We start from the raw sequence: 44362 nt of genomic DNA on the forward strand, positions 1-44362 counted from the left end.
CCAGATACGACAAGACCGCCACCTCCTACGAGGCAGCGGTCAGTCTCGCGTCATTCCTGCTCTGGGCAAGATCCGTTTGAAGACGAACCCTAGTTCCAGGACCCCTCGATAACAGTATGAACGTCACGCCGGCGCCCTCTCTGGAAGCAGGAGAGTTGCGGAAGGATGCGGCTCGGCCCTGCCGGACACGGGTTGGCGGCAGAAGTGAACCGAAGGGCGGTGGACGTGCGTTGTGGAAGTTGGGCCCCTGAGCCGACAGCAGCGCACGGGGCGCCTCTGGAATACCCGTCAGCGGGTGATGAGAAATCAAGGAAGTTGGTAGGGGATTTTGATGAGCAAGTCTCGCGCAAGCGCATTGTTCTTCGCTACAGCCGTAGCGGTCGGAGGGGCAGCGGTTGTGGCTCCACCGGCGAACGCTGCCTACAACTGTGCCAACAACCAGATTTGCCTGTACAAGAACTCCGACTTCACAGGATCCGTCTATGTCCTCCCTCAGGTTACGCTGAGTAATGGGGCGAAGGTATTCTGCTCAAGGGACTTGGCGCAGAGCAGGTATTCGGATGGCTCTTCGGTGGATAACACCGTTTCGTCCATCGTGAATAACTCGAACTCGGTCCTTTTCCTCACGGAATTTAAGAATGGTGGCGGGAAGAGTACGTCAGTAGGGGGTGGATATCGTTTCTGGAATCTCGATTCTGTGCAGACATTCGACCCTTCCGGGCGCATGACCTACGAAAGCTTCAACGATCGCGCCTCCTTTGCTTGCTAGCTTGATCTTCGACTCCGAGGTCGCGTGGTCCGCCGAGTTTAAAACCGGTTCAACAGGAGTCGTGCAAGGACGCGGAATTTGACGGGAAATGTACTTCGGTCGGCGGCAGTGCGACCCCTGCTGGCGCAGGGGGGGGGTCGCACTGCCGCCACCGTCGCGCCGGCTTCGCGTTCTCATTCGAATCGAGTGCTGGCCCCTCGCCACTCAGGCCGACCCCAAGGGCTGTAGGCGAGATCCACATGCACGTCTTCGATGCTATTGGTGAGGTCGCTACGACTATCAGCATTTTCGGTTCACCGAGGCAAAGCTGATCGAGGTTGATCTCACCTGGGTTTTCTGGGCGGAGGAGACCTGGTGGCTTTGTGCTTTGACGGCTCACCGTCGGTACCACTTACATCATCATCAGCAACAACGGTCACGGCGCAGCCTGGGAAATGCGTGGAGGTCGTCTTCTGGCGTTGCTTCATCCCGTATACAGTTTTAATTTAGTTATGTCGACTAATGCCCCAAGATTGCAAGATCTGGGGGCTGGCTGTCGATGCCTTTGGGGCGTAGTCCTGCCCGTCCTTGCCCGGTCGTTGAGGTTGTGCTTCGAGCGCCGATTTTTGAACCGCGACCACGACTTCGACGTAGTGAAGGGCGAGGCTGCGTATGAGAACACAGATAGATAACACGAAAGGAAAGCCTACAATGCTGACAGAGTCCGACAAGTTGCACATCTTGTTGTGCGCAACCCGAGAAAATTTGGACATGCTTGGACAGAAAGTAAATGAGGCGAACATATCCCGGGATCTGAAGAAGTTCATGATCTATACCGAGGCGATCAAGCTCGCGCGTGAGCATCCTGCGGCCGAACTGTCGCGCATGCTGGAAAATCAGAGGCAAAAGATTCAGGCCGCGGCTGAAGAGCTACAGCGCCATGTCGGTGCGGCTCGAACTCTGGCCGGAATTCCAGGAAATGTGAAGTGGCCGACGCGACCCTCGTTCGCACCCAGTCAGGACGAGCTTAACTCTGCAAGTGCGATGCGCTTGATGGATCCGAAGGTTGCGGGAAATCAACGGGTTTCCGCCAACAATGGCAAGGGGGAGCCGTATCTGGGTACTGCGCGGCCCAGTGATTCCTACCTGGAGGTTTCCGCAAGCTACAGTGGCGGTCCAGAGATTTCAAATTACGGTCTCGCCGATATTGCAGGTATGCGCGTCTCAGCGCCTTCTTCCGCTCACCTTTCGGAATTGTCAAATAGCTCTACGCACTCTGTCGTTGCGAACCCACAGCTCGCAGCCGGGACCCAGCTAAAGCGCCGCTGATACGAGTGCCTCTATGATGCACATGCCGTACGGTTCCTTGTCGGACGCCAAGACGAGAACCTCGGCCACGCATATTCTGCGTCCAGCTCGGCGCTGGTCAGTGGGCCGAGCAGGTAGATCCGGTCGGCGAGCCCGGTCTCGGCAATCAAGGCCCGCAGTCGAGCAGCATATTCGGGGTCCGGCTCTGCACCGGGCACTTTCAGGTGCCACGGCAGATCACACGGAAGGGTGGCGAGAGCGCTCACGAGCGTGGTGTGTCGCTTGCGCTCGGTGTTACGGGCCACGCAGAGCAGATGTCGGCCGCCGCTGGGTGTGCCGGCCGAGGCGCTGGCTTCGCCGGGGCAACAACAGGGCGCTACCTCTGGACAGGCGCCGCCCCCCGCCTTGGGTGTCAGGGTGAGGAGGAACCGTCCGGCCGGATGGGCGGCTGAGGGCCGGGCGGCGTGGATGGCGTGGACGGCTGCCCAGGAGTGCCCGAAGCGCAGCAGTCCGGTGGCGGTGACGGCTGCGTCGGTGTCGAACGCCTCGATCCGGATGAACCGCAGCCCCTTGATGTAGCTGAGCAGGCCGGGCCGCTCCGCGTCGCCGGCCGTCAGCGACAGCACCGGCGCGGACAGATTGCCGAGCCCGCCGGACGCCTGCACGTAGAACGCGGCGTCCGCCTCGTTGAACGGGTCCTTCGGGTCGTACAGCGCCGTGGCGGTCGTGTGGTCCAGGACGACCGAGATCGCCGCCACTACGCGGCCGTCTGCGAGCCGTGCTGTGCCCCGGCCAGGCGCTCCAGCAGCGCGCGGGCCTTCGCCTCGGCCTCCGCGCTGGGTGCCTGCCCCAGCGCGGAGGCGAGCTCCGCGCGGGCCAGCTCGGCACGCTCGGCGTACTCGGCCCTGGTCGGGGTGTCCTGGGCCAGCTCCTCCACCAGGTTCCGGATCGTCGTGCCGTGCTCGGCCGCCAGCTGCGCCAGCCGGTCCCGCGCCGCCGTGCTCACCTTGATGCTCGTCTCGTCCGCCATGACCCGACTCCACCGCCTTCCTCTACCACCGGTAGAGGAACGAAGAATGCGGGGTACAGCTTCGGCCCTTCACGTGCCAGAGAAAGCACAGCGTTCGGCGGCCCGCTTCGCTGCGAGGGCAGGCGTCTATCCGGCCACGGCATGTGGCAACAGCCCCGCTCTCAGAACAGCCTCGTTGACGCTTGCCAGCGGATTGATCGGATCCGAGACGAACACCGAGTCTGTGCCGCGCAGCGTCTGCTGCTCACGGCGGAACACATCCTGCAGGGGGATCCCGAAATAGCCGGTGGCAGTTCCGTCCGGCAGTGAGGGATCAGCGACCTTCCCGTCAGCGGTAAGACACCACGCATGCTCGAAACTGCTGAACGGCGCCGCCGACGGCACCAGAACAAAGCCCTCCACATAGGTCCAACCAGCAAGATCCGCCCAGTTGCTGGCGGCCTTGAAGCATCGGCCCGGCTTCTGCCTCCGCCATGCGTCCAGGCAGAGGGCTGCTGGTAGAGGCCATGGGTGCTGACGATATCCGCGAAGCTCGAGTACGCCCAGGAAGCATCTCCCATCGTCAGCTGCCGGTACAGCTCCAGCCAAACGGCGCAGCTCCTGCTCAGCCTCAGCCGCACCAAGCTCTGTCCCTCCGGCCGATGCTCCGCTCACGGTGCCTCCGCTTCGTATGCCGCCTTGGGGCCGGTCAGCGGCGTAGATTGCGGCGTGTCCGGCTGATTTTCCCTATCAGATGGTCCGCCTGAGTACCGGGCTGCCGTATGTCCGCCTGGCCGTGATCGGCTGCCTCGTTCCCCGAGCTGAACAGCGGGACCGGTGAGTGGTATTCGGCTGCTGCCCGGAACGTCTCCTCGTCGATCCTGTTCTCGAGCAAGGCGAGACGGAGACCGAGGAGATGCTCGCCGTGACACCCGGCCCAGCCTGCGCAGATCCGGCGCGCGGAGCTGTCTGGGTCGCCCTGATGGCACTGGAACAGCCCTTGCGGCTGCACGGCTGTGTCGGTGTCGTAACGGCGGAGCTTTTCGTACTCCTCATGCGCCCACACCCCGGACGGCACATCCCGACGGTAGGGACAGCTGTCGCACGGACGTGGTGCCGGCGCACGCATTGGTGAAGCCACGGGGAGATTATGCCCCAACGTGATTCCACCACCCCAGTCACACCGTCCAGGCCCGGGCCCAGCACGCCTTAATGCGCTGGCGCAACGCCAACTCCCGCCACCTCGAGGTCCTGGCCGCCGAACGCAAAGAACTCACCCACATCCGAAGCGAGAAAGGCATCTGCTGGACGGCCTGTCAAGAGCGCAGCTTAGCCGCGTCTTCACCAAGGCGGTGAGCTGGTCGAGGCTGTGTTTCGTGAGGTTGGCCAGCGACCTCTTCAGACGCGACCACACGCCCTCGACGGGGTTGAACTCGGGGGCGTAAGCGGTCATCTCGTTTGGGGCCGTCCCCTGCCAGTGGGTGCCAGTGCCTCACATGCCTCGGTCTGGGCCGTATCAAGGCTCGGGACGTTCGCGGGCAGACATCGGGAGGTGCTGCAGTTTCACAGGGCCTGGATAGAAAGCTGAGCGGTTGGGGCCGGTCATGTCTTCGCCGATCAGGTATCGGTAGAGCCATTCGGTGAAGCTCATGCGGTGCTCTGCCCAGGTTTCGTCATAGTTGACCACGAGTCTGGTGGCATCGGCGGCTGCGTCGAGGAAGATCGACTCTCCTCGGTCGTTGCTCGCGAGGGGCCACAGGCCGTTGCGCGTGCCGAACCTCAGCTCCTCAAGTCCGAGGAGCTGTCGGGGGTCCTCGTCCGCATCGAGGTCGAGCTCATCCCAGGGCACTTCTGACCACGCCTGGTTGGTGGCTCGGATCTCCTGGCCCAGGTTCCACCGCTCGGTCACGGGGGGCAAGTAGAGATGGCATGCCCGTACGCCGTCAGGGTGCTGAGCAACGACCGATGCGCACGCCCGCCGCGCCACTCGATCCACCGGTCATCGTCCAGGACGCGGGCCGCTGGCCGGGAGCCGGCGAGACGTCGGACGGACCGACTGGGCCGTCGCCCTTGATGTGGCGGGAACGGTTCAACGCTCGAACAGCAGCGACGGGCGGCGCATCCCCAAGATGCACCACCCCTCGCCGTCTGCCGGCCCTCCCGCCACACAGGAGAAACCGGCGTGCGCAGCCTATGCGGGCCGCTTCACCACTCGAACATCTCCGGCAGCGGGTACCGCGAGCTGGTCGAGGGAGAGCGGGGCACCTTCGACGTCGCGCGGGGCCAGAAGGGGCCTCAGGCCGAGAACATTGTCCGCGGCTGACATCGCCCGCTGGCCTCTGAAGTGCGGCGTAGAGTGGCATCACCGCCGCGGGGTCGAGCAGCTCAATAGCTCGCTGGGCTCATAACCCAGAGGTCGCAGGTTCAACTCCTGTCTCCGCTATGAACGTCAGGGGCCCCGACACCAGCCCCACCGAAGCGGGTCCGCTCGTGACGCGGACACGGCACCCCGTAGACGGACTCGGAGCGCTGCTCGTGCTGCACGACGGGCTCCCGCTGGGCCAGGCATTCCGTCCGGCTCAGCCGTTATCGGTGCCGCGCCAAGCAGAATCCGTCGCGTCCCCAGAAACCCCGATCTACAGCCATCTCATTGCCGAGCGCGGCGACATACCCGCCCGGGTACGCGACGAAGCCGGCCGCCTGCACCGCTTGCTGGAGCCGCTCTTCTCCGGAACGGACACTCCCGGCCGTCAGCGGAACGCAGGACATCAGGGCTCCTTCTTCGGCACCGAGTCGCTGCCTCCGACGACCTCGCCGTCGCCGTCAGCCGGGTAGCCGACGGGCGGCGGAAGGGAGCCAGGCGATCGCGCGCGGGTCGGCGGCGGCCTGAGCACTTCTGAGCGCTCAGGTGTCCTGGGACGTCATGCCGGGTGCCGGATCGCCCAACGGCACGACGGTGGCCATGGCCCGTTCTCCTGAAACACCGTTGTGGGCCTCTGCGGGGGCATCGGCGCTCGTGTGCGTCATCTGCTTGATGTCCTGTGCCGCCCAGCACCCCTAGCGGCCACCGGGTGTGGATGCCCGGGGGCCGCTTAGGCACGGCGATTCCCCGCTACTGCATGTTGGTGATCAGGCGACGGTCCAGTCGCGCAGCTGGCGGGCGATCCGGGCGATGCCGAGCGCTCCGGAGGCGGCGTCCCGCACGAGCGCGACGGCCGCCTTGGGCGGGTACTCGAGTTCGCGCGCGTTGAGGATCATGTAGGCCTCGGTCGCATGCCAGGCGAAAGCCTCGTTGGAGTGCTCCAGGCACGGCAGTTTCGCCAGGGTCTGCAGCAGCGCGCCGGCCTTGAGATACAGAGATCCGTAGATGTCGCGCTCCATCGCCCGGGCATTCACCCGGGCGACAGCCGCGTACAGCGGTCCGAGGTCGTCGACCTGCGGATCACCGTCGAGCAGCTCGGCGGCGTGCAGCAGGAACGAGACGTCGAGCGGGTGGAGCGGCGGTTCCGGCTGGGTCACGCGGCGTGGCCTCGCTCCTGGTGCTGACCGAGTTCCCGCTGCGCTTCCTGCTCGGCCGCCCGCTGCTCGGCGCTGGGGTCCAGACTGCTGGGCTCGGCCGCGAAAGCCGCGCCGCTGCGGGCCATGGACGCCTGGAAACCGTCCAGGAACTGCCGCTCCACGGCGGTCGCACGGTCGTAGGCAGCAGAGAGGATGTACTCCTGCATGCTGACCCCCGCCTGCCTGGCCGCTGCGGCGATCGCGGCCCGCTGTGCAGGGTCGGGGAAGCGCAGGTTCATCGCTGTTTTGGCATCCGACATGGTAGCTACGGTACCAGCGGTACCACGCGGGTGTCTCGGGAGCGGCGCGGACTACCCCGGCCCAGGCCGTCGCCCCGCCCCGGAGGAGGCCTAGGGTGTACCGCAGGCCCGCAAGGGCCAGCCGCACATCCGGGCCGAGATCGACACTCGGCGAAGGGCAAGGACCATCCCCGTGGGTGCGGGAGCACCAGCCAGCACCATGGCCGACCGGACGCGGGAACCATCCCCGCAGGTGCGGGTAGCACACCACCCGACTCTCGGACTTCTGATCACACCACCCCTGTGGTCGCCCCACCGTCTCTACGTTGTCTGGCCTCTACCGCAACCGGCTCGCCGAGGCTGAACTGGCCTGCTGCCGTGGCCGCACCTCATCCCGCTCAATTCCCCCCGCCTCGCCGCGGTGCACCGTCCTCTTACGTAAGGAGGCGGCGCACCGCCGACGTGAGCGGCCGGCGTGCGGTCCGTCCCGGGCCGCGCCGCTGCAGCGCCGGCTGGCCGGCCGACGTTCGGGGGACGTCGCAGGAACGCCAGGAGAATGCAGTGAGGAACGCTGGTGGAACGCGGGCGGCGGATGGGGGGGTGCGCAGCGAGGGTGTGACGGTACTTGGCATGCCGGCGGGCTTCTGTGCTCGCCGGGCCGAGGGAACGACGGCCTGCTGCTCCAGCCCGGTGAGGAATCCGGTCAGCAGAGCACCCATCCCCTCCCGCCCCGACAGCCGCCGACCCAGCAGCCGTTGGACACGGTCGGCCGGCAGCGGCAGCAGCGCCTTGGGGAAGTCCACGCCCACCCCTGTGAGCACCTGACGGCCCAGGCCGACCGGCACATGCACTTTGTAAGGCCGCGACGTATCGCTCACCCACAAGTCGCTCGGACCGTACGTCTCGGCTCGCCCCACGTGCTCGAAGCCCACCCCCCCACCGAGCACCAGCGACAAGTGATACATCTCCGGATCAGACTGCCGCACCAGCTTCTCGGTACGCCTGAACCCCGTCTGCAGGTACCCCGTCGGCAGGTACGCCGTCGGCAGGTACGCCGTCGGCCACGCCAGCACCGGACCCAGCTCCACCAGCCTCTGCCGAGCCCAGAAGTCATCGGCGAACCGGCTGCTCATATGACTGGGAGCGATCGCACGGTGCTTCAACTCGCACCAATACTCAAACCGGTGCTCCCTGGGCACGTCGTCGCTCCGGAAGACCGTTCCGATCGTGCTGAGCCCAAGCAAGAGCAGTGCAGGAGACAACGCCCGCGGTGGGAGAGAGCATGTGTCGTGGACTGATGACGGTCTCGGCCTCGCGGAGTCGCTGCACATGACGAGACCCCGACACCAGCGTCCCGAAAAAGCGGCCCCCGCTCTCCCTCTCGAAGTTCCACAACGACACCCGACCACCATGACGATACTGTCCACCCCGGCTGACCGACCCGCCTCGACCGCACGAGCCATACAGCCCTGATCTCGACCCACACTGGGCCGCCCGCCAGGCAATACGGCGTCCCGCCCGCTGTGGCGGGAACGGGCAACACTCGAACAGCAGCGAGGGGCGGCGCATCCCCAAAATGTGCCGCCCCTCGCCGCCTGCCCGGCCCTCCCGCCACACAGGGAGAAGCCAGCGTACGCAGCCTATGCTGCTTCACGCCCCCGCCCAGGCCAGCCCGAGGGCCGCGAGCCGTTCGGCGGTGAGCTTGCCCCGCCTGGAACAGCTGTTGGAGAGGAATACCCCCCGTTTCACGAGGTGCTCGACACCGTCGACGACCACGGCCTCCTCGTGGGCCTTGGGGACCGTCACAGAACTTGTGCGGGCACGGTACTGCGACAGAGCCGCAACCCTCCGCTCGAACGCGTCAGAATCGCCTTTGCGGACCCTCACCGCCGTCTCGGGCTGCGCGGGCCGCGGGGCGAACCGAACCCGAGCCGCACCAGCCGCTCGCGCTGGCCGTCCATCAGCCCGTGCCACACGTCGTGTTCCTGCTGCCGCGCGGCCCACCGCCCGACATCGAGCCCGTACACCGTGGTCCGTGGCAGGGTCTGCGTGTCCAACTCGTGGCGCAGCAGCTCGCGCTCCGCCGCGTTGTGCCGCTGCCGCTCTGCCGGCCACGCCGGGTTTCAGGGAGGAGGGCGTCGATGCCGGCCGGCGGGGGAGAGGCGGGGTCAGGCGGCGGTTTGTGGTGCGACGGCCTGCTCAAGGGTGGGGTACAGATCGATGACGTCGTCGAGGCCGACGACGTGCAGCAGGTCCGCCATAGGCTTCGGGGTGCAGGCCAGGCGTAGCCACCCGCTGCCGGCGCGGGCGGCGTTGTTGGCGGCGACGAGCATGTTGATGCCGCTGGAGTCCATGAAGGTGCCGGCGCGGAAGTCCATGACGGTATGCGGGGCGAAACCGCCTTGTGCGGTGAGCGCCTGGCGGAAGAGATCAGTGGTGGTGTGGTCGATCTCCCCGGCCAGTACGACCACGTGGACGCCGTCAGTGGTCATGTGGTGGGAGACGGTCAGTTGGGCCTGGTTCATGCCGTCTCCTGCCCTGGGGGTGGGGGTCCTCGCTGCTGCGATGCCCCTCTTCGCCCACGCAAGCGCACGCTGCCGTTCCGTGTCAACCGCGTTCTGCGGGGCGGGCCGAAGCCTCCATTGTGGGGAAGGCGGCAGGTGGCCGTGCAATGCTGCGTGGGCTGGGTGAACTTTGTGTGATGGTCGCAGGAGATGAGGCGGGCCGTGGAGCAGGCCGTAGGCGACGAGGGGCAGGCGGCACAGCGCACCGATCCGCTTTCGGCATCGGCCGCGTACGACGGCGCCTCGTCCTGTATCGGGGACGCGCGGCGTCTGGCCACGGGTTTGCTCACCGAGGTGCAGGCCGTGCACGGGCTGCCGGTGTCGGAACGGGCGCTGGGCATGACGCAGCTCGTGGTCAGCGAGCTGGTGACGAACGCGGTGAAGTACGCACCCGGGCCGGTCATGCTCGATCTGCAGGTCAGCGGGGGTGCGGTGCGGGTGTCGGTGTGGGACAGCGATCCGGTCTTGCCGGAAGGGGCTGCCACCGACCCGGAGCGGGTGGGGCGCCACGGTCTGGAGATCACCCTGGCCGTCTGCCAGGCCTACGAAGTGCGGCGTGAGCTGGTCGGTAAGCGCGTCACCGCGCTGATTGCGCTGGCCGATAATCCGGGCGGGGGCATCGCCGGCCGCACGTCCCCATAGCCGTACAAGGCAGGTAATGCCCGGTTCTAGGCGCGGGCTGCAGGGGCGTTCCGCTCCAGGCGGGCGCCCAGGGTGGCGGCGAAGTCCTCGGCGCGGGCCAGCTGGATGCGCAGCTTCTCCACTTGTTCGGCGGCGGCCTGCTGGTAGGTCCGTACGCGGTCCAGGAGGGCTTCGCGTTCGTCGGGGTCGAGTCTTGTGCCGGCGTCGAGGCGGTCGGTGGCTTCCAGGAGGTCGCGCATCTGGTCCAGGGTGAAGCCGAGGGGCTTCATGCGGCGGATGACCATGAGCCGGGCGACGTCGGCTTCGGTGTAGAGACGGAAGCCGCCCTGCGAGCGGGCGGACGGGACGACTAGGCCGGTCTCCTCGTAGTGCCGGATGGTGCGCAGGGACAGCTCCGTGCGCGCGGCGACCTCGCCGATCTGCATGTGCTTGTCGTCCACGCGGTGGTCCGTTGGCCCCTCTGGTCGTCGGCGGTTTTGTCCCCGGGCGGGCGCCGCCGATCTCTACTCTAACGTTAGGGTAGAGTTGCTGGTGGTGAGGGTGGCGTGCCGCTGCGTTGCCGTTGCTGTGTCGGGGCTGATGGTGCCCCCGGCGAAGATCCGATTCTTGCAGGAGAGAAGCGTGCGCGAGCCCATGACGCCCGTGGCCGCCGCCTGCCCGCCGTGAGGCTTGGCCCCCGGACGTGAGGTAGGGCCCCCTCTTGCGCAGGCCCAGACCCGTCCGTCCTCGACTTCCGGCTCCGCACTTCACGGGGCCGCCCGCGGGGTGCCGGCCCGGCTCCTGCGCGTCCTTCCCGCACGCCTCGGTCTGCCGTAGGGGGTGTGCCCGAGCACGACAGGTTCTCTCCCTTGTCTTCTGCTGCCGCTGCAGTGTCCCCGGCCGCGCGCCTGCGCGGCCTCAAGCCCGACTGGATCTCCGACCCGAAGGTCTGGCGCACCGAGGTTCTCGCGGGCCTGGTCGTCGCCCTGGCGCTGATCCCCGAGGCGATCTCGTTCTCGATCATCGCGGGCGTCGACCCGGCGATCGGCCTGTTCGCCTCCTTCACCATGGCCGTGGTCATCTCGCTCGTCGGTGGACGCCGGGCGATGATCTCCGCCGCCACCGGTGCCGTCGCCCTGGTCATCGCCCCGCTGAACCGTGAGCACGGGTTCGGCTACCTCGTTGCCGCGGTCGTCCTGGCCGGCGTCTTCCAGGTCGCGCTGGGCGCGCTCGGCGTGGCGAAGCTGATGCGGTTCATCCCCCGCTCGGTGATGGTCGGCTTCGTCAACTCCCTCGCCATCCTGATCTTCGTGGCCCAGGTCCCTGAGATGCGCGACGTGCCCTGGGCGGTGTACCCGCTGATCATCGGCGGTCTTGCGCTGATGGTGTTCTTCCCGAAGATCACCACCGTGATCCCGGCGCCGCTGGTCTCCATCGTGTTCCTGACCGTGATCACCGTCGGCGCGGCCATCGCGGTGCCGACGGTAGGCGACAAGGGCGCCTTGCCCTCCTCCCTCCCGGTCCCTGGCCTGCCCGACGTGCCCTTCACCTTCGACACGCTGTCGACGATCGCCCCGTACGCGTTCGCCATGGCGCTGGTCGGTCTGATGGAGTCCTTGATGACCGCCAAGCTCGTCGACGACATCACCGACACCCACTCCGACAAGACCCGCGAGTCCATCGGCCAGGGCATCGCCAACATCGTCACCGGCGTCTTCGGCGGCATGGGCGGCTGCGCCATGATCGGCCAGACCATGATCAACGTGAAGGTCTCCGGCGCCCGCACCCGCCTGTCTACCTTCCTCGCCGGCGCCTTCCTGATGGTGCTGTGCATCGTCTTCGGCCCGCTCGTCTCCGACATCCCCATGGCCGCCCTGGTCGCCGTCATGATCATGGTGTCGTTCGCGACCTTCGACTGGCACTCCATCGCCCCCAAGACGCTTCGACGGATGCCCGCCGGCGAGATCGCCGTCATGGTCATCACCGTCGCCTGCGTGGTCGCCACCCACAACCTCGCCATCGGCGTCGTTGTCGGCTCCATCACCGCCATGGCCGTCTTCGCCAAGCGCGTGGCGCACCTTGCCGAGGTCACCGCCGTGGTCGATCCTGACGGCACGACGGTGGTCTACCGGGTCACCGGTGAGCTGTTCTTCGCCTCTTCCAACGACCTTGTCGGCCATTTCAACTACACAGGCGACCCCGACAAGGTTGTCGTCGATCTGTCCGCCGCGCACATCTGGGACGCCTCCTCCGTGGCCGCCCTCGACGCGGTCGAGACCAAGTACGCTCAGCTCGGCAAGACCGTCGACATCACCGGACTGAACCATCCCAGCGCCGATCTGCATAGCAAGCTCACCGGCGAACTCGCTGGCAGCCACTGAAACGGCACCGCAGGACAGTGAGAGGACCCCGGCCCTGGCCGGGGTCCTCTCACTGTCCTGCGGTGCCGTTCGGCGGTAGCGGTTCAGCCCCGGCGGCCGGCGGCCGGGTCGCGTTCGGCAACCTGCCGGGGGCGGGCCAGCACAATCGGGGTGGAGGTGGCGCCCTCGACGTAGTGGGTGAGCGCGGAGTGCCGCAACCGGTGCAGCGTCCAGCCGGTCCAGGTCCTTGGCATCGTCAGGGCAGGTCAGCGGGCTGGCCCGCAGCCTCGTATCTCCTCGAAGTCAGCAACATGATCAGGGGCAGGGCCGAAGGCGCGGACGGGGTTCGTGTCGAGCTGACCGAGTCGTCGCGCTGTTACTCACTTTCGGGTGACGGTCAATCCGGCCTTGAGCGGCATGACAGGGCCAGGAAGGGTTCCCCGGCCAGTGCCCGCAAAGGGAGCCCGCTCTGGCGAGGCGTCAACCTTGTGCATGCACGGCATAAATGGACGATGCACTTAAGAGTCACAGGAATGCGGGCAACAGGTAACACAGTCCGTGTTTCCTCCCAACTGCCGCATGGGGGGGGGACAGAGTGTGAGTGCGCGGCCAGCCCGGCCGCCACCCGCACACCGCACCGACTCCCACAGCGGCCGCGAAGGCCGTGTGCGGAAGGTGCCCGCACCATCAGGGGGACTCCTTGACCGCTTCTGTCACCGCCCGCCGTCTGGCCGCCGCCGCCCTCGCCGCTGGCGCCCTGGTCTCGGTCGCGGCGCTGCCGGCGACCGCAGCCGACTATGCCCGCCCCAGTCGCCCAGCGGTGGAGATCTCGAAGGTTCAGTACGACTCCCCGGGCCGCGACGACCGCTCCAACCGCTCGCTCAACAAGGAGTGGGTGGAGCTGACCAACAACACCCGCCGGTCGGTCAACCTCGACGGCTGGACCCTTAAGGACGAGTCCGGCCACACCTACACCTTCGACCACTACCGCCTGGCCGGCCGCGCTACCGTCCGCATCCACACCGGCGAAGGCCGCGACACCCGCACCGACCTCTACCAGGACCGCCGCGCCTACGTGTGGAACAACGACCACGACACCGCCACCCTGCGCAACGACCGCGGCCGCCTCGTCGACGACGAGTCCTGGGGCCACCGCCGCGGCGGCCGCCACTGACCCGCGCGGCAGCCCGGATCGAAGGACGGCCGCCAGGCCGTCACCACACTCTGTACTCCCTCGTGCAGCAGCCGCCGCTGCCGCACGAGGGAGCGCGCTCGCACCATCAGGGGGACATCGTGTCCGTTTCTGCTTTCTCTGCCGTTCGCCGCCTGGCCGCTGCCGCACTCGCTGCGGGTGCTCTGGTCTCGGTCACGGCGGGGCCGGCCACCGCGGCCGACCATGACCGCCCGGACCGCCAGAAGGTGAAGATCTCGGCCGTCCAGTACGACTCCCCGGGCCGCGACGACCGCTCTAACCGTTCGCTGAACAGGGAGCGGGTCCAGTTGACCAACCCCGCCCGCCATGCGGTCAGCCTGGACGGCTGGACCCTCGCCGACGAGGACGGCCACACCTACACCTTCCACCACTACCGCCTGGCCCCGCAGTCCACCGTCCGCATCCACACCGGCGAAGGCCACGACACCCGAGGCGACCTCTACCAGAACCGCCGTACCTACGTGTGGGACAACGACCGGGACACCGCGACCTTGCGCAACGACCGCGGCCGTCTCGTCGACGACTACTCCTGGGGCCACCGCCGCGGCGGACGCCACTGACCCCCACGCCGTACTGACAGTGGATGCCGCGCCACGGCCGCGGCCCGCATGAGACCCGGCGGCGCGCCCTGCCCTTCCCGGGGCGGGCGCGCTGCCGGTGCTATGCGCGGGCCGCGGTCACTGCGGTACTTGGTCGTAGGTGACGGTGGCGTCCGGGCAGTGCTCCGCGAGGTGGGTGAGGGCGTCGCGTTCGGCCGGGTCCGCGGGCAGTTGCCAGCGCAGCTTGGTGGCCACCCAGGCGCTGGCGTACTCGCAGCGGAAGCCTTCGACGGGCAGCCAGTCGGCTGGGTCCTTGTCGTTCTTGGACGGTTGGAGCTGCCCGAGACCGCGATCAGCGACGCCGGTGCTTCCTGGTCGTTCGCGTAGGCCTTGCGCCGGGCGGGCGTCCCTGCGGATGCCCCGGAGTCCGATGCCTCGGCCAGCGGCACGATGTGGTCGACATCGAGCGAGGACGCGCGGTCACCCATACCTGGTCGTACTCCGAGAAGTAGCGCCCACCCGACAGCGCGCACCGTGGTCCGGTCTCCGGGGCGAGTTTGGCCTCGGACAGGATGACCTCTTTACGGTGTCGCACCCGTCGGTGGGGTTGAGGCCCTTGTTCCAGTGCTCGTCGACGCGTGGGGGCCGCAAGTATCCGGCGATCGTCAGGCTCTGGGAAAACGCCTGGGAGGAGTTCACCTCGTTCCTCCGCTTCGACACCGAGATCCGCCGAATCGTCTGCACCACAACGCGATTGAATCGGTGAACGCCAGGATCCGGCGGGCGGACAAGGCCCGCGGGTATTTTTCGAACGAGCAGGCCGCGTGGAAGTGCGTCTACGTGGCGATCATGTCGCTCGACCCGACCGGCAGGGGGCAGACCGCTCGGCCCTGCGCTGGAAAACCGCTCTGAACGCCTTCGACGGCCGACTCTCCGCAGCCCGTCAGTAACCCCGAACACCCCGGTTACACCGTTCGATTGACAGACCCTGCAAGACCGTTACCGCAGTTGGCTATGGGGCGCTTGCAGGAGCTGGCCGGTCCGTCGAGGCTAGTGTGGACCTAGGAGCTCTCTTTCGGATCACTTGGTGGCGGTTCGATTTCAGGGCCTGCTGAGTCCGAAGGAGCTGCTGCCTGCGACGATGCGCTGGTGAGCTATGACCTTGCGGTGTGGGACGGCGACCGTCCACTTGACGACGGCCAAGCGGGCTCGACCTACGACGAGCTCTTCGAGCGCTACCTAGAGTCGGACGATGTTGTCGTACCTCCGGTGCCGCGCATCGTGGCCTACGTGGAAGCCCTCGTCGCGCGATACCCGGACGACGAGGGCAGTGGCGTATGGGCGTCACCGCCAGTCATCGAGGAGGCATCGGGGCCGATGGTGTACCTGCTCATGTCCTATGGCAAGGCTGAGGAGGTGTCCGAGTATGCCTCTGCGCTGGCTCGCGAGCATGGACTCGTCTGCTTCGATCCGCAGGCGGAACGCCTCCGACCGTGAGCTGCCTGTCTCTCAGCGGGCAGACCAGAGGAAGATGCCGGCGATATGGAGTCCGGCCAGGAAGATGGTCGCGGTCTTCTCGTAGCGGGTCGCAATGCCGCGCCACTGCTTGAGGCGGTTGATGCACCGCTCGACGGTGTTGCGCTGCTTGTAGGCATCACGGTCGAAGGCCGGTGGCCTGCCGCCTTGGCTGCCGCGTCGCAGCCGGTGGTTCCGCTGGTCCGCCGGGATGGGGATCACCGCCCGGATACCGCGTTTGCGCAGGTGGGCGCGAATCGCGCGAGATGAGTAGGCCTTGTCGGCCAGGACCACGTCCGGCCTGGTGCGCGGACGACCGCGCCGTCGAGGAACACGCAGGCGGGCCATGACGTCAGTGAAGGCGGGCGCGTCGCCGGCCTGTCCGGCGGTGAGGACGAACGCGAGCGGCCGACAGCGGGCATCGGCAGCAAGGTGGATCTTCGTGGTCAGTCCGCCGCGGGAGCGGCCGATGGCGTGGTCGTCCGGCTCGCCGGCCGGGGCCCCTTTTTCCGGGCCCCGGCCGCATGCTGGTGAGCCCGCACGATCGTGGAGTCCACCGACACGGCCCAGCTCAGGTTCTCGTCCGCGTCGGCCTGGGCAACCAGGGCGGTGAACACCCGCTCCCAGGTGCCGTCCAAGGCCCACATCCGCAACCGGTTGTAGACGCCCCGCCAGTTGCCGTACCTCTCCGGCAGGTGCACCCACTGGGCGCCAGTCTGGAACTTGAAGGCAATCGCGTCGATGACCTGGCGATGATCCCGCCAGCGCCCACCCCGCTTCGGTGTCCGGTCCGGGAGTAACGGCTCGACCCGCGCCCACTGCGTATCAGTCAACGGCACACCCGGACCAACGACCGACTGATCCAAACGAAACTGCCTAGCGCCCACTCGACAACGCCGCATCACCGCACGGGTGGTGACCACTGCACAGGCTTCGGGGTGAGTCCCGTCCCGGCCGGAGGGGACAGCGGGAGGCCATAGCCCGTTGGGATTCACCCCAGCCGCTCTTCATCAGTCGTTGTCCGGATCATCGGTCTCTCCGAGGAGGCGGGCCGCAAGGTCGTCGGCCCACTCCACGGCCCAAGCGCGCAAGGCTGCAATGGTGGCGTCGTTGAGTCCGTACGCGGCGAAAGCTTCGTCGTCGGTCCACTCCGCGCCTGTGAGGTTCGCCTGGAGGTCTTCGCGCTCGAAGCGGCCACGCGCGTGCCGGCGGCCGAACTCTTCGAGCTGGGTATTGGTCCATCGTCGCGAGGCTGCGAACACGTCGATCAGGTCGCGGGGTGCTCCGCGGTCGGCGAGGGCGCGGACCTTGGTCCCGATCACGTCCTCTTCCGCGAGGACGGGCCCGTACGGGCTCTGGGTGACCGGCCGCCAGAAGATCTCCTTGAGGATGTCGACCTCACACTGCTCGCCCGTGTCAGGGTCGGACACGGTGAAGCGGGCGGACAGCGGGGCGGTCTCCAGCGCGTGCACCTTCCAGCCGCGGGCTTCCAGGCCGGTGCGGAGCGTGGCAGCGATGTCAGCCATGGGGGCCGGGTTCTCGGTGGCGACGTCAAGGTCCTGGCTGGGGCGGTTGACGAGGCGGTGGGCCCGCACGGCGTATCCACCGGTGAGAACCAGTGGATACGGGGAACCTAGCGTGATCACGTCCGCCAGGAGCCGCGTGTGCAGCTCCGGCATGTCCGTCACGCGGCTGCCCGGGTGCGGGAGGCCAGCTGGGGGAAGGCGTCTTCCCAGACGGTGCGCACAGTGCGGCCGACGAGGGTGCGCAGGACCGGCCACAGGTGGAGGAGCAGGTCCCGGTTGAGATACCGGGGCAGGTCATCACGCAGGCCCTCGTGCAGGACGGTGCGGTACAGGCCCATGCGCTGACGAGGCTTGCTCATGTCGTACGTGGTCATCCCGGACCAGGCCAGGTGCAGCGGCAGCTTCACGACCCCCTGGGCCGGGCCGTGCAACTCGTCCAGCGACTCCGGCAGACGCCGCCGGAACTTCTCCCTGTACAGCGTGAGGTCCTCGGCATCCGCGGGCGAGGAGCCCCTTGATACGGATGCAGACTGCTGTGGGCTGGAGAACATGAGTCCATTATGGCGGCCGAGAGGTGGCGCGGGCCACGATGTGAGCACTGAGCTCTGAAGCGTGCGAGGCGGATCCTTCGGCGTGGTCTGGTAGCCACAGTCTGTTGCGCCCTGAGCAGCATGGACTGTCTGTCGTGACGCTCGTTTGACGGTTGGGACGCCTTCAAACTGCCCAGCGATCCGAGAAGGCGCCTCTGATCTCTGACCTGGACTTCTCTGCCGTTGCTGGGGCGGACACCTTTCCGACAACGTCGCGCATGGAGTGCGTGGCGATCCTTGAGCCTGCTGGCGAAGGCACCTGAACTGCAGGGTTGCTACTCGGATGGATTGCTCGACCTGTTTTCCTCCGTGCACGGTTCGGACGGACGGATCGATCTTTGTGAGCTCCCTGACCTGTGGCTTTGTGAGCGAGGCGCTGGCACCAGCGACGCGAGGGTCTTTCGCCTGGGGCGTCGAGGTTGCCGCCCAGGAACTCCCCAAGTCTCGAGCCGTAGACCGAACGCAGCTGGAGTGGTCGATCGTATTCGTCGCGAATGGAGAGGCAGCCGTACGCCGTGTGGTGGGAAACGGTCTGCGGCGGTCTGGTACATCCACAGCCGCTCCACGGACCAGATCGAGGGGCTGACCAGAGTGATCAAATCCGCTGCTCACGAGTTCGGAGCGTTATGAGTATCCGAACGGCTCATCCCCTGGCGTGCCGCCGGTTGAACGACACCTCGTACCACTAACTTTTTGTACGTCGCCGCTGGGCGGCACAGCGGTTTCCGGCGTGGCCGGGTGGTTCTGAGAAGAGGTCGGGCATGGTTTTCCCGAACACCCGTCTGCTGGCGATGGGGTCGGTGTGCACGGTGGCCGCTGCGTGTCTCGTGCTCGGCGCCGAGGCTTCCCAGGCCGCCGGGGGGATGAAGACCACGACGGCGGCCCCTGTGCCGGGTCCGCGGAACGCCATCACTGATGTCCCCGGCATCCGGGTCGGCCAGGTGCAGTCCGCCCGCCCGCCCTACCTCACCGGCTCGACCGTCGTCCGCATGCCTGGTAGGTCCATCGCTGGCGTCGACGTGCGTGGCGGATCCCCCGGCACATGGACGACCGACACACTCGACCCCGTCAACGCCAATCCTGGTGTCGACGCGATCGTCCTGACTGGTGGCAGCGACTGGGGGCTGGACGTCGGTGTCGGCGCTATGCACTGGCTGGAGGACCGCAAAGGGGTCTCGCTTCCTATCGTGCCGGGAGCGGTGATCTACGACATCGGGCGAGGGGGCAGCGACCGGGCTCGGCCGACGGCCTCCTGGGGTTACCGGGCAATGGAAGCGGCCGAGGGCGGCCAGGTGCGCCAGGGCACGGTGGGCGCCGGGACAGGAGCCCTCGCTGCGGCGAGCACTCTCAAGGGAGGCGTGGGCACGGCCAGCGTCAAAATGGCCGACGGGACCGTCGTCGGGGCGCTCGTCGTGGTCAACGCCTTGGGAAGCCCAGTGGATCCGAAGGACTGCACCCTGCTGGGCGCCGCACTGGGCATCGGCGACGAGTTCGCCGGACTGCGCAGGCTCTCCCGCGCGGAGTGCCGGCAGGCCCCGGGGACGCCGCAGACCGGGGCGGACCGGGGCCGCAACACCACGATCGCGGTCGTCGCCACCAGTGCGAGTATGGATAACGCGGCGCTGACCAGGATGGCCGCCGCTGCCCAGGACGGCCTGGCCCGTGCGATCACCCCCTCGCACACCCTCTCCGATGGCGACACGATCTTCTCCGTATCCACCGGCACCGGTCGGCGCCTGTCGAACGACGAGCCGGACGACACAGGTGCCCTCACCGGGATCGGCTCCGCGGCGGCCGACACTCTCTCCAGGGCCGTCGCGCACGCGATGCTGGAGGCCACGTCCGTGCGGCAGTACAAGAGCTATTGCGACACCTACCCGTCGGCGTGCGCGCACCTGCGGCGGAAGCAGCCGTAGCAGCCGCATGGGATCGCACTCGGCACACGGACGGAACCGGCACCGGGACACCGCCGCCGGTACGGCACCCGCGACCGCAGCTACCGCGCCCTCTCGGCACGGCCGGGCACGTCGACACGACGCTCTCAAGCCGCCCAAGAAGGAACGGGTTGGCTCAGTGAGCGCCCGGCGACGAGGAACAGGCCCGAGCAGAGGCCGGGGAAAGGCGTTCTCGTCCACGGTGACGGGCTGCCCCTCGGACAGGATCAGGTTGAGGCCGACCGGCGGAAGCCCCAGGCCCCGCTGGCCCCATAAGGCACGCCGGGCGTGCTCCGAGTCCCTGGGCGAACACAGACACGGTGCCAGCCAGCTCAGAGTGGAGCGGCCGCGCAACGGCACGACCGCAGAAGCCCATAGCTCCCCGGCCAGCGAGGGAAGCCTGTGCGTGGCCACCCCTGCCCGCGACTGCACGCGGTGACCTCAGATGTACGGCGCATCGGAAGCCGGAGGACTTGAGGGGCAACCTGATCCGTTTGTGGCCGCCAAGGCGTTGCCCCAAGGCAGCGTCGCCTGCACCGCCACGGGCTGCAGCGCCCCGCTTGAGTTGAAGGGACGGAGCCGCAGCACTGTACTTCTCGCGGTGGGAGTCAGCACGTTCATGCTGCTGGTAAACGACACCCGCAAGGATGAGGAGCAGTTCGACAAGTAAAAGGATGGCGCCCATGCGGTACCACCACCCGCAGAAAAGCAAGTGCACCCCGTTCTTGTTCAGTGCCGCATCATCCATCGTTCTTGCGGCGGCTGCCTTGACGTTCAGGTCGTGAGAACCTGTGGCGGCCTTGTCGATCATCAGCGGTGCCGGCGGGCCGTGCAGCCAATCTTCAGGGGTCGGCTGGAGGACGAGCCAGATACAGACCAACAGCAAGAGCAGATTTCCCATGAGGGCGTACATGCACCAGTACGGCAGCGCCACACCACCCTTGCTCGAATCTGAAGTGAACAGGCCGATTCCGGTAGCGAACGTAGCCAGTGCTCCGGCCGTGGCAAGCAACGCTGCGGCCCGCGATCGCAGTCCCTCAAGCCGGGCTCGCTGCTCAGTCAACCGATCGGCTGCCGCCACGTAAGCGGCGTCAATGACATTTTCCTTGCCGTCATAGTTTCCGGTATCGTCGAAAAGCTGCCTGACAGGTGCTACCGCTCGTCCAATCGGCCACAGGAGCTTGTGGGACGAATTTGAGCCCTGAGTCTTGGCGCCGCCACCTGTATTCATGTTCAGCCCTCCGGTTGCGAGAGCATAGAATTAATCGATCGCGGAATCTACCGTGCTACTCCATTTGCTTCGGTGCAATTTTTAAAGCACTCCGCGTGAAGGCGCCTTCGTCCATAAACCCTTGGTGGAGCCGTGCACTGTAGTGGTCGCGCCTGTGATCGGGACATGGAGAGCCGCAATCTCCCTCGTCACCGTTGGCCAGGACGACAGTCCAATGCGCCCGTCCGGCCGCCTCCCACTTGGCGGCCACCTGGAACCCCGCGCCGCCGCGCCCTCGCAGCCCCGATGCGGCCACCTCAGACGGATCTCGTCCGTGCTGCCCGCCGTTACCACGTGCGGCCAGACCTGCAATGGTGGATCGCCGGCGACCGCCCCTTCCAGCTGTGCGGGGTCACCGGTGGCGTCGGCCGAAGGGATCACCGGCGCCCGGGGGAGTGAGGGACCAGCCAGTTGCCCGGCCAGCGCAGGGCCTGCGCGTGCTGTGTCACCGTCCAATGTGGCAGGAGCCGCGTAGCAGTAACCGAGGCAGCGGACGGCCTGAAACGCGTCATAACGCTCCCCGGGGCCCTCGGCACTCATGACCTCATCGCCTGGCCGGCAGCCCATTACCGTAATCAGGGCAGGAGCGTATCCAGTCCTATTCCGACCGCGTAGGGCCTGCACCGTTGAAGGCCGCCTTCGGATGTGGGCCGTGCTTGCCGTGGACGACTCTCGGTGTGCGCGGCGACCGTCGGGCGCTCAGACTGGAACGGAGCAGCACCGGCCGGGGTCGGCCAGCCCTTATGGTCTCTCCTCACCCGCAACGATGCCCAAAGGAGACGGCTGTGGACGCGGCGCACCGGATGAGGGAGCCGGCTGCGGACGCCCTGCCCCTTTGCCAGGCGGACGATCGGCTCTGCGGCATCCGCGGACCGCGACGTCGCGGAGACGGACGTGGCCTAAGGCAAAGCCCCCGGACCATGACCGCGGGTCGGCTGGAACAGGGCAAGTGGTCACGACAGACACCCGGGCGGTGCCGACCAAGTGCTCTGGGCCGTGAAGGAACCCCGGATCTGCCGACACCCGGTAGTCGTCAGCCGCCGACTCGACGGCATGATCACCGGGGCGGATCTTGCTCGCCGCCGTCCCCTGGGAGCACGTGGGCCAATTCGTCCAGACCGTCCGGGCGATCCGCTGAGACGCGAGGGAGCGTGATCGAGCTCATGGCGCGCATTGCCGCCGTCACGAGGCGGGAATGCGCCAAGGCGCTCGGTTGGGCGCACCGTCCCTCTTCCCGAAGGAGATGCCCGTGCTGTAACTCATGACCACGCGCTGGCAGCCAGGACTGACCCGCGAGGAGCAGCGGTAGGCGTAGTACGAGATCGGCGTCGTGGCGCGGAACTCCCCCGTTTTTTGTCTGGACGGCGGCTCGTGCACGTCCTGCGCGACGGTGCGGCAAGACGGTCGCCCCGGTGTCGACAGCAGCGTTGTTGCCTGGCGTTGGCAGGAATGAGGCGGTGAAATTCGATGGACGAATCGGCGGGCGGCGCGTTGCCGTCCGTGGCGGGGCAGACCGGCGTAGTGGGCTTGATTTCGTGGCCTCGCTCGATGCTGCATGCCGGGAGCGTCCGGCGTGCGGGGACAACTGTCGTGACGTGGTGCACCGGCTTGGCCGCCGCCCTCGGCGAGGTAACCGCTAAAGGACACCTGCCGTGCCGACGCCCGGTCCCGGTCCTCCCAACCAGCAGGACGGCGGGCATGTGTCCCCTGGCGGCTCACCGCCCGTTCCGCCGTGTTGGATCCGACGCAGCCCCGCTCCGCACGTCGGCCGGATTCCGCGGCGAAAGCCCCAAAGCTGCCGACCAACCGGCCAAGGCGTGTCCGTGACGACCGGCGGCGCACAGGACTCGCGGCGGCCACGCCTACCCGACTTGCCACGTGGGCTGCGGCTGGACGCCGAACTGGACGAGATTGCCGCGACACTGCACGAGCTGGCGAGGGCCAAGGACCGGCTGGAAGGATTACTGGAGGCTGTCCTGGCCCTGAGCCGCGAGGACGATCTGCCCGCGGTGTTGCATCGCATCGTTACCACGGCCATGGACCTGACCGGGGCGCGCTACGGAGCGCTGGGCGTCCTGGACGATAGCGGTGAGGAGCTGAAGCAGTTCATCACCGTTGGACTGTCGGCGTCCGAACTCGCCGACCTGGCCGGGATCGAATTCCCTCGCGGCCACGGCGTGCTCGGCCACCTCATTCACCACCCCGAACCCCTGCTGGTCGAGGACATCGCGTCCCATCCCGCCTCGGCCGGCTTCCCACCTGGTCACCCACCGATGCGGACGCTCATGGGTGTGGCCATCAGTGTCCGCGGCACGATCTACGGTGATCTCTACCTCACCGAACGAGCCGGCGGCCGCTCGTTCGACCAGGACGACGAGGACATCGTCATCACCCTGGCTGGCGCCGCTGGCATCGCCATCGACAACATCCGCCTGCTTGAACAGCAACGCGAGAGCGCCGAACGCTTCCAGCGCCTGCTGCTACCGACCCTGCCCGATCTGCAGCCTTTCGCAGCGGCCGCCACTTACCGTCCGGCCAGTACCCCGGGCCATCTCGGCGGTGACTGGTACGACGCCGTCTGGCTGCCCGACAATGCGTGCGCCGCTGTCATTGGCGACGTCGTCGGTCACGATCTGTACTCCGCTGCGGCTATGGCGCAGATCCGCAGCATGCTCCGCGCGCTGCTGTACGACCGGCTCACCCCGCCCAGCGCCGTCCTGCATCAACTCGACCGCACTCTCGAGGCGATCACTGACCTACCGGTCACCACGGTGTGCCTCGCCCGTATCGAGAAGGCGAAGCAGGGCTGGACGCTGCACTGGAGCACCGCCGGGCACCTCTCCCCGCTCCTGATCGACCCAGACGGAGAGGCGCGCTACCTGCGCGGCGAGCCTGGACTGCCCCTCGCCGTGAGCACCGAAGAGCCGCGCTCCGACCACAGCCACGCCTTGCCTGCAGGAGCCACGGTGGTCTTCTACACCGACGGACTCATGGAACACCCCGCCCGGAACCTCGACGAAGGGCTCGCCCGGCTCGCCGAAGTCGCCACCACCCACATCGGGCTGCCCTTGCAGGAGTTCGTCGACACCGTGGCCGACCAACACCCCAGCGACGGTCACGACGACATGGCCATCCTCGCGCTGCGTACACCGCCACCTTGACGCGCCAAGGCCGCGGGCGCAGGCGCCCGGCATAACCCCGGCCCTTCCTCATTCGACGACGCGGCCTCCTGACCTGCGAGTATTGGAGGAGCCAAGGACCTCCCGTGGTCGGTCTCTCTCAGAAGTACCACCTTCTGCCCGCAGGGCGTCAAATGGGAGGAGTACCGCCCTGCCGCACCCGCATCGGTTAAAGGGGCACGCAATGGATCCATGGGCGATCTGGTTGGCCGTTGCTGCGGTGTCGGCCGTGGCGGAGATTCTCACTCTGACCGCCGCGCTCGGCATGCTCGCCGCTGCCTCGGCTGTCACAGCGGTGGCCGCCGCCTTGGGGATGCCAGTCCCTCTGCAGTTCCTCACTTTCACCGTCGTCACCACCGTCATGGTGCTGCTCCTGCAGCCGGTCGCGATGCGTCACTTGCACCGACCGCAGAAGGCGCGGTTCGGCGTGGACGCCTTGGTCGGAAAGGCCGCCTACGCCGTGACCGAGGTGACCAGCCGAAGCGGGAGGATCGACATCGACGGCGAGGTATGGACTGCTCGCCCCTACGACGAAACGCTGGTGATTCCCTCGGGAGCGACCGTCGACGTCATGGAGATCCGCGGTGCCACCGCCATCGTCTACCCCCGGGAATGAGACTATGGAAACATCGGCGTTCCTCGTCATCGGCCTGATCGTCGCGCTTTTCGCCGTTTTCACCGTGATGCGCGCCGTGCGCATCGTGCCGCAGGCGCGTGCACGCAATGTCGAGCGCCTCGGCCGCTATCTTCGGACCCTGACTCCCGGCCTCAACCTCGTCATCCCGTTCGTCGACCGGGTCCGCCCCGTCATCGACCTGCGGGAACAGGTGGTCTCGTTCAAACCACAGCCGGTCATCACCGAGGACAACCTGGTCGTCGAGATCGACACCGTCCTGTACTTCCAGGTCACCGACCCTCGCGCGGCCTTCTACGAGATCGCCAACTTCCTGCAGGCGGTCGAACAGCTCACGGTCACCACCTTGCGCAACGTGGTGGGATCCATGGACCTGGAGAAGACCCTCACCTCACGGGACACAATCAACAGCCAGCTCCGAGGTGTGCTGGACGAGGCCACCGGCAAGTGGGGACTTAGAGTCAACCGGGTGGAGATCAAGGCCATCGACCCCCCGCAGACCATCAAGGACGCGATGCAGAAGCAGATGCGGGCGGAGCGGGACAAGCGCGCCGCGATCCTTGGAGCCGAAGGACAACGCCAGTCGCAGATCCTCACCGCCGAAGGCGACAAACAGGCGGCGGTCCTGCGCGCGGAGGGCAACCGCACTGCGGCGATTCTCCAGGCCGAAGGGCAATCACGGGCCATCGACGAGGTGTTCCAGGCCGTACACCGCAACGATCCCGACCCCAAGCTGCTCGCCTACCAGTACCTGCAGATGCTGCCCCAGCTCGCGCAGGGCCCGGGAAGCACCTTCTGGGTCATCCCCAGCGAGATGACCTCTGCGCTCGAAAACGTCTCCAAGGCCTTCACCGAGGTCCTGCCCCGTTCCCCGGCCACCCGAGACAAACCGTCGGACAACATGGCCACGCAGGCCGCCCACGACACGGCCGAGGCCGCCGAGGCCGCCGCAGAGGCTGTCGCGGACGCGGCGGCGGCCGACGGTACGGCTTCCGGTGCCCTGCCGCCGGACACCCCCCGCTGACACACCCGCGAGGAGGACCTCCCAGCGCACGCATTCGGGGGCCGCGGGGCCGGCGCCGAAGCCGTCGGTGGGAGTAGGCATGAGGTCCGCGGGCCGGCCGGTTCCTGGGCTCGCGCTGACCAGAGAAACAGAACGTGGGTCTCGGCCATCCCCAGTTGCGCGGTGGCGTAGTCGATGAAGCGCCCCATCCAGGCGCGGAGCGCATCGCGTGGCGGCATGGCCGACAGGAGGTCGGGGCGGCGTCGCACAGCCGGCTTAGTTCGTTACCAGGCGGCCTCGATCAGCGCCTCCCGGGTGGGGAAGTTCCGGTAGAGAGTGCCCGAACCTGCACCGCTTCCTTGGCGATGCGCTCAAGGTGCGCCTCCAGCCCTTCTTCGGCGAAGACGCGCACAGCCGCGGAGAGGAACTTTTCCCAGTTGCGCCGCACGTCGGCCCGCAGTGGTCGCCCGGTGTCTGTACGTCGAATCAACTGACCAGGTCAGACAGCAAGCTGGCCAAGGCTCGGTAACCGGCAACCCACTTGGGAAGCACGTTGGTGCCGCAATCTCACGAGTTCGCATCTCGTATCCTCCGCAGCCGCCTGAGCAGGCGAAACGAGAAGCCGAGCCGCAATTGCGTCTCGGCTTCTCGGCCTGCGCTCACCGGGCCTCTGTCTTCGTACGGCATCTGCGGATCATGGAACTGAGCCATCCTTGGCTAGGCCCCGAAGCGGCTACGGCCCGCCTGTGACGTTCCCTGTTTGTCGAGGTGCACCCTCATGAAGTCCCGATCGACGCTTGCGACCTGGCTGAGCGAACTCGACGGTTCCCGACTGGCACGCGTACTCACCATACGGAGGGACGCAGCCTCCTCTCCGGAACCACGCTCGGTGGGGGAACTGGCGGACCGTCTCCAACGTCCGGGGTCCGTGGCACTCGTCCTGCCGCAGCTCACGCTGCCGTGTCTGCAGGCCGCCGAGGCGCTGGCAGCCTTGGGAGCACGGGCGACCCGGGACAGCCTCGCGGAGTTGCTCGGCTCGACGTCCCCTGCGGCGGTACATGCGCTGGACACGACCTTGGAAGCGCTGTCGGACCGGGCGCTCGTGTGGCCCGACGGCAACGAGACACTCCGCATGCCTGCGCACTTGCGGCAGGCGTGGAGCACTCCCCTGGGACTTGACGCCCCGCTGGAAGAGCTGCTGAGCAGCACCACCTCGGAGGAACTACGTGGCATGCTGGCGGTCCTGGGCATCAAGCCACCCGGCACCGAGCAGCAGCGACTCGCGGCCCTGGTGGAGCATCACAGTGACACAGAACGGGTCGCCGCGTTGGTGGCGGTGGCACCGGCAGCCACACGGAAGTTGCTTGAGCATAGCTCCAGGTTCACGCCGAGTCCATCACTGTTCGTACTGTTCGGAGCTCCTGGCCGCGACGTCCAACCAGGCGCCGGATGGGCACTCGACCGCGGGCTCCTGCTCCAGGACCGTCACCGATACGGGCCCGTCCGCATGCCGGTCGAGGTGGCCCTGGCTCTGCGGGGCCCCGATTGGCACGCTCCGTTCGAACCTCTGCCGCCGGTCACACAGATGGTGCCCATCACCTCCTCGGAGGTGGAGCGGGAAGCCGCGGTAGCCGCCACCGCGTTCGCGGCCCATGCCGCCTCCGTCCTTTCGGCGTGCGCGACCGCTCCGCCGGCCCGGCTGAAGTCGGGCGGGATCGGGGCACGTGAACTGGCCCGGCTCGGCAAGGCCGCCCAAGCGGACGACGCCGTCGTACGCATCGCCTTGGAGACCGCGTACGCCGCCGGACTTCTGGCCCGCGACGGCGATCGAGTACCTCCCACCGAGGCCTACGATGCCTGGGCCGAGCAGGAGCCCGCAGAACAACTCACCGTACTGCTCCGGGCGTGGCGGGACCTGCCGCTCACCCCCACCCGGGCGCGCGACGAAGATGACAAGGTTCTTCCCGCGCTCGCCGGTGCGCCCGACTGCGGCGGCTGTCTGCAGGCCCGCCACGGGCTGCTCACCGCGGCGGCGGGGCTCCCTGTGGGGCAGGGTGTGAAGGTCGCTTCGGAGCTGGGGCCGCTCGTGGCCTGGCACCGTCCGCTCGCCGACGATGCTTCGCCCCAGGACACGGCACCGTTCAGCACCGTGATCCGCGAAGGCGAACTGCTGGGAGTGCTGGCACGGGGTAGGCTGTCCCCGCTCGGTGCCCACCTGGCGGCCCACGCCGATGAGGAGCTCGGCATCACGGCCCGACGGCTGCTGCCCCCGGCGACCACGACGGCCCGGATCGGCGCCGACCTCACTGCCGTGGTCACCGGCACCCCGTCCGCGCGACTCGCGGCATTGCTGGACTCGATGGCCGACCGGGAGACCAGTGGCACAGCGTCGGTATGGCGCTTCAGCAGCCGCAGTATCCGCCGGGCCCTGGACGCCGGCCGCAGCCCGGACGACATGACAGCCGATCTGATGGCTGGCTCTGTCACGGCCCTTCCACAGCCGCTGGCCTATCTCATCGCCGACACCGCACGAGGTCACGGACGGGTGCGCGTCGCCCCTGCGGCCTGTGTCATCCACGGCGACGAACCCGCGCTCCTGGCTGAACTCGCTGCCCACCGCGCACTGGCCAAGCTTGCCCTGCGGCAGCTCGCCCCGACGGTCCTGGTCACCGGCAGCCCACCCGCCACGACTCTCGCTGCGCTCCGTGCTGCGGGATACGCCCCGGTCGCCGAAAGCGCCGGGGGAACGGTATGCATCGAAAGGCGCCTGCCGCAGAGGGCCGCCGCCGTCCCGCCCCCACGAAAGAAGGTCGGGCGACGCGGCCCCTGGACCGCCGCGACCCGCGCCTCGGACCTGCCCGCCGACGCCGGGATGGAGGCCCTGGCCGAGCGGCTGCTCAAGGCACCGTCGACAGCACCGGAAGCCGAGCCGTTCGGCAGCGGGGTGCCGTTCGCTACGGACACCGAGGAGATCGTCGCCGGATACGCGAAGCACCTGTCGTACAGCGAGGTCCGCCAAGTCGCCCATGCCATCGACACCGGTGCGGCCATCACGGTCGAATACATCGCCACGTCGGGAGCCCGGACCGCACGTACCCTCAGCGACCTGGAACTCGACCCGCCCTACCTCCATGCCTGGTGCCACCTGCGCGAAGCGGAACGCGTCTTCACTCTCTCTCGCATCCATGGGGTGATGCCCGCGTAGGACGGGAGTGTAAATCTGACGGCGGATCCGACGAGCATGGAAGAGACGTCAAGTGACTGATACCGCGGTGGAGTTGGAGACCGTGGAGTCTGTCGAGAGTGCCCAGTCCGGGCAGCCTGTGCCCGTGTCGGACGAGCAGCTGGTCGCCATGCTGGTGGAACGGGCCCGGACGGAGGGGCTGCAGTTGACCGGGCAGGGTGGGCTGCTGCAGCAGCTGACCAAACGGGTCCTGGAGTCTGCCCTGGAAAGTGAGATCGCCGATCACCTCGGCTACGAGAAGCACGATGTCCTGCGGCGCTTCCTCTCACGCAGCGATCCAGGCAGCCCCACGATCACCGACCTCGACACCGTGCGAGCCCGAACTTCGCTCTGGAGGTGCTGAAACGACGTGAGCAGTTCGCGCAAGCCCGGACCTCAGCAAGGACGACACCTTCGAAGACGTTGTTGCAACCGCTGACGATCCCACTGTCGATGAGTACCAGCTGTCGACCCGGACAGCAGACGGTTCGCCCCTCGCCTGAGCCCAGCTTGAGATGCCGTGCAGCCTTCCGCACCTTCGCCTCTGTCCTCGCGCGCAGAGAGGCCCTGGCGACTACCGACTGCGCATTCACGCCCTCGGCCGAGACATCTCGATCGATCTCACCGATGATGAGGTCACTGAGTAGTACCTCATCCAAACGTGGCCGGCTTCTAACGCAACCGTCACCGCGCTTCGTCACAGCGACGGCCACGGCGCGTCGGTACGCGCCTGCTGAGCCATCGTGGCGGGGAAATTCGGCATTCGAGCCGTCTGGCACCGGAACCTCGCTACACTTACCGCCCGTAGTCGCTTCTGCACGGTGAGGAACTCTCCTTAGCGTGCGCCGGTGTGCGGGGGGATGTGTGGGGCAGCCGAAGATTTCGTTCGATCTCGCCTGCGGCTTCAGTGACGAGAAGAAGGCCCACGTCAAGGACGCGCTGCTCGGAGTGGCGGTCAGCAGCGACACGCACGCCTCCGAACAACACTGCCGCGATCAGGGCGTATGGCCGGCCGATGTCCAGTCGGTGAAAGTACACGGCCGCCTGTCCGGCGGCCGCGGCGGAGCAGACGTCCTGAAGATCCTCGTCACACGGAAAAGTAGAGCGAGTTCGCTTCAGGCAGCGAAGCTGATGCCCTATGACGAGGCCCTCAAGGAATGGAAGGCCTATCAGACCCTCAAGGAGACTTTCGACTCCACACTGTATGTTCCGATTGTCGCCGTCAGTAAAGGTGTACACGCCTACCGCGGCCAGGAGGCGCCCTGCAGCGTGGTCGTGTACCGCCATGTCAGCGCCTGGAACCACGCTCCTGGGGAGCTCGAGGCACTGGAAGATCTCGTCACCGCGGCCGTGACTTCGCCTGCACATCTCGAAATCTGCACGACGACGCTCACCACCGTGCTGGAATCGCTGTCTTCGAATCTATACCACACCGCCCAATGCGAGCACATCGACCTCGAAGCGGAGAACCGCGGTCTGGGCGACGACCTGAAAGTCACGGTCAACAAGATCGAGGGCACGGGTGCCCAGCTGCGCCTCGTGTACGGCAATCCCCAGCCCGGCCAGACCTATCCCCGGCCTACGTCCTCCGAAGTCCTGCGCAGCTCCACGTCCCCGCCGGGTCAGGGCAGAACCCTGCGGGTGGACGAGCGCGCGGACTTCACACTGGAAAGCGTCGTCAGGCAGGACGACTTCGTACGGGGGACGTTCCATGCAACCCGGGTGCAGGTGGAACTGGCGGACAGCGCCAGGCTGCCTCAGCAGTTGAAGAAAGTACGCGCCGGCCAGACCGTCGAAGTGCAGGGCAAGTTGACCTCTGTGCGTGCCGAGCGGTGGTCGGCCTTCCTCCAGAAGCACTTTGGTGACAGCAACGGCTTCACCGAGGATGGCAGTGCTCAGACGCTTCAGTACGAGGGGGTGACGGTCGGGCACCCTCTGACGGCTCTGCACACGCTTCTGGTCGCGGACGCGGAACCTCGCATGCGCACGGCGGTGCACGGGGACCTCAACCCCAGAAATGTGATCTTGTCGGGCCGTGTCCCGTACCTGATCGACAGTGCCACCTTCAGCCGGGAGGGTTTCACGCTTGCCGACGTCACCTGGCTGGAGACGTGCATCCTGCGTGATTCTATCGCCGCGCATCTGTCGTTTCCGGAGATGGTCCGCCTGCAGCGCTATCTGGGCCTGCTGACGCTGCTGAGGCCCGGGTGGGGCGAGTCAGACCTCGCGACGGCTGCCAAGTTGCTCGCGCAGGCCGCAGGCGAGGACAATCCCGTCTTGGCCCGGTGTCTGCTGATTCTTTGGCGGTTGCGGTCCGGCATCTGGTCGGTGGTGCCCTCCGAGTGCCGCGCGCTTTGGTCTCGGCATTATTTCCAGCACCTGGTCCTTTCAGCTTGCCGCACCTTCCGGTGGGACTCGCTTGATGAGCCCGAACGCGTGCGGGTCACCGCGGCAGCCGCAGGCGTGGCCTGTGAATTCCTCAGCGTGGAAGGCGCTCTTTCCCACTGGCCGCGACAGGACATGGATGTCGTGGCGCGTTTCCTGCTCTGCGGGAATCAAAGCAATTCGGTGACCGAAGGCCTGCTGGTCCAGGCTGCTGCGGCGGCGGACCCCGCACTGCGCAGCAGAGTGATCAAGCGATTATCGGCGGGGCCTCTCCGGGAGGTCCGGCGCATTCTGCACGAACGCTCTTCGGCTGCTAACCAGTCAGAAGGCTGGGGTGACGACCCCTACATCGACCTGGAAGGACGTCAGCTCGCCCCAGGAGAACCCTACGTGCGCCAGGGCAACGGCGCGCTGTCCGTACAGGCACGTGACTGTCTGGCCCTGCTCATGCGGGACCCGGCCCTGATTTTGATCGCGGAGCCTGGCGGTGGCACATCGCGCATCGCCCGTGAGTTCCGTCTGCGAGCAACGGCGGAGCACCACCCGCACTACCCCGACGTGTTGCTGCCGCTGCACGCGACCGCTGAGCAGATCATGAAGTTCTTGCAGCAGCGCCAAGGCCAAGAGCGCACGGTCACGAAGTTCTTGCTGCAGTTGGCAGACGAAGGCGGGGTGCTGACAGAGAGGCTCCTGGAGCAGCTGGTGTCCCTCGGCGTAGTCCACCTGACGGTCGACGAACTGCACGACGTGGCGGAGCAGGACCAGCGCAAGATCCTCGCCTGGATCAGACGGCTGTCATCGAACCAGCCCCGGCTGCGCCTGCTGGTGTGCCAGCGGGCGGGCGATTTCCATCCGGCGGTTCTCAAGTGGCCGACCGTGGTGGTCCATAAGGTGCGTGAGAGTGCAGCGCGCTCCTATGCGACCGAAGTGCTGCGCCGGCGCCTTCCGGAGAGCTGGCAGGAACCGCTCGGCGAGTTGGAGAGTCGTTTGTTCGCCGATCCCGCAGCAGGTGCGCTGCGGGACTGGGCTGGTAAGCCCCAGCCTTTGCGGCTGCTTGTGCACCATTTAGCCGAGACAGGGCAGGTGCCCGCGAACATCGGTGGGTTACTGCGCACCTATCTGGAGCACCTGCTGCACGCAGCTGCCGCCTCGGCCCCACTCGAGAGCCTGCTGACGGTACTGGGCAAGTTGGCAGAAGAACTCGGATCCGCCGGTTCCTTGAGCCGGGAGCAGGCAACTGCCGTCCTGCGCATAGCAGTCGAAGAGCTGGACACGGTGCCCTCGGACGTGGAGCAGATGCTGCAGATGCTGGTGCATTCCAGTGTCGTCATGGAGTCCGGTGAGCGGATCCGGTTCCGTGACCCGCTGCTGCAGGCCTACTGCGCGGCCATCGCCCTCCAGCAGTACCCGGCCGATCAGCTGCCGGTGGTGAGAGAGCGCATCCTCAGGCATGGATGGCGGGACACGGCCGTGTTCCTGGTCGCCGACGAGCGCACTGATCCCGGCTGCGTGCTTGCGGTCGTGACGGCGGGAGTCGAAGCCAGCCCGTGGTACGGAGCACTGCTTTTGCAGGCGGCTCCGGACCACTGTACGCAGGAGGTTCACCATGCCTTCTTGCACCATCAGCAGGAGGTGTTGCGTTCTCACTACAGTGGCGCCCCGGCGTGGAAGCGCTCTGCCTACGCTCTGGCCAAGTACGGTGTGCCCTCCGCCCAAGACGTCCTCGTCAAGATCGCTTGCTCGTCGCAGAGTCCGGCAGAGGCGGTGCAGGCGTCTCTGGACGGGCTGGTGATGATGCATCAGTGGTCTGTGCCCGGGGCGACGCCACGTCTGGCAGACGTCGTCAGCGCTCTCCTGGATGCGGGGAAAAGGGCGCGAGTTGATGTCGGGATCACGGTGCGTGCCCTGCGCAGCATCCAGGTGGCGCGGCTGGGCGAGCTTGCGGGCTACGCGTGGGCCCATGTGACGCCGGGCCGGCCCTGGGAGGTTTTGTCCCAGGCCTGGCAGGCTTTAAGACAGCTGGGTCTGCGTCCCGACCGCGCCCGTCAGCGCGCATACACCACAGGGTGCGGCTCGCGGCTCAGCGCCGTCGACGAGGCGCTTCGCACCACAGCCGACACCGAGACCGCGGATGGGTTGAACGCTGAACGGCTTGAGGTGCTGGAGGAACTGGCGGCGGCTGGGGACATCGAGACTCTGCTGAAGTACCGGTTCCGGGCCGGGCTCGCTGAATGCCCCGCCTGGGCGGAGATGCTGCAGCGGGCCGTGACCGCGCACAGGGCGGGCGAGTCGATGACGTCGGCGGTTGCTGCACTCCTCGATGAGAGCACGCTGCATGCAGTGGGCATGGATTCCGTTCGGTGGAAGCGGCTCCTGGCTTTCGGCGATGAAGGTGTATGTGCGATTGCCGCGCATTACATCTTGGCGGCCAGGGACGTGGTGAGTGTGGAACTTCTTTCCGAGGTTGCCGCGCAGGGGTCGGCCCGTTCCCTTTCTGTGGTGGCAGCCTTCGTGCATTGCCTGCCCCCCGAGGGGCACAAGGCGCTGGAACAACTGCTGGAGCCTTTCCTGGCAGAAATGGACGCTGCGATGGTCGAAGCGGTGTCCAGCTTTGTCAGCGCAGCGGAAACCCTCAACCAGGAAACCGGCCGGCGTCTGGCGCTGCGGGTCCAGCATGCGCTGGCGCAACAGGGCCTGGCTCAGGAGGCTCTGCACTGGCCGTGGTGCACGACGTGGCGGCGTGCGCTGCCGCCCAGGGCGGAGATTCCGCTGTTCCTGGGCGAGCAAAGCCGGTTGCGTTCCTGGCGCTCCAAGGGGCCCGATGCTGCGCTGCTGTCGGTGCTGGGCAGTGCGGACGTGTTGCTCGACGCACCCTATGTGAAGCCGATGCCGTTGGCGCCGGCCCTGCGCAGGCGCCTGGGAGATCTGAAGCCCTCGACTGCGGACGGGCCCGTTGCCCACCAGTTCGTTCTGCTGGCGGCGAGTGTCGGGCTGCCTGAGGAACTGCCGTTCATCAGGCAGGTCGCGAGCGACGACTACAACCAGCAGACCGTCATCCGGCATGCCCACGGCATCCATGGTCTGGTCGAGGTCACGCTGGCAGCCCACGCCGTCACGGCGATCGGTTACCTGGGCATGCTGGCCGCGCTGGACGACCCGGATCTAGACGCGGCAACGATCACCGGTCCGCTCGAGGAAATGGGGCGGGGTACCGGTGACATGCACCCCAGCATGGAACGGGCCCGTCTGGTGGCCCTTGGCTACTGGGGTCAGTTGGCGCCCTTGCTGGGGGCATTGTGCATGCGGGAGGACCCGATTCTCGCGTCATCCGTGCGCAATATTGTCAATCACTGGCTGCCAGGTCCTCGAACATCCATGGGTCCGGATCCGTATTTCACGAAGGTAGCGGAGTCGCTCAGCGTGGAAATGAGTGTGAAGCAGCTGCCTTCTCAGACACGCGCATTGCTGACAGAGCTTCGCATCGGTATCGAGGACAGACTGGGGCGCTATGTCATCTGACGCATCACAGACCCATCTCCTTCTTGGCTGCATCGACCACCGAGCGCCGCAAAGCAGAGGCGTCGGCCATCGCGGACGTCCGCTCCGGCCCGGGCGGGGCGTCGTGCACACGGCGCTGGCAACGCAGCAGCTCTTCGCCCGTGCGCAGCACCTCCTCGGAGGTCAGCAGACGCAGCCGCGTCAGCTGCGAGCGCATCTCCTGGTACAGAGCCAGCGTCGTGGCCGACTCGGCTCCGGCCTGCGTCGGCAGCGAGCGCACCGCGTCAGAATGGGCCCAACTGGCTTCCAGAAATGCCACAAACGCATCCGTCAGCGCCTCGCGGGCCCATCGATGCTGCTCCCGGCGGCCTCCCACGACCGTGGTGACGACCAGTGTGGCAAGGCTCGTCGCCGCAGCAGCCCAGGCGGCCCAGGTGCTCGTATCCCCCATGCTTCGATTTTCGCCGATCGCTGCACCGCTGTGACCAGAGATTCCACCGGTACGTCAAAATCAGCTGATTTGTGTCTTGTCCGCAACAGCGCGGAGGCCGGACAGTCATACGTGACGGCCAGACTGCGCAGCAGACACGAGCACCGCGGGCTGTTCTTGGGGGGTGGCAGTCATGGGGGTTTCTAGGGCAGTTCATTACTGGCGTGCCGTATTGGGGGTGGCACCGCCCAAGGCGCTGGAGAGGGCCATGGTCGACGTACTGTGTACGTCACCGTCCTTGTCCGATGCCCCCACCCGCAGAGCTCTGGCAAGGATGCTGGCCCACGCGCTCAACCGCACATTCTCCGACGACGAATCCACCACACAACTGGCACAGGAGCATCTGTCGTGGATCGTGGCACGGTGCATGGAGCACAGGGAAGCAACAGAGTCCGCCGACGCCCTGGCACGGATCGCGGGCACGGTGACCGGCGATGACAAAGTCGCGGCGCAACTGAGGGTTCTGTCGGACTGGCGGGTGGCCAGCGCCCGGCTCAGCGACGAGGACCTTGACGTGCTCGGACAGTTACTGGAAGGCAAGGCAGTCTCCAGCGCGAGGATGATCGCACGGACATGCCTGCAACCGTTCCCGGTGCACCTACCCGCCCACTGCACCGACGCGTGGAGCGTGGTGCTGTATCTGCTGCGGCGCAACGCACTGCCCACCGGCCTACCCGTCTTCCTGGTCTTCCTCGAACACCTGGCTCCCGAGCTGGAAGCCGCTGCCAAAGACGAGCTGCGCGCCTGGGCCGACTCCTACGCCCAGTCCCAGGGTCTGCAGGAACAGCTGGCCGGATGCCGCGCCCGCGTCAAGGCCACACCTGCGGCGCCCCGCACCGAACGCACAGGGCGAGTCATGTTCGTCCTACTGGCGGACGGCCTGGACGAGGACTACTGCGTCCTTCAGGTGTGGCACCAGGACGGCCAGAGCGGACAATCACCTCCCATGCGCGAAGGCGACGAACGGGTACGCCGTCACGACCTGGGCCACCACGTCCATCAGCGACTGCAACAGTCTCTGGCCGACATCGGCCGTCCGGCCGCGCTCACCGTTGAGTTCTGGCTGCCCTTGATGCTGGCCAACCTGCCGGTCGCCCAGTGGTGCCGTCCCGCCCGCAACGCCGCGGAGACGTCGAATTACCGGGTCGTGGTGCGCAGCTTGGACCGAGACAGCCTGGAAACCACGCATTCCGCGTGGAAACAGCAGTGGGATCAACTGATCGCAGGTCACGACTCCGGCGCACATGATCCCGCCCCCGACACTGAGACCCTGCCTGGCCCGCCGACCCCCGGCCGACTGCTGGTGCTGAACACTCCACCGGACAGCGAAGAAGGCCGGCGGCAGCTCCTCGACGGCATCCGCGCCGGGGCACCGGCGATCCTGTGGCATCGAAGCGACTGCACCTCACGATCCTTTCGCCAGCACGTGCGCGACCTCACCAAAGGCTCCCTGGCCGATCTACCCGCACGCCTGGGCGAGCTGCAGCACCAGTCGGACAGCCTGGGTACCGGACCACTGAGCGATCTGACGCTGCTGTGGGACGACCCGAACCAGCCACGACCCGTGCTCAAAGCACTCACATCACCGGACGCGGTGGTACCCCTGTGACCTTGTTCGACGCGCAGCCGTGGCTCATCACCGCCGCACCGATCCCCGCGGTGGACCATCGATGGCGCAGTCCCCTGTCCTTCGATCCGGTCTTCCTGGAGGCTCCGGACGACTGGCCGACGGTCGCACCGACAGCACCTGCGGAGAACGCGGCCTCAGCGTTGAGCCCGCTCAGCCTGATGGGAGAAACTCCCACCCGGCCAGCCGCAAGCATCTACGACCCTCCCGAGGGCCCAGACGACGCCCCTGCGGCGCCCGGCTTGGACTTGGTCTTGGTCATTGACACCAGCCCGTCCATGACTGCCTGGTACCCGGCAGCCAACGCGATCGCTGCGTGCCTGCGCGACCTGCCGCATTTCCACAGCGTCCAGGTCATCGAAATGGCCAACCGCCGACCCGCAGGCTGTGACGATCTGTTCCGCCCGACGGACCGCCCGACCCTGCAGGCCGAGCACTTCTCTCCCGAGCGCTCGAAGATCACTCTGGTGCTGACCGACGGTGTCGGAGCGGCCTGGAAACGCCGTCTGCTCTGGCCGGACCTGTACCAATGGGCCTCGTCGCACACCGTTGCCATCCTGCACGTTCTGCCGCACCACCACTGGTCCTTGTCCGGCATCCCCGCACAGCCCATGCAGCTGCGCGCGGTGCGCGAGTGGTGCCCCAACAAGGAGCTGGAAACGGCTCCCAACGAGCACGACAGCGCCGCCCGGGCCAGCACCGCAGACGCGCGGGACCAGAGCATGGTCATCCCCGTACTCGAGATCCGCAAACGCTGGCTCGACCAGTGGACCCGCCTGCTCCTGACGAACTTCCTCGTGCACCAGCAAGCCCTGACTGTCACGATGTCTGTTCCCCCGAACGCCGTAGTGCCTGCACCCACCCGCGCCCAGGACGATGCACCCGACGCCAGTCAACTCATCGCGGAGTTCCACACCACCGCACCCGAGCACGCATTCAACCTGGCCATCCTGCTCGCCGTTGCCCCCTTGAACCGCTTCGTCATGCAGCTCATCGCCACCGAACTCGCCCCCGCAGCCACCACCCGCGACCTGTCCGCCGTTCTGACCAGCGGACTCCTCGTGAGCCTCGAGCCCTCGATCGGGGAAGGCAACGAGTACGGCCAGATCACCTTCGACTTCTTGCCCGAGGTTCGCCAAAACCTCCTCGCCATGGGCGAGTCCAGCCAGACCCATCGAGCCATTGGACTGCTCAACACCTACCTCGCCCCCTACGCTCCTGCATTCCAAGGCATCAGCGAACGTATGCGCCAGCCCACCGTGGCAGCGCTCCCCGCCATCACCGAGTGCACCGCTCCCTATCTCGAGATCGAGCACTCCCTCCTGACCGCTCTTTCCGGCGAAACTACGGCCCACCGCGCCGTGGCCGGCGCCCTGCGCGCACGGCTCGACAACACGTAGGCAGCACCTCCCATCAGCGGTCCCGCCTGCAGCCGAGGGCTGCCACGCTGCACGTATCCGCCTTGAGCCTGCGCAGCCAAGCCGTGTCTCAGGAGTGCGGTCAAAGGGCTGTGCTGTCCTTGGCGCACCTCATAGCCTGGTGGGAACAGGAGGTGCGGGATGTATCGCGTGTACGGGACGGCAAAGGGGTCTCCTGGCGACGAAGACTGGGAGCTGATCCTGGAGACGCTGGATGCTGTTGAGGCCACGAAGTCGGTTCATGAGTCCGAAGGAACGTTCTGGCGACGACTCACCGAGGATGACCAGGTCGTCCTTGACCGGGTCTGAGCAGCCGTGTCTCGGCAGGCTCTACTGATGGTTTCAGAATCAGGTCGCGAGCGTATGGGGCGCGACCGTTCGGCCGCTTATGGACACCGCTCCTGAGTAGCGAAAACGCAGGTCACCAACCTCTGACGGTTCAGGGACAGCCCAGGCAACGGCCCGGCGTCCCGTTCGACGGCCTACGAGATGATGGGCAACTCCCGCGGTGGCTGGTGTGCTTGGGCACGTAGCTCCTTCAGGCGACTGTGTGGCGGTTCTGGTTATTCCGACTTCGGGCTGCTGCCGTGAGGTCAGGCTGGCCGATCCGGGCCGGGACCGAGTAGATGGCGCTGAGTGGCTCGCTCCGCGGTTTCGGCCGCGGCGGGCAGTGGCTGGGCAGCAGCTCCGGCGTCGATCAGGACCTGGAACTTGACCTTGCCCTTGGGTGCATCGGTGGCCGTTGCTGCTATCCGGACGCGCACGGCCTCGTTCAGGGCGAGCTCCAGCAACTTGGCTCTCTGCGTATCGGCCACGGGCCGGCTGGCCCACCGCCATCTGAAATAGGCCATTTCGCCGGCCAACTGGGGGAGCGTCAAGAGTGTGAGGCCGTCGCTCTTGGCGACGGTCATTCCGCTGACGAGGTGGGTGTAGTCCTGGGGGTCAAGCATCGGCTTCCCCGGGGGTCAGCACGATTTGGGTGACGGGCTGCTGGGAGAGTTCTGCCGCAGCAGTAGCGAGGTCTTCGCGGCTGACTTCGTTGATCAGCTGCGGCAGCGTGGTGAATCCGCTGTCGACGAAGTAGTGGGCGCGTTCGTCCGAGACCGGGAACGGCAGCCGCTGCGTGGTCATCCCCGCAGTCTCCCAGCGGCACGCCCCAGCTAGCAGCGGCTTTTCCCCGGAGCCGTCGCGCAGCGTGCCGGGGACGGAGACTTCTTTCTGCCGGAAAGGGCGGTATGCCGCATGTAGCGAACCCGGTCTAGGGGCAATGCGGCGGGTGTGACTACGACCGATAGATGGCCTGCGGTCTGCTGGTACGGGCAGGTGGCGCGTTCTGAGGATTCGTAGTCGGCCCATGCGAGGACCGATGGCTGGCCCTGATCCGATCTGGAACGTGGAACCGGCGGCGTTGAATTTGGGGTGCCCGTCAGTGTGGACTTCGCCGAGCGCGGACTCGTTAGCTCCGAAAGTCAGATCGGCCATGACGGAACGGTCGGTGGTGAGACGGCGGGGGCGGCGCCGTGGCGGCGTTGGCGTCGGCTGTATTCGGTGATGGCCTGCCACAGGTCACGCCGGTCGACGTCGGGCCAGTAGTCGGGGGTGAAGTGCAGCTCGGCGTAGTTGGCGTGCCAGGGCAGGAAGTTGGAGGTGCGCTGTTCGTTGCCGGTGCGCCACAGCAGGTCGACGTCTGGCATGTCGGGGTGGGGCAGGTGGCGGGTGAAGTCGTCCTGACTGATGAGGTGGGGGTCGATGTCGCCAGCTCGCGCTGCCTGGGCGAGGGCTGCGGCGGTGCGGGTGATCTCGTCTCGGCCGCCGTAGTTGATGCACACGGTCAGGGTCAGTGCGGTGCGGTTGCGGGTGCGGCGCTCCTCGCGCCGGAGGGCCTGGACGAGCTCTTCGGGGAGTTTGTCGGGGTGGCCCAGCCAGCGTTGGCGTACGTCGAGGTCGCGGAGGGGGCCTTCGTCGAGGTCGCGTCGGATTACGTCCAGGATGGTGGTGATCTCTTCGGTGTCGCGTTTCCAGTTCTCGGTGGAGAACGCGTAGAGGGTCAGGTGGGGCAGGCCGATCTCCAGGGCGCCGTAGACCATCTCGTGGGCGGCGGCGGTGCCGGCGTGGTGGCCTTCCGGGCGGGGTAAGCCACGCTGGTTCGCCCAGCGGCCGTTGCCGTCCATGATGACCGCTACGTGGGAGGGCATGTGGTCGGCGGCGATCTGCGGGGGTCGGGCGCCGCCTGGGTGTGGTGGCGGGCGTCGGAGAGCTGTGTCGTCAGCTGCCGGGCTCGGATCGCTCGTGGTCATCACGGGTCGTCGCGGTCCGGGCACGGTCAGGGGCGTCAGGCTCCAGGCCAGGCCCGAGCGCAGGCGGGCAGGGGCCAGGATGCGGGTGCGGGCGACGAGGGAGGGGCGCGGTGCGCGCTTGAGCAAGGCGGGTCCGGCCGCGTCGACAGCATCGAGTTGGGCGCGCATCAGGCAGGCGGCCGTGTTGAGCATGCTGGCAGCGCCCGGGTGCATACCTCTGGTCATCGCGGGCTTGGTCAGCCACTGGCGGGCCAGAGTCGTCAGCTCTCGGATCAACGCCGCTGTGGCCGGGCTCCAACGCCCCTGCCGCAGGTCGTCTTCCACGCCGGGAAAGGCGTCGAGGGCCTCATCCGGCAGGAGCAGGTCGCCTTGGGCGAGGTCGGTGCTCAGGTCGGTGAGGGTGTCGGTGAGCTGGGCGCCGTCGACGAACTGCTCGTAGTCCTTGTGCCGGTCCAGCCGGAGTGTCATCGGAGCTCCGGCTTGCTCGAACAGGTGCCGTAGCTGGTCGACCCACGGCACGACTGCCTCGTTGCACCAGGCCCGCCACTCGGTCCAGTCGGCGAAGCGCCGGCCGCGGACGTCGTCACGCGTGCTGGTCATGGCGCCCTGCAGGCTGGACAGGTCCAGATGCCATCGCAGGGCTGTATCCACCAGGGCATGCCGGATCAGATCCTTGCTGGTGCCAGCCGCCAAGTCCCGTTGCAGGGCTTGGGTCCACGCTTCGACGCGTGCCTCACGCTCGGCCGGTTCCTCATCCCGACGGTCGGCCAGATCATCCAGGACGCTCGCCGCCGCCCACAGCGCCCAGCCTGCCGGGCGCAGCACGGCCGGCATCAGCTGGATGAGGGCGTAGATCCCGGGATCGTGCACGCGTGTGGTGCGCCGACACAGCTGGTACGCCGCCCGTAGCGACGGATGGGGCCTTGTGGGCGGGCGGCGAACACGTCGCCCTCGCTGTGCGGGCAGGGCGGCAACGAGGTCTGCCGTGGTGGGCTTCGTGGTGGCGCACATGTCGGGAACCGGGACCTCAGTGTGCTTCCGTGTCAGACGCCGCAGCCGATGGCGTGGCAGCTTGGCGGGGCGCGGGAAGGCCGGCCTTGCTGCTTCGCGGTCCGGGCGGCGAGGTGGGGGCGGTCGACGGCAGGCAGTTGCGGGTGCTGCCACGAAACCCCAGCAGGGCGAGAAGGGCGGCACCGGCGAACCAGGTGAGCTGGATGGCCAGATGCCCAGGGACCGGGCTGGTGGAGTATCCGGCCGCCGTGCTGGCCTGCATGGCCCCATACGAGGGCAGGTAGCGCACGACCGGGTTGTCAGCCCCGGAACTCGTGATGGGATTCTGCAGCGCCAGGTCGACGATGCTTGTCATCACGAGGGCGAACATCCCCTCGACTTCCCTGCGCAGCAGCGACCCGAAGCCGACACCGAGGGCGCCGTAGGTCAGTCCTGCGCAAAACAGGGCGGCGGCGAGCAGGAGTGGCTGGCGAGGCGTCCAAGCCAGGCAGGTGATGGCCGTGGCGTAGGCGGCGACCGCCGCCGAGACCAGAGCCAGGGCGGTGACCTTGGCCAGGACCAGGTGGGCGCGCGGATAGCCGGCCATGGCCAGGCGGCGGTCGAAGCCGCTGCCGGAGAACGTGGCGGCGAACATCATGAAGCCGGTGATCAGGGTGACGGCGTTGAGGGCGCCGCTGATCGATGTCAGTTCGTTGCCGTGCGGTGCCAGCGCCTCCCCGGTGGCGCGTAACCGCATCCGGGCCGGGGTGTCGGGCATCGCCAGGTACGCCAGGGTCGTCCACACCGGGATGAACAGGATCACCAGGATCATGGCGAACCGGTTGCGGCCGTGCTCGATGAGCGTGAGCCGGGTGGCGACCGCGAAGCGATTCAGGTGGAACATCACGAGGCCCCCACCTGGTCCGCATGCAGCGTCCCGCCGTCCAGGCGCCACAACTCGTCCAGGCGCTCCTTGTCGTACGCCAGATGGGAGACAACCAAGACCGAGCGTCCCGCGTCCCGCAGTCGCGCTGCCAGGTCCCAGAACCGCTGGTAGGTGTCCCAGTCGAAGCCCTGATACGGCTCGTCCAGCAACAGGACCTGCGGATCGTGCATGAGCGCCAACGTCACGTTCAACTTCTGCCGCGTGCCACCGCTGAGCACCCCGGCCCGCTCATCGACGTATCCGGTAAAGCCCAGGGTCTCCATGACCTCCTCGGCATAGCGCACATCGGCCAGGCGGTAAGCCGTCTGGAAGAACGTCAGGTGCTGCCGGACGGTCAGCGCGTCATTGAGGACCACGCGCTGCGGGCAGTAGCCGAACCGGCCGCTGTGACGGACCGTGCCGCGCGTGGGCCGCAACTCGCCGGAGAGGACCTTCAGCAGCGTGGACTTGCCGGCGCCGTTCTCCCCAACGATCCCGCACAGCGTCCCTGCCGGAAGCCGCAGGTCAACACCTCTCAGGACCACACGCCGACGGTAGGCATGATGGACGTCCCTGACCTCCACGCGTGTCTCCCCCCATAGGCCCGGACCGACCGTGCACCGAATGGCCTAACGATCGCGGGGCGGAACAGACACGAGCCCCATGTCACCGGCTTAGAGGTCGTTTTCTCCCGTTGTTTCATCCCGGAATCTGCCGTTTGGTCTGCTGTGTCGGATCGCGCCAGGAGATCGTGTTCTCGCTGGTGAGGCGGCGGGTCATGAGGTCGGCCATGGCGATGTGGATCATGGCTTCGGAGCGGGCGGGCCGGGTTTCGTAGTCGCGGGCCAGGCGGCGGTGGAGCATGAGCCAGCCGTAGGTCCGCTCGACCGCCCAGCGTTTCGGGATCGGGGTGAATCCCCTGCTGCCGGGGTAGCCGACGGGCTCTGGGTGTAGATCGTCTTTGGGGTGCTCATGCTGGCAAGGTAGGCCCGATTCGCTTGGAGCGTTCCCCCTGTCACGTGCTGAGCCCCCTGCCAGACTGCCCATTGGCCCACCAGGCATGCCCGTCCTGGCGGGCCATCCCACGCTCGCGTCCCTGGTCTAGATCTGATCCGAGCGCAGGGCCTGACTCGCGCTTTCCACGAAGGTGCCGTGCGCCATCTCGAACGCGTGTCGAGCCCGTCCCCATTCGCCGTCAGGGGACTCCGGCTCACTGCTCTCGTATCGCAGGCGAGCGCTGAAGACTGCCTCAACGGATTCGAAGACTGATTCGAGCGCTGGCCCCATGATCTCCTTCGGCCCGAGGAGATCAATCTCCCGCATGGCGCGGGCGAGGTCTCCGCGGCTGTCATGGAGGAGCCCCCAGCCGGCGCCCTGTCCACGGGAGTGGGCCTGTGCGCGCCGTCTACCCACGTGTCGGGCGGCAACTGAATCTCGGTGAGCTCACGGAGCCGATCCTGAAAGTGCGAGTGGGATTCAAGGAAGTCCCTGTGCTCCGACCGCGTGCCTCGATCCAGGCGACGAGCACGTTGATCAAGGTTGGCGCTGGAAAGGTCACCCTTGCCCTCTGGCCACAGCGGCGCGCACTTACAACTTCTCTCGATTAGGGTCCGTCTTCAAAGATCACCGGGTGGTGGATCATGGTGGGGTGATACGTCGCCATGAACTCACCGATGGGGAGTGGGAGTTACTCGCTCCG

The 44362-nt window shown here is 67.1% G+C and carries 39 protein-coding genes, 1 tRNA gene and 6 pseudogenes; 21 read left to right on the forward strand and 25 right to left on the reverse strand.

The features are described 5' to 3' along the window. Nucleotides 1-331 precede the first annotated feature (331 nt). Together J2X68_RS40415 and J2X68_RS38045 are read left to right on the forward strand one after the other, a co-directional pair. Complete coding sequence (locus J2X68_RS40415; protein WP_399041815.1) at nt 332-769, forward strand: peptidase inhibitor family I36 protein; 438 nt, start codon at nt 332-334, stop codon at nt 767-769. 750 nt (nt 770-1519) lie between these two features. Continuing rightward, nucleotides 1520-2077 (forward strand): hypothetical protein, encoded by a 558-nt coding sequence (locus tag J2X68_RS38045; protein ID WP_310437191.1) that lies wholly within the window; start codon nt 1520-1522, stop codon nt 2075-2077. Nucleotides 2078-2088: 11 nt separating this feature from the next. Here the strand turns inward: J2X68_RS38045 and J2X68_RS38050 are convergent, their stop codons facing one another. The 5 genes from J2X68_RS38050 to J2X68_RS38075 all read right to left on the reverse strand — a co-directional run bounded on the left by J2X68_RS38050 (nt 2089) and on the right by J2X68_RS38075 (nt 4974). Beyond that, nucleotides 2089-2814 carry a hypothetical protein gene (locus J2X68_RS38050; protein WP_310437192.1) on the reverse strand — a complete coding sequence of 242 codons (726 nt, stop codon included), beginning with the start codon at nt 2812-2814 and terminating at the stop codon, nt 2089-2091. Next, nucleotides 2814-3086, reverse strand: coding sequence for a hypothetical protein (locus tag J2X68_RS38055; protein WP_310437193.1), 273 nt, complete (start codon nt 3084-3086; stop codon nt 2814-2816). The genes J2X68_RS38050 and J2X68_RS38055 overlap by 1 nt, the downstream gene beginning before the upstream one ends. A gap of 126 nt (nt 3087-3212) precedes the next feature. Next, entirely contained in the window at nt 3213-3488 is a 276-nt protein-coding gene (locus J2X68_RS38060; protein ID WP_310437194.1) for a hypothetical protein, read from the reverse strand. 286 nt (nt 3489-3774) lie between these two features. Beyond that, the gene (locus J2X68_RS38065) at nt 3775-4194 is read right to left on the reverse strand and encodes a DUF6283 family protein (protein ID WP_310437225.1); all 420 of its coding nucleotides are present in this window, start codon (nt 4192-4194) and stop codon (nt 3775-3777) included. Nucleotides 4195-4581: 387 nt separating this feature from the next. Further along, nucleotides 4582-4974, reverse strand: coding sequence for a hypothetical protein (locus J2X68_RS38075; protein ID WP_310437195.1), 393 nt, complete (start codon nt 4972-4974; stop codon nt 4582-4584). 297 nt (nt 4975-5271) lie between these two features. On the opposite strand from J2X68_RS38075, the pseudogene J2X68_RS38080 reads away from it, so the two are divergent. Next, nucleotides 5272-5388 (forward strand): annotated as a pseudogene (locus J2X68_RS38080) (cold shock domain-containing protein); the annotation flags it as partial. Between the two features lie 46 nt (nt 5389-5434). Further along, nucleotides 5435-5508, forward strand: a tRNA-Met gene (locus tag J2X68_RS38085). Nucleotides 5509-5969: 461 nt separating this feature from the next. Here J2X68_RS38085 and J2X68_RS38090 read toward each other — a convergent pair. From J2X68_RS38090 to J2X68_RS38115, 6 genes are all read right to left on the reverse strand, one after another. Next, complete coding sequence (locus tag J2X68_RS38090; RefSeq protein WP_310437196.1) at nt 5970-6092, reverse strand: hypothetical protein; 123 nt, start codon at nt 6090-6092, stop codon at nt 5970-5972. Nucleotides 6093-6194: 102 nt separating this feature from the next. Continuing rightward, nucleotides 6195-6584: a fic family toxin-antitoxin system, toxin component gene (locus J2X68_RS38095; RefSeq protein ID WP_310437197.1), complete on the reverse strand. Its 390-nt coding sequence runs from the start codon at nt 6582-6584 to the stop codon at nt 6195-6197. Then, nucleotides 6581-6883 (reverse strand): hypothetical protein, encoded by a 303-nt coding sequence (locus J2X68_RS38100; protein ID WP_310437198.1) that lies wholly within the window; start codon nt 6881-6883, stop codon nt 6581-6583. Before J2X68_RS38100 ends, J2X68_RS38095 begins: the two co-directional genes overlap by 4 nt. Before the next feature lie 413 nt (nt 6884-7296). Then, entirely contained in the window at nt 7297-7995 is a 699-nt protein-coding gene (locus J2X68_RS38105) for a hypothetical protein (RefSeq protein ID WP_399041821.1), read from the reverse strand. 517 nt (nt 7996-8512) lie between these two features. Next, the gene (locus J2X68_RS38110; protein ID WP_310437200.1) at nt 8513-8668 is read right to left on the reverse strand and encodes a hypothetical protein; all 156 of its coding nucleotides are present in this window, start codon (nt 8666-8668) and stop codon (nt 8513-8515) included. 362 nt (nt 8669-9030) lie between these two features. Beyond that, nucleotides 9031-9387, reverse strand: a complete 357-nt coding sequence (locus J2X68_RS38115; RefSeq protein WP_310437201.1) for an STAS domain-containing protein — start codon at nt 9385-9387, stop codon at nt 9031-9033. Between the two features lie 201 nt (nt 9388-9588). Between J2X68_RS38115 and J2X68_RS38120 the strand changes: the two genes are divergently transcribed. Next, nucleotides 9589-10068, forward strand: a complete 480-nt coding sequence (locus J2X68_RS38120) for an ATP-binding protein (protein WP_310437202.1) — start codon at nt 9589-9591, stop codon at nt 10066-10068. Between the two features lie 26 nt (nt 10069-10094). Here the strand turns inward: J2X68_RS38120 and J2X68_RS38125 are convergent, their stop codons facing one another. Continuing rightward, a complete protein-coding gene (locus tag J2X68_RS38125; RefSeq protein WP_310437203.1) occupies nt 10095-10508 on the reverse strand; it encodes a MerR family transcriptional regulator in 414 nt (137 codons plus the stop codon). 429 nt (nt 10509-10937) lie between these two features. Here J2X68_RS38125 and J2X68_RS38130 point away from each other — a divergent pair, with 429 nt between their 5' ends. Beyond that, a complete protein-coding gene (locus J2X68_RS38130) occupies nt 10938-12428 on the forward strand; it encodes a SulP family inorganic anion transporter (RefSeq protein ID WP_310437226.1) in 1491 nt (496 codons plus the stop codon). Nucleotides 12429-12511: 83 nt separating this feature from the next. Here J2X68_RS38130 and J2X68_RS38135 read toward each other — a convergent pair whose 3' ends face one another. Beyond that, entirely contained in the window at nt 12512-12661 is a 150-nt protein-coding gene (locus J2X68_RS38135) for a hypothetical protein (RefSeq protein WP_310437204.1), read from the reverse strand. 446 nt (nt 12662-13107) lie between these two features. Between J2X68_RS38135 and J2X68_RS38140 the strand changes: the two genes are divergently transcribed. The 4 genes and pseudogenes from J2X68_RS38140 (at nt 13108) to J2X68_RS38155 (ending at nt 15656) form a co-directional block, all read left to right on the forward strand. After that, complete coding sequence (locus J2X68_RS38140; protein ID WP_310437205.1) at nt 13108-13581, forward strand: lamin tail domain-containing protein; 474 nt, start codon at nt 13108-13110, stop codon at nt 13579-13581. Between the two features lie 119 nt (nt 13582-13700). Further along, nucleotides 13701-14180, forward strand: coding sequence for a lamin tail domain-containing protein (locus J2X68_RS38145; RefSeq protein ID WP_310437206.1), 480 nt, complete (start codon nt 13701-13703; stop codon nt 14178-14180). A 616-nt stretch (nt 14181-14796) separates the two neighbouring features. After that, nucleotides 14797-15109 (forward strand): annotated as a pseudogene (locus J2X68_RS38150) (transposase); the annotation flags it as partial. A 199-nt stretch (nt 15110-15308) separates the two neighbouring features. Next, a complete protein-coding gene (locus J2X68_RS38155; RefSeq protein WP_310437207.1) occupies nt 15309-15656 on the forward strand; it encodes a hypothetical protein in 348 nt (115 codons plus the stop codon). Between the two features lie 12 nt (nt 15657-15668). Here the strand turns inward: J2X68_RS38155 and J2X68_RS38160 are convergent. From J2X68_RS38160 to J2X68_RS38170, 3 genes and pseudogenes are all read right to left on the reverse strand, one after another. After that, nucleotides 15669-16576 (reverse strand): annotated as a pseudogene (locus J2X68_RS38160) (IS5 family transposase). 108 nt (nt 16577-16684) lie between these two features. Beyond that, a complete protein-coding gene (locus J2X68_RS38165) occupies nt 16685-17353 on the reverse strand; it encodes a nucleotidyl transferase AbiEii/AbiGii toxin family protein (protein WP_310437208.1) in 669 nt (222 codons plus the stop codon). 5 nt (nt 17354-17358) lie between these two features. Next, nucleotides 17359-17751 (reverse strand): hypothetical protein, encoded by a 393-nt coding sequence (locus J2X68_RS38170; RefSeq protein WP_310437209.1) that lies wholly within the window; start codon nt 17749-17751, stop codon nt 17359-17361. A gap of 800 nt (nt 17752-18551) precedes the next feature. On the opposite strand from J2X68_RS38170, the gene J2X68_RS38175 reads away from it, so the two are divergent. Beyond that, nucleotides 18552-19706 (forward strand): P1 family peptidase, encoded by a 1155-nt coding sequence (locus tag J2X68_RS38175; protein ID WP_310437210.1) that lies wholly within the window; start codon nt 18552-18554, stop codon nt 19704-19706. Between the two features lie 463 nt (nt 19707-20169). Further along, nucleotides 20170-20394 (forward strand): hypothetical protein, encoded by a 225-nt coding sequence (locus J2X68_RS38180; protein WP_310437211.1) that lies wholly within the window; start codon nt 20170-20172, stop codon nt 20392-20394. A gap of 616 nt (nt 20395-21010) precedes the next feature. Here the strand turns inward: J2X68_RS38180 and J2X68_RS38185 are convergent. Then, the gene (locus tag J2X68_RS38185; protein ID WP_310437212.1) at nt 21011-21250 is read right to left on the reverse strand and encodes a hypothetical protein; all 240 of its coding nucleotides are present in this window, start codon (nt 21248-21250) and stop codon (nt 21011-21013) included. Between the two features lie 1567 nt (nt 21251-22817). Between J2X68_RS38185 and J2X68_RS38190 the strand changes: the two genes are divergently transcribed. The 3 genes from J2X68_RS38190 (at nt 22818) to J2X68_RS38200 (ending at nt 25831) form a co-directional block, all read left to right on the forward strand. After that, a complete protein-coding gene (locus tag J2X68_RS38190) occupies nt 22818-24155 on the forward strand; it encodes a PP2C family protein-serine/threonine phosphatase (RefSeq protein WP_399041827.1) in 1338 nt (445 codons plus the stop codon). Nucleotides 24156-24357: 202 nt separating this feature from the next. After that, entirely contained in the window at nt 24358-24789 is a 432-nt protein-coding gene (locus tag J2X68_RS38195; RefSeq protein ID WP_310437213.1) for an NfeD family protein, read from the forward strand. 4 nt (nt 24790-24793) lie between these two features. Further along, a complete protein-coding gene (locus tag J2X68_RS38200; protein ID WP_310437214.1) occupies nt 24794-25831 on the forward strand; it encodes an SPFH domain-containing protein in 1038 nt (345 codons plus the stop codon). A gap of 140 nt (nt 25832-25971) precedes the next feature. Here J2X68_RS38200 and J2X68_RS38205 read toward each other — a convergent pair. Continuing rightward, nucleotides 25972-26297, reverse strand: a pseudogene (locus J2X68_RS38205) (TetR/AcrR family transcriptional regulator); the annotation flags it as partial. A gap of 291 nt (nt 26298-26588) precedes the next feature. On the opposite strand from J2X68_RS38205, the gene J2X68_RS38210 reads away from it, so the two are divergent. The 3 genes and pseudogenes from J2X68_RS38210 to J2X68_RS38220 all read left to right on the forward strand — a co-directional run bounded on the left by J2X68_RS38210 (nt 26589) and on the right by J2X68_RS38220 (nt 34937). Continuing rightward, entirely contained in the window at nt 26589-29015 is a 2427-nt protein-coding gene (locus J2X68_RS38210; protein WP_310437215.1) for a helicase-associated domain-containing protein, read from the forward strand. 52 nt (nt 29016-29067) lie between these two features. Beyond that, nucleotides 29068-29367 (forward strand): annotated as a pseudogene (locus tag J2X68_RS40420) (IS256 family transposase); the annotation flags it as partial. Between the two features lie 530 nt (nt 29368-29897). Then, complete coding sequence (locus J2X68_RS38220; RefSeq protein WP_310437216.1) at nt 29898-34937, forward strand: hypothetical protein; 5040 nt, start codon at nt 29898-29900, stop codon at nt 34935-34937. 4 nt (nt 34938-34941) lie between these two features. On the opposite strand, the gene J2X68_RS38225 is transcribed toward J2X68_RS38220, so the two are convergent. Then, nucleotides 34942-35367, reverse strand: a complete 426-nt coding sequence (locus J2X68_RS38225; protein ID WP_310437217.1) for a hypothetical protein — start codon at nt 35365-35367, stop codon at nt 34942-34944. A 247-nt stretch (nt 35368-35614) separates the two neighbouring features. Between J2X68_RS38225 and J2X68_RS38230 the strand changes: the two genes are divergently transcribed. The 3 genes from J2X68_RS38230 (at nt 35615) to J2X68_RS38240 (ending at nt 38760) form a co-directional block, all read left to right on the forward strand. After that, on the forward strand, nt 35615-37015 hold the full coding sequence (locus tag J2X68_RS38230; protein ID WP_310437218.1) for an effector-associated domain 2-containing protein: 1401 nt from the start codon (nt 35615-35617) through the stop codon (nt 37013-37015). Beyond that, nucleotides 37012-38433 carry an SAV_2336 N-terminal domain-related protein gene (locus J2X68_RS38235; protein ID WP_310437219.1) on the forward strand — a complete coding sequence of 474 codons (1422 nt, stop codon included), beginning with the start codon at nt 37012-37014 and terminating at the stop codon, nt 38431-38433. The genes J2X68_RS38230 and J2X68_RS38235 overlap by 4 nt, the downstream gene beginning before the upstream one ends. A gap of 159 nt (nt 38434-38592) precedes the next feature. Further along, entirely contained in the window at nt 38593-38760 is a 168-nt protein-coding gene (locus J2X68_RS38240; RefSeq protein ID WP_310437220.1) for a hypothetical protein, read from the forward strand. 284 nt (nt 38761-39044) lie between these two features. Here J2X68_RS38240 and J2X68_RS38245 read toward each other — a convergent pair whose 3' ends face one another. From J2X68_RS38245 to J2X68_RS38270, 6 genes and pseudogenes are all read right to left on the reverse strand, one after another. Beyond that, a complete protein-coding gene (locus J2X68_RS38245) occupies nt 39045-39401 on the reverse strand; it encodes a hypothetical protein (RefSeq protein WP_310437221.1) in 357 nt (118 codons plus the stop codon). Continuing rightward, nucleotides 39394-39582: a hypothetical protein gene (locus J2X68_RS38250; RefSeq protein WP_310437222.1), complete on the reverse strand. Its 189-nt coding sequence runs from the start codon at nt 39580-39582 to the stop codon at nt 39394-39396. The genes J2X68_RS38245 and J2X68_RS38250 overlap by 8 nt, the downstream gene beginning before the upstream one ends. 338 nt (nt 39583-39920) lie before the next feature. Beyond that, nucleotides 39921-41582 (reverse strand): polyprenyl diphosphate synthase, encoded by a 1662-nt coding sequence (gene uppS, locus J2X68_RS38255; RefSeq protein ID WP_399041832.1) that lies wholly within the window; start codon nt 41580-41582, stop codon nt 39921-39923. A 193-nt stretch (nt 41583-41775) separates the two neighbouring features. Beyond that, the gene (locus J2X68_RS38260; RefSeq protein WP_310437229.1) at nt 41776-42642 is read right to left on the reverse strand and encodes an ABC transporter permease; all 867 of its coding nucleotides are present in this window, start codon (nt 42640-42642) and stop codon (nt 41776-41778) included. Then, nucleotides 42642-43247 carry an ABC transporter ATP-binding protein gene (locus J2X68_RS38265; RefSeq protein ID WP_310437224.1) on the reverse strand — a complete coding sequence of 202 codons (606 nt, stop codon included), beginning with the start codon at nt 43245-43247 and terminating at the stop codon, nt 42642-42644. The genes J2X68_RS38260 and J2X68_RS38265 overlap by 1 nt, the downstream gene beginning before the upstream one ends. Before the next feature lie 115 nt (nt 43248-43362). Then, nucleotides 43363-43593: pseudogene (locus J2X68_RS38270) on the reverse strand (IS5/IS1182 family transposase); the annotation flags it as partial. Nucleotides 43594-44362 lie beyond the last annotated feature (769 nt).

The sequence above is a fragment of the Streptomyces sp. 3330 genome (genome assembly GCF_031456635.1).
GTDB lineage: Bacteria > Actinomycetota > Actinomycetes > Streptomycetales > Streptomycetaceae > Streptomyces.

Bases quoted from the DNA above. Each gene is read 5' to 3' on its own strand.
- J2X68_RS40415 (WP_399041815.1), top strand. From the start codon at position 332: ATGAGCAAGTCTCGCGCAAGCGCATTGTTCTTCGCTACAGCCGTAGCG.
- J2X68_RS38045 (WP_310437191.1), top strand. From the start codon at position 1,520: ATGCTTGGACAGAAAGTAAATGAGGCGAACATATCCCGGGATCTGAAG.
- J2X68_RS38055 (WP_310437193.1), bottom strand. From the start codon at position 3,086: ATGGCGGACGAGACGAGCATCAAGGTGAGCACGGCGGCGCGGGACCGG.
- J2X68_RS38065 (WP_310437225.1), bottom strand. From the start codon at position 4,194: ATGCGTGCGCCGGCACCACGTCCGTGCGACAGCTGTCCCTACCGTCGG.
- J2X68_RS38090 (WP_310437196.1), bottom strand. From the start codon at position 6,092: ATGACGCACACGAGCGCCGATGCCCCCGCAGAGGCCCACAACGGTGTT.
- J2X68_RS38100 (WP_310437198.1), bottom strand. From the start codon at position 6,883: ATGTCGGATGCCAAAACAGCGATGAACCTGCGCTTCCCCGACCCTGCA.
- J2X68_RS38105 (WP_399041821.1), bottom strand. From the start codon at position 7,995: ATGAGCAGCCGGTTCGCCGATGACTTCTGGGCTCGGCAGAGGCTGGTG.
- J2X68_RS38115 (WP_310437201.1), bottom strand. From the start codon at position 9,387: ATGAACCAGGCCCAACTGACCGTCTCCCACCACATGACCACTGACGGC.
- J2X68_RS38135 (WP_310437204.1), bottom strand. From the start codon at position 12,661: ATGCCAAGGACCTGGACCGGCTGGACGCTGCACCGGTTGCGGCACTCC.
- J2X68_RS38165 (WP_310437208.1), bottom strand. From the start codon at position 17,353: ATGCCGGAGCTGCACACGCGGCTCCTGGCGGACGTGATCACGCTAGGT.
- J2X68_RS38170 (WP_310437209.1), bottom strand. From the start codon at position 17,751: ATGTTCTCCAGCCCACAGCAGTCTGCATCCGTATCAAGGGGCTCCTCG.
- J2X68_RS38175 (WP_310437210.1), top strand. From the start codon at position 18,552: ATGGTTTTCCCGAACACCCGTCTGCTGGCGATGGGGTCGGTGTGCACG.
- J2X68_RS38180 (WP_310437211.1), top strand. From the start codon at position 20,170: ATGTACGGCGCATCGGAAGCCGGAGGACTTGAGGGGCAACCTGATCCG.
- J2X68_RS38195 (WP_310437213.1), top strand. From the start codon at position 24,358: ATGGATCCATGGGCGATCTGGTTGGCCGTTGCTGCGGTGTCGGCCGTG.
- J2X68_RS38200 (WP_310437214.1), top strand. From the start codon at position 24,794: ATGGAAACATCGGCGTTCCTCGTCATCGGCCTGATCGTCGCGCTTTTC.
- J2X68_RS38210 (WP_310437215.1), top strand. From the start codon at position 26,589: ATGAAGTCCCGATCGACGCTTGCGACCTGGCTGAGCGAACTCGACGGT.
- J2X68_RS38225 (WP_310437217.1), bottom strand. From the start codon at position 35,367: ATGGGGGATACGAGCACCTGGGCCGCCTGGGCTGCTGCGGCGACGAGC.
- J2X68_RS38230 (WP_310437218.1), top strand. From the start codon at position 35,615: ATGGTCGACGTACTGTGTACGTCACCGTCCTTGTCCGATGCCCCCACC.
- J2X68_RS38240 (WP_310437220.1), top strand. From the start codon at position 38,593: ATGTATCGCGTGTACGGGACGGCAAAGGGGTCTCCTGGCGACGAAGAC.
- J2X68_RS38245 (WP_310437221.1), bottom strand. From the start codon at position 39,401: ATGCTTGACCCCCAGGACTACACCCACCTCGTCAGCGGAATGACCGTC.
- J2X68_RS38250 (WP_310437222.1), bottom strand. From the start codon at position 39,582: ATGACCACGCAGCGGCTGCCGTTCCCGGTCTCGGACGAACGCGCCCAC.
- uppS (WP_399041832.1), bottom strand. From the start codon at position 41,582: ATGCCGGCCGTGCTGCGCCCGGCAGGCTGGGCGCTGTGGGCGGCGGCG.
- J2X68_RS38260 (WP_310437229.1), bottom strand. From the start codon at position 42,642: ATGTTCCACCTGAATCGCTTCGCGGTCGCCACCCGGCTCACGCTCATC.